The organism is Cupriavidus phytohabitans, assembly GCF_017815025.1.
GTDB lineage: Bacteria > Pseudomonadota > Gammaproteobacteria > Burkholderiales > Burkholderiaceae > Cupriavidus.
Genome location: NZ_JAGIQB010000008.1, coordinates 1 through 57353, shown reverse-complemented (window position 1 = coordinate 57353; position 57353 = coordinate 1). Strand labels below are relative to the sequence as shown.

The window sequence follows — 57353 nt, the reverse complement described above, 5'->3', positions numbered from 1 at the left end:
TGCTGCTGGGCGAGGTCCATGACAATGCCGCCGGACAGCAGCAGCGGCTGGCTGCGCTGACGCGCGCGCTCGAGCGGGGCTGGCGTCCGGCCATTGCCATGGAGCAGTTCGACCGCGAACGGCAGTCCGATATCGACCGCGCCCGCCGCGAGCGGCCCGGGGATGCCGACTACCTGATCGCGCAGGCCGGCGGCCGCGCCTGGCAGTGGCCCCTTTACCGGCCGGTGGTGGCGCTGGCGCTGCAGTACGACCTGCCTCTGGTCGCGGCCAACCTGTCGCGCGCGGATGCGGGCAAGATCGTTCGCGGCGGCCTGGACGGGCTGTTTTCTGCGGACGAGCGGCAGACCCTCGGCCTGACCGGAGCGCTGCCTCCTGACATGGTGGCGGCGCAGACCGCAGTGCTCGATCGCGGCCACTGCGGCAATTTCCCCAAGGCGATGCTGCCCGGCATGCTGGCGGCACAGGCCGCGCGCGACGCGGTGATGGCGCAGGCGTTGCGGCCTTACGCGCAGCGTGGGGCGGTGCTGATTGCCGGCAACGGGCACGTGCGGCGCGATGTGGGTGTGCCGCGCTGGCTTTCCGGCGAGGCAGGGAAGGTCGTCAGCGTGGGCTATGTGGAGAGCGCGGCGGCGCACGGCGAGTTCGACATGGCGGTGGTGGTGCCGGCGGTGGCGCGCAAGGATCCTTGCCTGGAGGCGAAGCCGGCGGGGTGAGCGCTATCTGGCTATTGCAGGGCCGGCGCCACCACGAAGTCCCGCCCGCCCACACGCCAATCCCAAACCATCCACGTAAACCCCAACCCCTTCCCTCCGCTTTTGACAGCCTTTTGACAGTTTCCCCCGCCTAGAATCCGCCCCATGACTGCTAACCCAGTCTGATTCACCAAAAATCCAAGAACAGTCCCGGCCACGCCCCGCCGCGCCGGACAGGAGACAACCCCGGCAGCGCCACGCGCGCCGCCGCCAGGCCGTGTCCCCCGTCCCCGGCAATGCAGAGGCTGCCGGAACCCCCGGGTCGGATCGCGGTTGCCAGTAACTGGCAAGCGATCACCGGTACTACTACCAAGGAGACCGCTATGCGCCGTTCGATTTCCCGCTTCGCCCATGCCGCGCTGGCATCGGCCGCCGTTGCCGCCACCGTCGTTGCCGCGCCCGCCTACGCGCTGGACAGCGTCAAGGTCATGATCGGCGCCAACCCCGGCGGCGGCTATGACCAGACCGGCCGCTCGCTGGGCGCCGCGATGATTGCCGCGGGCCAGGCCAAGACCGCTTCGTACGACAACAAGGGCGGCGCCGGCGGCACCATCGCGCTGACGCAGTTCGTCAACACCGACAAGGGCAATCCCAACGCGCTGATGGTGGTGGGCGCCGTGATGGTCGGCGCGATCGAGACCAACAAGCCGCCGGTCACGCTGAAGAACGCCACGCCGATCGCGCGCCTGTTCGCCGACACCATGGTCATCACCGTGCCGGCCAGCTCGCCGATCAAGTCGATCAAGGACCTGACCACGCAGCTCAAGGCCAACCCGGGCAGCGTCAGCTGGGGCGGCGGCTCCAAGGGTTCGATCGACCATATCCTGGCCGGCCTGGTCGCCAAGGAAAGCGGCGTCGATCCCAAGAAGATCAACTACGTGCCGTTCCAGGGCGGCGGCGAAGCCTCGGCCTCGATCATGGGCGGCCACGTGACGGTCGGTATTGCCGGCGTGTCGGAGTTCCTGCCCTTCATCAAGAGCGGCAAGATGCGCGCGCTGGCGGTGACCTCCAAGGACCGTACCGCCGATATCCCGACGCTGAAGGAGCAAGGCGTCAACGTCGAGATCTACAACTGGCGCGGCGTGTATGGCGCGCCCGGCACCACGCCCGAGCAGCGCAAGGCCATGATCGACGCAGTGGTCAAGGCCACCGAGAGCAAGGCCTGGAAGGACACGCTGCAGAAGAACGACTGGACGCCGTTCCTGCTGACCGGCGATGAATTCGGCAAGTTCGTCGACAGCGAATCCACCCGCCTGGGCGGCACGCTGCGCGAGCTGGGCGTCGCCAAGTAAAGCCCGCTGCCGCGCCAACCCGGCGCGGCCCCTGAACCACCCCGCTTTACCGCATCAAACCGCTTTACCTGTCGTGCCTGCCAACACCGCCGGCTGATCCCGGCGGCAGGAAAACGGCAAGGGGCCCGGTGTCCACCTGCGATACCGAAGACAACAACCATATGTCGCCGGGCCTCATTGCCGCGCGGGCCGCAAGGTCAGCTAAGCCAGCGTCGCGGACGCCAGCCCCCTTTGCTGGCGACAAAGGCCAAGGAGTCTCCATGAAACCCTCGCACGTTGCCATCGGCGTTGCCGTCCTGGCGCTTTCGCTGTTCTTCTTTCTCGGCCTGGCCGGCATCACCGGCGAGGAAGGCTATGCCGGCCTGTCGCCGCGCTTCGTGCCCACCCTGGTGGCCGTCGGGCTGGCCGTGTGCGGCGCGCTGCTGACGTGGCAGGGCGTGCGCGGCGGCTTCCGCAACATGCCGGAGGAAGATGCCGAGCTGCCCAGCGCACCGCACAACTTCGGCGGCTTCCTGTGGGTGGCCGCCGGCCTGGTGCTGAACATGGCGCTGATCGGCACGCTCGGCTTCGTGTTTTCTTCCACGCTGCTGATGGTGTGCGTGGCGCGCGGCTACGGCAGCCGCCGCATCGTGCGCGACCTGATCGTGGGCCTGTGCATCACGGTGCCGATGTGGGCGCTGTTTGAATTCTTGCTCGGCATCAACCTGCCGCTGCTCCCCATCGCCGGCTTCTGAGCCCGCCCGTCCAGCAAGGAGTCTTCGAATGGAAACCCTGAACATGCTGATGCACGGCTTTGCCGTCGCGATCACGCCGATCAACCTGATGTGGGCGCTGGTAGGGTGCTTCCTCGGCACCGCCATCGGCGTGCTGCCGGGCATCGGCCCCGCGCTGACGGTGGCCATGCTGCTGCCGCTGACCGCCAAGGTCGAACCCACCGCCGCGCTGATCATGTTCGCCGGCATCTACTACGGCGCGATGTACGGCGGCTCGACCACGTCGATCCTGATGAACACGCCGGGCGAGTCTTCCACCATGGTCACGGCCATGGAAGGCAACCTGATGGCAAAAAGCGGCCGCGCCGGCCCGGCGCTGGCGACCGCGGCAATCGGCTCGTTCGTGGCCGGCACCATCGCTACGGTGATGCTGTCGCTGTTCGCGCCAGTGGCGGCCGACGTGGCGCTGCAGTTCGGTCCCGGCGAGTACTTCATGATCATGCTGCTGGCCTTCACCACGGTCTCCGCGGTGCTGGGATCGTCGTTGCTGCGCGGCATGACGGCGCTGTTCCTGGGCCTGGGCATCGGCCTGATCGGCATGGATTCGCTGTCGGGCCAGACGCGCTACTCGATGAACGTGCAGGAGCTGTATGACGGCATCGACATCGTGGTGGTGGCCGTTGGCCTCTTCGCCGTGGGCGAAGCGCTGTTCAATGCATTCTTCCCGCAGCCGGACGGCACCTTCAACAAGCTCAGCTCGGTCCACATGAACAAGTCGGACTGGAAGCGTTCGCTGCCGGCGTGGATCCGCGGCACGTTCATCGGCTTCCCGTTCGGCCTGATTCCCGCGGGCGGCGCAGAGATCCCGACCTTCCTGTCGTACGCGACCGAGAAGAAGCTGTCGGACCACAAGGAAGAATTCGGCAAGGTCGGCGCGATCGAAGGCGTGGCCGGCCCGGAAGCGGCCAACAACTCGGCGGTGACCGCGACGCTGGCCCCGCTGCTGACGCTGGGCATCCCCACCTCGAACACCACCGCGATCCTGCTGGCCGCGTTCCAGAACTACAACCTGCAACCGGGCCCGATGCTGTTCCAGACCTCGGGCGACCTGGTGTGGGGCCTGCTGGCGTCGCTGTATATCGGCAACGTGATGCTGCTGGTGCTGAACCTGCCGGCGATCGGCCTGTGGGTGCGCATGCTGCGCGTGCCCACGCCGCTGCTGTATGGCGGCATCCTGATCTTCGCCGGCCTGGGCGCGTACGGCATCCGCCAGTCGTGGTTCGACCTGCTGCTGCTGTTCGTGGTCGGCCTGCTCGGCATGGTGATGCGCCGCTTCGACTTCCCGACCGCGCCGGTGATCGTCGGCATGATCCTGGGGCCGATGGCCGAGAAGCAGCTGCGCAATGCGCTGTCGATCGGTCAGGGCGACTGGAGCCTGTTCATCAAGCAGCCGATCTCGGCCACCATCCTGGCGATGACCGTGGCGGTGGTGGTGATCCCGCGCCTGTTGCGCTGGCACGCGGCGCGCGGCTCGGCGCACGCGCAGGCTGACAACGCGGCGTGATACACGTTAGCATGCGGTAGTCTCTCCGGGGCCCGGCGCCATGGCGTGCGGGCCCTTTGCATTTCCATCCCCTTAAAACAACCAACAACAAGCGCCGGTGCCCCCCGCGCCAGGCCGCTGTCCGATGCGTCTTGCCGCCAACCGCTGGCTGTCCGCGGTGCCCACGCTGGCACTCGGGCTGGCCGCCGCCCTGCTCTGCACCGTCCTGCATACCCCGCTGCCGTGGATGATCGGCCCGCTGCTGGCCGTCGCCTCGGCGCGCATGTGGGGCGCCGACCTGCGCGCGCCGTCGCAGGCGCGCAATGCCGGGCAGTGGGTGATCGGCGCATCGCTCGGGCTGTATTTCACGCCGGACGTGGTGGCGCGGCTGGTGGAGTTCCTGCCGTACATCGTCGCCGGCTCGCTGTTCGCGCTGGCGATGGGCGCGGGCGGCGCGCTGATGCTGCGCGGGACCACGGGCGTCGCGTTCAAGACCGCCTATTTTTCCACCGCCATCGGCGGCGCTTCCGAGATGGCCAACCTCGCCGAGCGCAATGGCGCGCGCATCGACCAGGTTGCGGCGGCGCATTCGCTGCGGGTGCTGATGGTGGTGGTGACGGTGCCGGCGATCTTCCAGTACGGCGGCATCCATGGGCTCGACACGTATATCCCCGGCCCGCGCGTGGTCAGCGCGGCGGGCCTGCTGGCGCTGGTGGCGATCACGCTAAGCGTGGCGCTGCTGGTCAGGCGCCTGAACATGCCCAATCCGTTCGTGATCGGCACGCTGCTGGCGGCCGCCGTGCTGACGGCATCGGGCATCGAGCTGTCGGCGATCCCGACCTGGATGAGCCGCGCCGGCCAGCTGCTGATCGGCGTGTCGCTGGGCGTGCGCTTCTCGCGCGAGTTCCTGCACACCGCGCCGCGCTTCCTGTCGGGCGTGGCCCTGTACACCGTGCTGGCGCTGGTGGTGTCGGCGCTGTTCGGCTGGGCGCTGGCGGCGTTGTCAGGCGCGCACCCGGCCACCATGATCCTGGCCACCACGCCCGGCGGCATTGCCGAGATGTGCATCACCGCCAAGGTGCTGGAGCTGGGCGTGCCGCTGGTGACGGCCTTCCATGTGATCCGGATGGCCTTCGTGGTGCTTGCCACCGGCCCCCTGTATCATTGCCTGAAGCATCGCGTCGCGCCGGGGGAGACAGCGTAGCGGTCCGCCACGGGCCGGCCACGGGCGCGGCCATGGAACATGGATACAAGAACGAGGACCGCCATGTCTGAAGCCTCACCGCAACTTGCGCTTGCCGACATCGACGCCACGCTGGAGCGCGTGCTGGCGCCGTGGGTGCGCCAGCTGGGCCTGCGTGCCGAAGCCGTCGATGCAAACGGCGTAACGCTGCGCCTGCCTTTCAACGAATCATTTCGCCACGCGGGTGGCGTGGTCTGCGGGCAGGTGCTGATGTCGGCGGCCGACACCGCCATGATCGTCGCCGTCGCAAGTGCGCTCGGCGGCTTCCGCCCGATGACCACGGTCTCGCTCACCACCAACTTCATGCGTCCCGTGATCGACGGCGACGTGCTGGTGCGCGCCAACGTGCTGCGCCTGGGCAAGACCGTGGTGTTCGGCGAGATCGAGCTGACCGGTACCGACGGCAAGCTGGCGGTGCAGGCCACCACCACCTACGCGCTGCTCTGATGTTGGCCAGCGCCGGCGCCAATCCCGCCAGTCCCTTCGACCAGGTCGTCTTTGCCGGCGGCGGCAACCGCTGCTGGTGGCAGGCGGGCTGGTGGGACACGGTCGCGCCCGAACTGCAGCTGCGGCCGCGCGTGATCGCGGCCATTTCCGCCGGCGCGGCCACCGCATGCATGGTCTATGCGCACGACTCGCACCAGACCATGGACTACTACCGCGAGGTGCTGTCCCGCAACCGCCGCAATGCCTACTGGGGCAACCTGCTGCGCAACGAGCGCGTGTTCCCCCACTACGGCATCTACCGCACCGCCCTGCTGACGATCTTTGCCGACGGCCGCCTGGCGCACCTGCAGCAGGCGCCCGAGATCCGCATCGGCGTGGCGCATATCCCGCGCTGGAGCGGCCCGCGCCTGGCGGTGGCCGCGGGACTGCTGGCCTACAACATCGACAAGCATGTGCTCAAGACGCTGCACCCGCGGCTGGGGCGCAAGCTGGGCTTCCGGCCCGAGTTCGTGCGCGCGCAGGACTGCGCCTCGCCAGAGCAGCTGGCCGACCTGCTGCTGCAGTCCGCGTCGACACCGCCGTTCACGCCGGTGCTGCGCCGCGACGGCCGGCCGGTGCTCGACGGCGGCCTTGTGGATAACGTCCCGGTCGATGCGCTCGACACCGCGCCGGGCAATGTGCTGGTGCTGGTCACGCGGCTCTATCCGCGCCCGCGCCGCTTTGTGCAGGAACACGTGTTCGAGCAAGGCGGCCAGCGCCGCCTGTACCTGCAGCCCTCGGAGCGCGTGCCGATCTCGAGCTGGGACTACACCCGGCCCGATGCCATGACGCACGCCTACGAACTCGGCCGCCGCGACGGGGAAACCTTCCTGCGCGAGTGGCCGTCGATCCTGAATACCGAACTGCGGCCGGCCGCCTAGCTTCGTGTTGTGGCACCGGCCCGATCGATTGTCGATGCGGCCCGCGGGCCGCGACAGGAGGCATGGATGACCGAGCGCAAGACAACCCCCACCGCAACGCTGGGGACCAACGAACCGCGGCGTGCCCGCCAGGTCAGCGCGGCGCCGCCCGTGGAGCGCGTCCCGCGCGCCCGCGGCCAGGGCGCAGGCAAGCGCCGCAACGGCAAGGCGCGCGAAGCCGACCTGGTCGTGATCGGCGGCGGCTCCGGCGGCGTGGCGTGCGCGCGGCGCGCGGCGGCGCACGGCGCCCGCGTGATCCTGGTCGAGCGCGATGCCATTGGCGGCACCTGCGTCAACCGCGGCTGCGTACCCAAGAAGATGCTGTCGTATGGCGCCTCGTGGGCGGCGATTCTTTCCGGCTGCCTGTCGCACACCGGCGGGCATGAGGACTGGCGCGACGCGATCGTGCGCGTCAACGCCGAGGTGGCGCGGCTGAACGCCGGCTACACCCAGCGCTTGCATGAATCCGGCGTGGAGATCCTGCGTGGCGACGCGCGCGTCACCGCGCCCGATGAAGTCCGCGTCGGCGACGAAACCATCCACGCGCGCCGCATCCTGATCGCCACCGGCGCGCGCCCGCGCACGCTGGATGTGCCCGGCGGCGAGCTGGCGGCCAGCTCCGACGATGTCTTTACCTGGCAGACCGTGCCCGCCTCGGTCGCGGTGATCGGCGGCGGCTATATCGGCGTGGAGCAGGCATCGATCCTGTCGCGCTATGGCGTCAAGGTCGACCTGATCGTCGCCGGCGACCGCCTGCTGCGGCATTTCGACCATGAGATCGGCGCGGCGCTGGCCGAGGCGCTGACGGCGCGCGGCGTACGCCTGCATTTGAATGCCGAAGTCCACCTGCTCAGCCAGGCCAATGGCGCGGTGGAAGTCTGCTACCGCGCCACCGACCGCCCCGGCCAGACCGAGGCCGTGCGCGCGCAGGCCGCGCTGGCGGCGATCGGGCGCATTTCCAATGTGCAGGGGCTGGGGCTGGAAGAACTCGGCGTGGCGTTTGGCGACAAGGGCGGCATCCATGTCGACAGGCAGTACCGCAGCAGCGTGCGCAAGATCTATGCGATCGGCGATGCCACCGACGGCTTGCACCTGACGCCGGTGGCGACCGCGCAGGGCCGCTGGCTCGCGGACCGCCTGTATGGCCGGCGCGGCGAGCGTGCCGACTTCGATTTCGTGCCCACCGCGGTGTTCAGCGAACCGGCCATCGGCGCGGTCGGCATGACCGAGGCGCAGGCGATTGCCGATGCCGGCAAGCCCGAGCGCATCCGCACCGTGGTCAAGCGCTTTGTCTCGCTGGAGAACCGCTTCGGCGGCACGGCGTACCAGAGCGTGTTCAAGCTGGTGCTGAACGCGCGCAGCGGGCGCGTGCTGGGTGTGCACCTGATGGACAACGCCGCGCCGGAGATCGTGCAGGCGCTGGCGGTGGCGCTGCGCCTGGGCGTGCGCGAGTCGCATCTGCAGACCACGGTACAGCTGCATCCGACGGTGGCGGAGGAGCTGTTCAGTTAGCGGATTGCCGCCGGTTTGCTCCCCTCTCCCGCTTGCGGGAGAGGGAGGCCACAGCCGGTCGCGATGCGTTCCTGGCTGAATTATTCGCCGACAGGCAGCTTCAGCACCGCCCGCACGCCGGTGCCCTGCAGCCCTTCGCCCAGCTCCACCGTGCCGCCGAAGCGCGCCGCCATCTCGCGCGAGATGGCCAGCCCTAGCCCCGAGCCGGGCTCGGCATTGCCCACGCGGCGATAGAAGCGCGCAAAGACCTTGTCGCGCTCTTCGGCCGGGATGCCCGGCCCGTCGTCTTCCACGATCAGGCAGGCCGTTTCGTCATCGCGGCTTGCGGACAAGGTGATCCGGCTGCCGCGCGGCGAGTACTGGATCGCGTTGTGCACGAGGTTGGCCAGCGCCTCGCGCAGCAGCGCGGGATCGGCGCGCACCGGCAGCTTCAGCCCCGGCACCGGCTCCCAGCCGAAGTCCTGCTGCTTGCCGCGCGCCAGTGGCAGGTAGTCGAGCGCCACCTGCTCGGCCACGGCGACGGCGTCGATGATGTCGATGGCGTCGCTGGCCTCGCCCGGTTGTGCGTTCTCGCCATGGTGCTGGCGTACCCGCGCCAGCGCCAGCAGCTGGTTGGTCAGGCGCGCGGCCTGCTCCAGCTGCGTGACGATGCCGCCCACGGCCTCGCCCGCGGCGCGGCGCGCGGCTTCCGGATCGGGATCGCGCAGCTGGCGCTGGGCGTATTCGGCCTGCGTCTTCAGGATGGCCAGCGGCGTGCGCAGCTGGTGCGCGGCATCGGCGATGAATTGGGCCTGCGACTGCGCCATCGCCGCCGAGCGCGACACGTGCAGGTTGACCGCGTCGACCAGCGGCCGCACCTCGGACGGCACGCGCTCGAAGGCCAGCGGCGCGAGATCATCGGGCGAGCGCGCCTCGACGTCGTCGCGCACGCGCTTGAGCGGGCGCAGCACGTAAGTGACTCCGCCCACCAGGATCGCCGCGCTCAGCAGGATCAGCAGCAGGTCGCGCGCCAGCGCGCTGCGCCATACCGTGGCGATCAGCGCGCTGCGCGGCTCGGCGGTCTCGGCGACCTGGATGATCACCCGCATGCGCGCATCGGGCCGGTACACGGGGCGCGCCATGACGCCGATGCGCACCGCCTCGCCCAGGTACTCGGTATCGTAGAAACGCGGCGTGTTATTGACGAGGTTGCCGGCGGGCAGCGGCAGGTCGTCATAGCCGGTAATGGTTTCCACCTTGCCGGCGCGTTCCAGCGACACGCGGTAGTACACATGGGTCTGCGCGGCGCTCTCGAACATTTCCATGGCGGCGTCGGGCAGCGTGAGCTGGATGCTCTCGCCGGCCATGCCGATGGCGTTGTCGATGGTGCGGATCGAGCCGTACAGCGAGCGGTCGTAGGCCCGGTTGGCGGCGTCTCGCAGCGTGCCGTAGGTGAGCCAGGTGTCGATCGCCATCATCGCCGCCAGCGCCGGCACCAGCAGCAACAGCAGCTGGCGGCGCAGGCTGCCGCGCCGCCACAGCAGCACGGGATGGCGTGGCCCAAGGCCCATGGTCGCCGCCTTCCAGCGCATGTCAGCGCCCGGCCTCGGGCTCCAGCAGGTAGCCGAAGCCGCGCAGCGTGACGATGGTGACACCGTGCCCGGCCAGCTTCTTGCGCAGCCGGTAGACCAGCACTTCGATCGCATCCGGGGAGACATCGGCGTCGAGCGAGAACACCTTGTCGAGCAGCTGCGCCTTGGTCAGCGGCTGGCCGCTGCGCGCCAGCAGCGCGCCCAGCAGCGTCGATTCGCGCGGCGTCAGCGCCAGCGGCTGGCCATCGAGCGTAAAGCTGCGGGTCTCGCCGTCGAACACCAGCGTGCCGCACTGCAGGCGCGGGTGCGCGCGGCCGCGGCTGCGCCGGATCAGCGCCAGCAGGCGCGCTTCCAGCTCGGCGATGGCAAAGGGCTTGGCCAAATAGTCGTCGGCGCCGAGGTTGAGGCCGCGCACGCGTTCGTCCAGCGTGTCCTGCGCGGTCAGGATCAGCACCGGGGTGCGGTCGTCGCGCCCGCGCATCGATTTGAGCACCGCCAGCCCGTCCTTGCCGGGCAGGCGCAGGTCGAGCACCACCGCGTCGTATTCCTCGGCCTGCAGCCGTGTCTCGGCCTGCAGGCCGTCGGCGACGTGCTCGATCACGAAACCGCCCTGCTCCAGCGCGCGGGCGACCCAGCGTGCCAGTTCGACTTCATCCTCCACCAGCAGGATGCGCATGCCGGTTTTCCTCCTCTGCCGGTTCATTGTGGTGCGGCCGGGGCGTCATCGCCACGATCCGTGGGCGCCTATAATAACCCCGCCGTTCCGACATGCCGTCGTTCCCGCCCACGTGCCCTTTGGGTATGCGCGGGAATGACGGCACGGTATCCCCGTCGTCCGACCTGCCTTACACGCCTCCCTGTGCTGCTCTTGCCGCTGCCGCCCGCCGTCGAGTCTTCCCGTGCCGAAGTTGCCCCCGCATCGCCGCAGCGCCGCCGGCTGGTCGGCGCCTCGCTGCTGGCCGGGACTTCGCTGTCGTTGCCGCTGCGGGCCCAGTCCATGCTGCCGGCGCCGCCGCCCGGCTACCCCTCCGGGTATGACGCCACCATCGCCCGCGCGCTGCGCGAAGGCGAGGTGGTGGTCTACGCCTCGACCGACCTGGAAGTGGCGCAGCCGCTGATCACGGCGTTCGAGGCGCGCTATCCCGGCATCCGGGTGCGCTACGAGGACCTGAACACCGTCGACCTGAACCGGCGCTTCCTGGCGGAGACCGCCGCGCTCGGCGGCGGCCGCCCGGCGCCGGGCGCGCGCTATGCCGACGTGCTGTGGAGCACCGCCATGGACCTGCAGATCAAGCTGGTCAACGACGGCAACGCCCAGCGCTACGCCTCGCCCGAGCGCGCCGGCCTGCCCGGCTGGGCGGTGTGGCGCGATGAGGCCTGGGGCACCACCTTCGAGCCCGCGGTGATTGTCTACAACCGCCACCACTTCGCCGGCATGCGCGCGCCGCGCAGCCGCACCGGGCTGGCGCGGCTGCTGCAGGAGAACGCGCCGCGCTGGCGCGGCAAGGTGGTGACGTATGACGTGGAGCGCTCCGGCGTGGGCTACCTGCTGGCGCAACAGGACGCGCGCATGGGCAGCGAGTTCTGGTACCTGGCGCAGGCGCTGGGGCGCGCCGGGGTGCAGTTGTCGTCGTCGACCGCCGAGATGGTCGAGCGCATCGCCAGCGGCGAGCTGGTAATGGGGTACAACCTGCTGGGTTCCTATGCGCTGTCGCTGATGGAGCGCGGCGCGGCGATCGACGTGATCGCGCCGCGCGACTACACGCTGGTGATGTCGCGGGTGGCCTTTATCGCGCGGCGGGCGCCGCGGCCCAATGCCGCGCGGTTGTGGCTGGATTTCCTGCTGTCGCGCGAGGGGCAGGCGCTGCTGGCCAAGTCGACCACGCAGCTCTATACCGTCCGCACCGATACCGACAGCGTGCATACCGCCGCGGCGCTTTCGGAGCGCCTGGGCTACGCGCTCAAGCCGATCAGCGTGGGACCGGGCCTGCTGGCCGCGCAGGACACCCTGCGCAAGCGCGCCTTCCTGGCGCGCTGGCACGAAGCGGTACGCGGCTAGCCCGGCCGCGCATCGGGGAGATCAGGGCACCAGGTCGCTGGTGTCCAGGCCCTCGGCCTTCATGCAGGCCTGCTCGCACAGCGTCGACAGTTCGTCGTCGAGCTGCGCCATCGGGCGCGGCACGTAGCCGAGCCGCAGCGCGGGAGACAATTTCAGGGTGTCGATGAAGGCGTCCGCCATGCGCTCGGCATTGGCGTCGAGGTCGAAGTCCTCGGGCGAGAACAGCCAGTGCGCCAGCACGCCGCCGATGCAGGCGTGGAAGGCGTTGACGGCGAGATCCAGGTCCAGGTCGTCAGGCAGCTGGCCGCGCTCGCGCGCCAGGCGCAGGTGCTCGCGGATCTTGACCAGGCCTTCCTTGTGCGACTGGCGCTGGCGCTCGAAGATGGCGCCGTTGTCCTGCACCATCTCGCACTTGTGGAAGATGATCTCGAAGACGCGGCGCAGGCGCGGGTTCACCACGGTCTGTCGCATGACGTAGGCGCAGATGTCGCGCACGCCGCCAAGCGGGTCTTCCTGGCGCGCGATCCGTTCCGGATCGCACAGCGCTTCCACCGGCAGATGCACGCGGTCGCACATGGCGGCGAACACATCGCTCTTGTTCTTGAAGTGCCAGTAGATCGCGCCGCGGGTGACCCCCGCCGCCTGGGCGATGTCGGCCAGCGATGGCCGCGCCACGCCGCGGGCGTGGAACACGGTTTCCGCCGCGTCGAGAATCCGGTGGCGCGTTTCTAGCGCCTCTTCCTTGGTGCGTCTGACCATTTTTGTCTCATATGCCGGCGGCGCATGGCCACGGTGGCCACGGTCCGGCGTGTTGAATCTCCCCCGGTGCAGCGCAAGGTGCGCGGCGGGTCGTTGTCGTCACATGGCGATGTTGTCGCAAGCCCTGGGTCCGACAGGACGGCGCGCATCCTAACCCGAGTCGGCGGTTTGCGCCGGAGATCCGGATCAGGTTTGCCGGCTTTTCGATGGGATCCGATGGTTCTCACCAGATCCGCCCGACGCGATGTGCGTCCGAAAGCCCCTGCTGATGAATCGACTTAACATACATGCTTGAATGTATATATAATACGCGCTCGCCCGGCTTTCGGCCAGCCGCCCCTTGTGACATAGCCAGCACCTTGGGCGACTCCTTGCGCAGGCCAGCCGGCAACAATCCAGTCGTCATATAAAAGCCACCGTTCGTCGCATTCGTCACCGCGTCGACGTGAGTTGTGGCTAGCATCACGCTTTTATCCGCAGCAAATATTGCGGCGGGCTGCGTCGTTTCTGCTTTCCTGGGATGGCAGGTCGGGGCGATGCGGCAGATCTCAAATTGCCATCATGGGGTTATCGATGAGGAAGTCCCAACGTATCAGTTGCGTTGCCACCTTTGCAGCCGCTGCGCTGTCGGCGCTGGCGCTCACTGCCTGCGGCGACAAGAAGGCCGAGGGCGGCGCCCCGCCGCCGCCGGAAGTCGGCGTGGTCACCGTGACGCCGTCGCCGGTCGCCGTCGTCAATGAACTGCCGGGCCGCCTGGAAGGCGTGCGCACGGCCGAAGTGCGCGCCCGCGTCGAAGGCATCGTGCTGTCGCGCAACTACACCGAGGGCGGCGAAGTGAAGGCCGGCCAGGTGATGTTCCGCATCGACCCGGCGCCCTACCAGGCCGAGCTGTCGTCGGCCCAGGCCGCGCTGCAGCGCGCCGAGGCCAACGCCGTGTCGGCGCGCCTGAAGTCCGAGCGCTACAAGCCGCTGGTGGCCGTCAACGCGGTCAGCAAGCAGGAATACGACGACGCCGTGGCCGCCGCCGGCCAGGCCAATGCCGACGTGGCATCGGCCAAGGCCGCCGTGCGCACCGCCCAGATCAACCTGGGCTATACCACTGTGACCGCGCCGATCAGCGGCCGCGCCGGCCGCGCGCTGGTGACCGAGGGCGCGCTGGTGGGCAAGGGCGAGGCGACCAAGCTGGCGCTGGTGGAGCAGATCGACCCGATGTGGGTCACCTTCACCCAGCCGGCTTCGGAAGTCACGCGCCTGCGCCGCGCCATCGAGTCGGGCGCCGTCAAGGGCGTCAACGGCGGCGCCAACGTGCACCTGTACGTGGAAGACGGCCGCGAGTACGAGCACACCGGCAAGCTGCTGTTCTCGGACATGACGGTCGACCCGACCACCGGCGCGATCACGCTGCGTGCGCAGTTCCCCAACCCGAAGCGCGAGCTGCTGTCGGGCACCTTCGTGCGCGTGAAGATCGAGCAGGGCGTGGATGAGAATGCGCTGACCGTGCCGCAGCGGGCGCTGATCCGCGGCGCGCAGGGCGCCACCGTGCTGGTGGTGGGCAACGACGGCAAGGTCGCATCGGTGCAAGTCAAGGCACCGCAGGCCGTCGGCGACCGCTGGATCGTGACCGAAGGCCTGAAGGGCGGCGAAAAGGTGATCGTCGAGGGCCTGCAGAAGGTCAAGGTCGGCGCGCCGGCCAGGCCGGTGCCGTTCGTGCAGGCGGATGCCTCGGCACCGGCCGCCACGCCGGCTTCGGCCTCCGCTGCCCCCGCCTCGGCCCCCAAGGCCGAGGCCAGGCAGGAAGTGAAGGCCGAGGGCAAGCAGGGCTGAACACCGCCGCGCCGCGGCAGCTGAAGCCAGCCGCCGCGGCACACAAGGCTAGACAAAGAGGGAGCCAGTCTTATGGCCAAGTTTTTTATCGACCGGCCGGTGTTCGCGTGGGTGCTCGCGCTGATCATCGTGCTGGGCGGGATATTGTCGATCATGCAGTTGCCGATCGCGCAATACCCGAACATCGCCCCGCCTACGATCTCGGTCACCGCCACCTATCCGGGTGCGTCGGCCAAGACGCTGGAGGATTCCGTCACTTCGGTGATCGAGCAGGAGCTTAACGGCGCCCCCAACCTGCTCTACTACAACTCGACCAGCGAATCGACCGGCCTGGCGACGATCACCATCGCGTTCGCGCCGGGTTCCAACGTCGACCTGAACTCGGTCGAAGTGCAGAACCGCCTCAAGCGCGTGGAAGCGCGCCTGCCGGCGGAGGTGCGCCAGCAGGGCGTGCGCGTGGACAAGGCCGGGAACAACTACATGATGTTCCTGACCGTGTCGTCCAAGTCCGGCACGGCCAGCGCGATCCAGCTCGGCAACTATGTGTCGGCGCAGGTGATCGACTCGATCCGCCGCGTGCCAGGCGTGGGCCAGGCCGACCTGTTCGGCACCGAGTACGCCATGCGCATCTGGCTGGACCCGTCCAAGCTGACCGGCTACAACCTGACGCCGCTGGACGTGACCGCCGCGGTGAGCGAGCAGAACGTGCAGGTCGCCGTGGGCGAACTGGGCGGCACGCCCTCGCCCAAGGGCACCGAGCTGAACGCCACTGTCACCACCGAAAGCCGGCTGTCCACGCCTGAGCAGTTCGGCAACATCCTGCTGCGCACCAACCCCGACGGTTCGTCGGTGCGCATCAAGGACGTCGGCCGCGTGGAGCTGGGCGGCGCCGACTACTCGACGCTGGCCCGCACCAACGGCAAGCCGTCGGCGGCCATTGCCATCAAGCTGGCCCCGACCGGCAACGCGCTGGCCACGGCCACCGCGGTGCGCGCCAAGATGGAAGAGCTGTCGAAGACCTTCCCGGCGGACTACCAGTACACGGTGCCATACGACACCTCGGCCTTCGTCAAGATCTCGATCGAGGAAGTGATCAAGACGCTGCTGGAAGCCGTGGTGCTGGTGTTCCTGGTGATGTACCTGTTCCTGCAGAACTTCCGCGCCACCATCATCCCGACGCTGGTGGTGCCGATCGCGCTGCTGGGCACGTTCGGCGCGCTGCTGGCGTTCGGCTTCTCCATCAACGTGCTGACCATGTTCGGCATGGTGCTGGCGATCGGTATCCTGGTGGACGATGCCATCGTGGTGGTCGAAAACGTCGAACGGATCATGAGCGAGGAAGGACTCTCGCCACGTGAAGCGACACGCAAGGCCATGGGCCAGATCACCGGCGCCATCATCGGCATCACGCTGGTGCTGACCGCGGTGTTCATCCCGATGGCGTTCTTCTCGGGCTCGGTGGGCAACATCTACCGCCAGTTCTCGCTGTCGCTGATTGCCTCGATGGCATTCTCGGCACTGCTGGCGCTGACGCTGACCCCGGCACTGTGCGCGACGCTGCTCAAGCCGGTGGAAGCTGGCCATCACCATGAGAAGAAGGGCTTCTTCGGCTGGTTCAACCGCACCTTCGCCACGGCCTCGACCGGCTACCAGGGCGTGGTCGCGCGCATCCTCAAGCGCACCGGCCGCTACCTGATCATCTACGCGCTGATCATCGCGGGCGTGGTGGTGCTGTTCAAGCGCCTGCCGTCGTCGTTCCTGCCCGATGAAGACCAGGGCTACATGATCACGGTGGTGCAGCTGCCCAACGGCGCCACGCAGGACCGTACCATCGGCGTGCTCAAGCAGATCGAGGACTACTACCTGCAGAAGGAAAGCAAGGTGGTGGACCAGATGATCACGGTGGCGGGCTTCTCCTTCTTCGGCCGCGGCCAGAACGGCGGTATCGCGTTCGTGCGCCTGAAGGACTGGAAGGAGCGCACCGGTGCGGACGAGACCGCGCAGGCGCTGGTGGGCCGTGCCTTCGGCGCGCTCTCGTTCATCAAGGACGCGATCATCTTCCCGCTCAATCCGCCGGCGATCGCCGAGCTGGGCAACTCCTCGGGCTTCGACTTCCGCCTGCAGGACCGCACCGGCCAGGGCCACGCCAAGCTGATGGAAGCGCGCAACATGATGCTCGGCATGGCCGCGCAGAACCCGGTGCTGATGGGCGTGCGCCCCGAAGGCCAGGAAGACGCGCCGCAGCTGCAGATCGACATCGACCGCGAGAAGGCGCGCGCGCTGGGCGTGTCGGTGGCCGAGATCAACTCGACGCTGTCGATCGCGTTCGGCTCCAGCTACGTCAACGACTTCATCTATGAAGGCCGGGTGCGCAAGGTGATCGTGCAGGCCGAAGGCGCCGACCGCCGGCTGCCGGACGACCTGACCAAGCTGCGCGTGAAGAACAGCAACGGCGACATGGTCGCGTTCGCCGCATTCGCCACTTCGAAGTGGATCATGGGCTCGCCGCGCCTGGAGCGCTACAACGGCATGCCGGCGGTGAAGATCGCGGGCCAGGCCGCGCCGGGACGCAGTACCGGCGAAGCCATGCGCGCGATGGAAGAGAACTTCGCCAAGCTGCCGCCGGGCTTCGGCTTCGAGTGGTCGGGCCAGTCGTATGAAGAGCGCCTGGCCGGCTCGCAGGAACCGATCCTGTACACGCTGTCGCTGATCATCGTGTTCCTGTGCCTGGCCGCGCTGTATGAAAGCTGGTCGATCCCGTTCTCGGTGCTGCTGGTGGTGCCGCTGGGCGTGCTCGGCGCGCTGCTGGGCGTGACGCTGCGCGGCATGCCTAACGATGTGTACTTCAAGGTGGGCCTGATCGCCACGATTGGCCTGTCGGCGAAGAACGCCATCCTGATCGTGGAATTCGCCAAGGACCTGCAGGCGCAAGGCAAGGGCCTGATCGAATCCACGCTGGAAGCGGTGCATCTGCGCTTCCGCCCGATCCTGATGACGTCGATGGCGTTCATCCTGGGCGTGCTGCCGCTGGCGATCGCCACCGGCGCGGGCTCGGGCAGCCAGCGCGCGATCGGTACCGGCGTGATGGGCGGGATGATCACGGCCACGGTGCTGGCGATCTTCCTGGTGCCGGTCTTCTTCGTCGTGGTGCGCAAGCGCTTCAAGGGCAGCGAGCGCCAGCGCATGCTGGACAAGAAGTGGCATGACCCGCAAGAGGAAATCTGACATGACCAAGACCCTGACCACACTGCTGCTGGTGGCCGGCGTTCTGAGCGGCTGCACCCTGGCGCCCAAGTATGAGCGCCCCGCCCCGCCGGTGGCCGGCAGCTTCCCGGTGGCACCGGAGGGCTACGCCACCGCCGAGGTGAAGAGCGGCGAGACCCGCCGCGCGACCGACATCGGCTGGCGCGAGTTCTTCCGCGACCCGCGCCTGCAGGCGCTGATCGCCACCTCGCTGGACAACAACCGCGACCTGCGCCAGGCCGCGCTGCGCATCGAGGAAGCGCGCGCTACCTACCAGGTGCAGCGCGCCGACCTGCTGCCCACGATCAATGTGGAAGGCGGCTACACCCGCGCCCGCACCACGCCGGCCGAGGCGGCCACCGTACTGGGCCAGCCGGGGGTGACCGAGGTCTACCGCGTCGGCCTGGGCATCTCGTCGTACGAGCTCGATTTCTTCGGGCGCGTGCGCAGCCTGTCCAACGCCGCGCTGGCGCAGTACTTCTCCACGGAAGAAGCGCACCGCTCGGCGTATATCTCGCTGGTGTCGGAAGTCGCCAAGGCCTACCTGGCCGAGCGCTCCTTTGCCGAGCAGTACGAGCTGGCGCGCAACACGCTGCAGGCGCGTGAAAGCACCTACGGGCTGGCCAAGAAGCGCTTCGAAGCCGGCGCCACCTCGGCGCTGGACCTGCGTGACAACGAGTCGCTGGTGGCGCAGGCACGCGTCTCCGCGGCGCAGCTGGCACGCCAGCGCGCGCAGGCGCAGAACGCGCTCGAAGTGCTGGTGGGCAAGCCCATCGGCACCATCGAGAACCTGCCCGAGCCGATGCGGCTGTCGGACGAGCGCATCATCAGCGATATCCCGGCGGGCCTGCCGTCGGAGCTGCTGGAGCAGCGTCCCGATATCCGCCAGGCCAAGCAGCAGCTGCTGTCGGCCAACGCCAATATCGGCGCGGCGCGCGCGGCGTTCTTCCCGCGCATCTCGCTGACCACCAGCGTGGGCACCATCAGCCCGACCTTCTCGGGACTGTTCGATGCCGGCACGCGCGCCTGGTCGTTCGCGCCGCAGCTGACGCTGCCGATCTTCGACTATGGCCGCAACATGTCGAACCTGGACCTGGCCAACGTGCGCAAGAACATCCAGATCGCCAACTACGAGAAGACCATCCAGACGGCCTTCGCGGAAGTGGCGGATGCGCTGGTGGCACGCGGCACGCTGGAAGACCAGGTCACCGGCCAGGAACAGGTGCGCGACGCCGAAGCCGCTCGCTACGAGCTGTCGCGCCTGCGCTTCCGCAGCGGCGTGGCCAGCTACCTGGACGAACTCGATGCGCAGCGCCAGCTGTTCACCGCGGAGCAGGCGCTGATCCAGGCGCGGCAGCTGCGGCTGAACAACGCGATCGATCTGTATCGCGCGCTGGGCGGCGGGTTGAAGGAGGACAGCGCGGTGGCGCAGCAGGCGGCGCCGGCGGGGCAGCAACCGGTGGCGCAGTAACGCAATATCGTTTGCCGAGGGGGTACTCCCCTCTCCCGCAAGCGGGAGAGGGAGCAAACAGTCGGCGGTTCAAGCGAAGAAACCAGTGGCGGGTGTCACTGGTTTTTTTTCGCCCGCATCGCAGCCGTGCCGGTTCGTCATGCCGTGAGATGCCGGGCCAGCGTCTCCGCATTCTGTGCCGTCAGCGCGAACACCGACAACTGCGGATTGGCCCCCACGCTGGTCGGAAAGACCGAGCCGTCAAACACCGACAGGTTCTCCAGCTGGTGGTGGCGCCCATGGCTGTCGACTACGCCGCGGCGGGGATCGTCGCTCATGCCGCAGCCGCCCATCAGGTGCACGGTGAACAGCGCCGTGCGGAACGGCTTGAGCGGCAGCTTGGCAATCGCGTCGCGCGCTTCGGGCCAGCTGCGGTAGTCGGTGGCGTCCAGGTGGGCCGGCCGCACCTTGACCGCGCCCGCGGCGAACTGCGCCTGCGCCATGCTCAGCCATGCGCGGCGCACGCCGTCCCAGGCGTAGTCGTTCATCTCGTAGTCGAGCAGCGGGCTGCCGTCGGCGGCCAGCCGCACGCGCCCGCCCTCGCTCTGCGGCACGAAGCCGTCGCGCAGCAGCGCCAGCATGGCGCTGGTGTTGGGCAGCTGCGCGATATCGCGCCGCAGCGCGTCGCCCATGCCGTTGAGCACGCCGGCGCTGATGCCGGGGAACAATGGCGGCACCTCCAGCTTGTAGCCCATCGGGCCGGTGGCGCCGTCCACCCACTGGAAGTGGTCGGAGGCCACCGATTGTGGCGCGCCATAATAAGGATCAATGCGCTCAGGCATAACAGCGATGCTGATATTCACCGGATGGATAAATGTGCGCATGCCGAGCCGCCCGTGCGGATCCGGCACGCGCGAGCGCAGCAGCAGCCCCGGCGTGTTGATGGCGCCGCCGGCGACGACCACGTGCCGCGCGCGCACGGTCACGCCCACGCCTGTGGGCGTGCGGCCATCGGCACCGAGCGCTGCGCCGATGACCGATTGCACGCGCTGCCCGTCATGTTCGAGCGTGCGCACCCGCACCCGGTGCACCAGCGTCGCGCCGGCCGCCAGCGCCGCCGGGATGGTCGATACCAGCATCGACTGCTTGGCATTGACCGGGCAGCCGAAGCCGCAATAGCCGGCGTTCCAGCAGCCCTTTACGTTGCGCGGGATGACGTGCCACTCCCAGCCCAGTTTTTCGCAGCCGCGGCGCAGCACGTCGTTGTTGGGATTGGGCGCCATGGTCCAGGGTGCGATGCCCAGGCGCGCTTCCACCTGCGCGAACCACGGCGCCATGTCGGCCTCGCCATGGCCGCTGACGGCGTGGTGCCTGGCCCAGTGCGCCAGCGTCTGCGGTGGCGTGCGGAAGCTGGATGACCAGTTCACCGTGGTGCTGCCGCCGACGGCACGGCCCTGCAGGATGGCGATGGCGCCGTCGGCGGTGGTGCGCGCCGCCGCCTCCTGGTACAGCTCGCGGTAGGCGCGGTTCTCGTCCATGTCGCGGAAGCTGTCGGAGGTGCGCAGAGCGCCCTCTTCCAGCAGCACCACGCGCAGCCCGGCGCGGCTCAGTGTTTCGGCGCTGATGCCGCCGCCCGCGCCGCTGCCGACGATGACAACGTCGGCATCTAGCGTGCGGGAGGCGGTGATGGTGGCGGCATCCAGCACTTTCCAGCCGGCGGCGATGCCGGCGTCGTAGAGATTGTCGATGGCCATGTCGGGTTTCAGGCGTGCAGCGCCCTGTAGACGGGCGCATTGGGGCCGGGATAGCCGCTGCCCGCCCAAGCGGCAGGCAGCACGTAGTAGCTCACGCTGGCGAGTTTGACCAGCACCACGGCGCCGGCATTGAGCGTGGCCAGCCGGCTGGCGCGCCAGCGCTCCAGGAAGGCCTGTACCTGCGCCGGCGTGGTGGCGTCCCAGGGCTGGCCGATGCCGGCCAGCGCCCAGCGCAGCGGCGTGCTGGCGAGCAGGCCGAACAGCTTGCGCAGCTCGGCCCGCGCGCCCGCGTTCATCGCCGCGCAGGTGGTGTCGATATTGCGCAGCGTTTCCTGCACCAGGGCCTCGCGCCGCGGCGGCGGCGCCTCGGCGAGTTCGGTGACGACGGCCGGCAGCAGCGCGCGGAACATGGCCACGTCGTCGGGCCGCAGCCAGGCCATGCCGGCCTGCGGCGCGGCATCGGCCACGCCGCAGCCAGACAGCGACGGCACCAGCGCGGTACACGCCAGCATGGCCGAGAACCCGAGTCCAACTTTGAGGAAGCCGCGGCGCGACAGCGCGTGCAGCGCCCCGGCGTCGGCATCCGCGCGCCGGCGCGGCGCCCCTTGGGAATGCGTGGACATGTGGCCTCCTGCGCGTCGGTGTTCTGGTCCGGGCGGGGCGAGTCCGCCTTGACGCTGCCTTTAGTATGGTCGGCAAACATTCCAGCCGACGCAGCCGGGCATGCAAGATGGCGGCTGGTTTTGCCGATAATGTGGGCAGACCAACGCTACTCGTCCCCCCTCCATGCATATCCGCTGGCTCGAAGACTTCGTCTGCCTGGCGCAGGCCGGCAGCCTGGCGCGCGCCGCCGAGCTGCGCAACGTGACCCCGCCCGCATTCGGCCGGCGCATGCAGGCCGTGGAAGTGTGGGCCGGCGCCCCGCTGATCGACCGCAGCGCGTTCCCGGTGCGCCTTACCGCCGAGGGCCGCCAGTTCCTGGAGGCCGCGCAGAGCGCGCTGCGCACGCTGGATGAAACGCGGCTGGCACTGCGCGCCGCGCATCGGGCCGACGCCAGCACCGTGACCATCGCCACCGGCAAGACGCTGGCGCGCTCGATGGTGCCGGCGTGGCTGTCCGGCCTGCGCGAAGCGCTGCGCGGCGACCCCGCCGCGGCAGGCTTCCGCACGCGGCTGTCGACCTTTCCCATGCACGACGCGCTGGCGATGTTCGGCGAGGGCGATGCCGATTTCCTGCTGTGCTACAGCCCGCCCGACCTGCCGGTGATGCTGGACGACGCGCGCTACCAGTTCCACCTGGCCGGCGTGGAGCGGCTGGTCTGCGTCAGCGCCGCCGACGCGCATGGCGCGCCGCTGCACCGGTTGCGCACCGGCAAGGCGGCGAAGGAAAAGCCGGTGCCGATGATCGCCTATGCCGAAACCCTGACGCTGGGGCGCATGGTCAACCAGGAGATCGCGCGCCGCAAGCTGGCGCCGCGGCTGGACGTGATCGCGGTCAGCGATTTTGCCGAGTCGGTGCACGAAATGGTGCGCCAGCGCATGGGCCTGGCGTGGCTGCCCGCGCGGCTCATTGCCGACGACCTGCACGCAGGCCGGCTGGTGCGTGCGATCGGCGCCACTGCGGCGGGAGCCGACGATGGCGGCGATCTCGCCCTCGATATCCGCCTGTACCGCCCGCGCGCGCCGATGCGGCCGCTGGCCGAGGCGTTCTGGCGCGCGGCGGTGACGGCGCCGCGCTAGTTGCGGCCCTTGCGCCACCATTGCCGAATCGGCAAGCCCCCTTGCCAAAGCCGCATGCCGGCCGGACCCGCGCTCACTAACATCGGGTCACAACATCGATTCCGGGACCCCCAGAGCCAAGACCATGAAGACCATCCTGCGCGCGGCCGCTGCCGTACTCTGCCTTGCCACCGCCACCGGCGGCGCCTTTGCCGGCACCTGGCCCGCCAAGCCGATCACGCTGGTGGTGGGCTATACCGCCGGCGGCAGCGTCGACCTCGTCGCCCGCACCATCGCGCCGGAGCTGGGCAAGCGCCTGGGCCAGAGCGTGGTCATCGAGAACCTGGGCGGCGCCGGCGGCACCATCGGCGCGTCCAAGGTGGTCAAGGCCGAGGCCGACGGCTACACGCTGCTGATGGGCTCGGGCAGCGAGGTGTCGATCGCGCGCCTGACCAATCCCGCAGTGCGCTACGACGGCGAGAAGGACCTGGCGCCGGTGACCTTCGTCGGCACCCAGCCGATGGTGCTGGTCGGCAAGCCCGGGCTGCCGGCGAAGAACGCCGCCGAGCTGATCGCGCTGGCCAAGGCCCAGCCGGGCAAGCTGTCGTATGCGTCGTCGGGCGTGGGCACGCCGCTGAACCTGGCCGGCGAGCTGATCAAGCAGCAGGGCAACGTCAATATCACGCACGTGCCGTACAAGGGCGCATCGGCCATGGCCACCGACCTGCTCGGCGGCCAGATCGACCTGGCGGTGATGGTGCTGTCGTCGGCGCTGCCGCATATCCAGGCGGGCCGCGTGCAGGCCTACGGCGTGACCGGCGCCAGGCGCGCCGCGGTGGCGCCGAACGTGCCGGCGCTGGCCGAGACGCCGGCGCTCAAGGGCGTGGACATGGGCGTGTGGTTCGGCCTGATGGGCCCGGCCAACCTGCCCAAGCCGGTGGTCGAGCGGCTCAACACCGAGATGCAGGCCGTGCTGGCGATGCCGGACGTGAAGAAAAAGCTGGCCGAGGCGGGTGTGGAAGTGACGCCGGGCAATCCTTCCCGGTTCGGCAGCTTCATCAAGCGCGAGACCGGGCGTTACCGGACGATCGTGCAGGCGGCCGGGATTCGTGAGTGAGGGGTAGCGCGGGCGTGGTCGCTTCTGCCAGCGCCGGCCCTCACCCCCGCCCCTCTCCCGCAGGCGGGAGAGGGGAGACCACAGCCAGCATGAAAAGGCCTGTAGGCGTCGCCCCTCGCCGCCGGTTTGCTCCCCTCTCCTGCGCGCGCGCGAGGCGCCGGGGGTGAGGGCCGGCGCCTGCCAGTACCACTACCCCCCTCAAAATAAATCGCGACCCGCCAGCCACCGAGCTACCGGGCACCCCTGAGAGCACCGATTCCCATGACCCACCCCACCCACCTCGACGCCTACCCCGTCGACGTCGCCTTCCCCGACATCCGCCCCTACGCCACCGGCAACACCGGCATCCCCTACCTGTACACGTTCGACAGCGGCCAGCCCGGCCCGCACGTGATGGTCAACGCCCTCACGCACGGCAACGAAGTCTGCGGCGCCATCGCCGTCAAGGCGCTGCTCGACCACAACCTGCGCCCGCGCCGCGGCCGCCTGACGCTGGCCTTCGCCAACGTCGACGCCTACCACAGCTTCGACCCGGCCAGGCCCGACGCCTCGCGCTTCGTCGACCAGGACTTCAACCGCGTATGGACATACGCCACGCTGGACGACACCAGCCGCGATTCCTCCGAGCTGCGCCGCGCGCGCGCCATGCGCCCGGTGATCGACACCGTCGACCTGCTGCTCGACCTGCATTCGATGCATGAGAAAAGCCGCCCGCTGATCGTCTCGGGCCCGCTCGACAAAGGCATCGCCCTGTCGCGCGCGCTGGGCGCGCCGGCCGACGTGATCGTCGACGAAGGCCATCCGGAGGGCCGCCGCATGCGCGACTACGACGGCTTCGGCGATCCCGCCAGCCCGCGCAATGCGCTGCTGATCGAATGCGGCCAGCACTGGGAGCCCGCCGCCGTGACGGTAGCGCAGGACAGCACCGCGCGCTTCCTGCTGCACGCCGGCGTGGTCGACGCCGCCGACCTCCCCGCCGGCTGGCTGCAGCCGCTGCCCGCCACGCAGCGGGTGGTACGCGTGACCGAGCCGGTGGTCGCCGCCAGCATGGATTTCCGCTTCGCCGGTCCCTATACGGGCCTGGAGACCTTTGCCGATGCCGGCACGGTCATCGGCTGGCGTGACGGCGAGCCGGTGGTGACGCCCTACCCCGACTGCGTGCTGGTAATGCCTTCGCTGCGCCAGCTGCGACCCGGCGTGACCGTGGTGCGGCTGGGCCGGCTGGAGCGCTGAGCCGGGTTTGCCGAGGGCGTGGCAAGGTCAGGTCTTGCCTGATCAGGCCCCCACCGTCGATGCCTGCGACGTGCCGGCCGACGGCGCCGGCGACGGCAGCATGCCGGGGAACAGCTGTTCAACCAGCTCGTCCAGCTTGGACGCGGGCTGCACCAGGTTGCTGAGGTTGAGTCCGCCCGCACTGCGGTTGGCGCTGTAGATCGCCTTGCCGACGCGGTCGCCCTGGCGGAAGACGGTAATGTCCACGCTGTCCAGGTATGACGTCCAGAACCAGGCGCTGCGCGCGGTGTAATACGCCACCATCGGGCAAGCCAGCACCGACGCCGCCTCGGCCTGCAGCATCTTCACCTCGAAATTGCGCAGCTCCAGCGAGGCGCGGAAGGCGTCGACATAGTTGTTGCCGCTGACCGGGTTCACCACCACGCACAGCAGCATGCCGTTGGCGCCATAGGTGCCGCGCGGGCCGCCGCCGGCGGGCACCTGGAACGCGGTATTGGGATCGGAGCGGTCGAGCGGGTCGACCGGGGTCACGGCCTGATAGGTCGAGCAGCCGCACAGCAGCAGGCCGACGCTGGCGGCCAGCAGGGCTTTGTTCATGGAAATCCTGGATGGGCTTGAGGCACCGCCGCGGGCGCGCAATGCGGGCAGCGTGCCTTCACACTGTAGGCGCTGCCGGCGCCCGCCAATTCCCGGAACAGACACGCAAATTGCGCGCTGCTGTGGCGGCGTGGCGCGTCAGCCGCCCGCCCCGCCTTGCGCCAGCCGGCCCACCAGGATCAGGCAGAACGCCGCCAGGCACAGGCCTACCACGGCGACCTGCAGCCGCGTCACAGGCCTGCCGCCGAGCAGGGTCTCGCTGAGCCAGCGCGGCGAAGCCAGGCCCGCGGCGGTTGCCGCCAGGATGATGAGCGCAAGCACGGACAGCACGGATTGCATCGCAGGTTCTCCGGTTCAGGCTCGCGCTCAGTTGGCGCCGCCGCGCAGCAGGCAGTCGCGCAGCAGCGGCACGCCATCGGCCACGCCCGCGCCGTTGCATTCCACCGCCACCTTCTGGCCGCGCCGCACCATGGTCGCGCGGGCCTCTACTTCGCAGACCCGGCCCGCCGGGCCGCAGATCTGCCGCTGCAGCAGCAAGGCACGCACATTGGCGGCCGGATCGTTGGTGCGGATATCGACAAACACTTGCTCGCCCTCGCGGCGCACGCCGCTGGCGACGCCTTCGACGATCACATAGTGGTCGAGGTAGCGCGCATCCGCGGCCCTGGAATCGTTGCGGTAGTCGTCCAGGATGGCGCTGGCCTGGTATTGCGGCAGGCGGTCGGCGGGCCGCTGCGGGTCGATGCTGACCGGGTCGAGCGTGCCGTCGCGCGGCACGCCGCGCACGTCGCTGGCCGGCACCGCGCTGGCGGCGGCCTGCTCGCCCGAACCGGCGGGCGCGATAGCGGCATCGTCATGCCGGTCATTGCCGGCAAGCCACAACATGCCAAGGACGGCCACGGCGACGATGGCAATGAGGATCTGCTGGGTACGGTTCAACATCGAAGGGTCCTGCCTGGGGGCATGCGAAAGACGAAAGCGCGATTATGCGCCACGCCGGGCGCAGAAGCGTTCGATCGCCACCACCGCGTGATCCACGCCGCGCTCGGCGGCCATGGCGCGGGCCAGCGTGGCGGCTTGCTCGCGTGTCTCGGCACGCTCGGCAAAGGCGATCATCGACGCCAGCCGCGCCGCGTCGATCTTGTGCCCGGCGACATGCGGCGGCGCCACGCCCAGCGCGGCCAGCCGGCCCGCCCAGAAGAACTGGTCGCCCGCGAACGGCAGCACGATCGACGGCACCCCCGCCGCGGCCACCGCATGCGTGGTACCCGCACCGCCGTGGTGGATGGCCGCCGCCACGCGCGGCAGCAGCCAGTCATGCGGCGTGGCGCCGATGACGTGGAAATTTGGCGGCAGCGCGGACACATCGATGCCGGACCAGCCCGGATAGAACAGCGCACGGCGGCCGTCCACGGCCTGCAACATGGCATCGGCCACCTTCCGCCGGTCAAAGCCCGCCATGCTGCCGAAGCCGATATACAGCGGCGGCTCGCCGGCCTCCAGGAATTCTCGCAGCGGTGCGTCGGGCTGCCAGTCCGGCTGTGGCGGCATGGTCCACGCGCCGGTCACCAGCCAGTCGGCATGCCAGTCGCGCGGACGCGGCACCAGGTGCGGCGAGATCGCGTAGAGCGACGGGAACTCGGGCCACATCGCCCTGCGCGGCGGCACGCCGAACAGCTTCGCGCGCGCCGCGTTGGTGGCGTTGCGGAACATGCGCCACAACACGAAGTTGATCACCCCATGGCTGGCACGGTTGGCCCACCCGGGCAGGCGCAACGGCGGCAGCAAGGCGGACGGGAATTCGCGCGTCGGCGAGATCGGGAACATGCCCGCGCCCACCACCGGCTTGCCCAACTGCTCGCCCACCGACAACGCCACGTACGCCGTCAGCCCCGAGAACACGATCCCGTCCGCATCGCGTGCAGCATCGGCCAGCTGCGCCATCCAGGCCTCGGTTTTGTCCTCGGCAATCTTGCCGAACGCGCGCGTGGCCTCGGCCACGTTGCCGCCCTCGGTCATCAGCTTGTGCAAGGCACCGCCGGGCTGCAAGGTTTGCTGGATATCGCCGGCCATCGGCGCGAACGGCAGGCCATGCCCGGCGGCCAGCGGTGCCGCGGAGCGTTCGCCGAGCATCAGCACGTCATGCCCGGCCTCGCGCAGGCCCAGGCCGAGGGCTACGATGGGGCGGCAGTCGCCCTGGGTGCCGAAGGTGATGAGGATGAGGCGCATGGGAGAAGAAGGCGGGCGCGTTCCGGTTGCGACCGCCTCACTTCCCGATACAGAACCGCGTAAAGATCGTCCCCAGCAGATCGTCACTGGTGAACTCGCCGGTAATGCTGTTCAGGTGCTCCTGCGCCAGCCGCAGCTCTTCCGCAAACAGGTCAAGCGCCTGCGCCTGGCGCTCGCTCTGCTCGGCGGCCACATCCAAATGCGACTGCGCCTGCCGCAGCGCCGTCAGGTGCCGCTCACGCGCGAGGAAGGTGCCTTCATTGCCGGATTGCCAGCCCACCAGCCGCAACAATTCCCGCCGCAGCAATTCGATGCCGGCGCCGGTGCGCGCCGAGATCCAGATCTCGGTCGGGTTGGGCCCGTTCGCGGCGACCACGTGCGGACGGTTGCCGCCGAACATCGTGTCGCCCACCGCCGGCGCCTTGTCGATCTTGTTGACCACGCGCACGATCGGCGAGCCCGGTGGCAGATGGCCGCTGAGCTGGTCGTCGATGGCGTCGTCGATCTCGGACAGGCCGTGGCGCAGGTAGTCGGTGGCGTCGACCAGGTGCAGCACGACGTCGGCGCGGCGGATCGCCTCCCAGGTGCGCTCGATGCCGATGCGCTCGACTTCGTCGGTGGCGTTCTCGCGCAGGCCGGCGGTGTCGATGATATGCAGCGGGATGCCGTCGATCTGGATGGTCTCGCGCACGCGGTCGCGCGTGGTGCCGGCGATCGGCGTGACGATGGCGAGTTCGGCGCCGGCCAGGGCGTTGAGCAGCGAAGACTTGCCCACGTTGGGCTGGCCCGCCAGCACCACCGACAGGCCTTCGCGCAGCAGCGCGCCCTGCCGCGCCTGCGCCAGCACGCCGCCCAGTTCATTGCGGATCGCCGCAAGCTGGCCGCGCGCGTCGGACTGCTCCAGGAAATCGATCTCTTCCTCGGGGAAATCCAGCGTGGCCTCGACCAGCATGCGCAGGTGGATGACCTTGTCCACAAGCTTGCGGATCGCATTGGAAAACTCGCCTTCCATCGAGCGCGCCGCCGAGCGCGCCGCGGCTTCGGTGCTGGCTTCGATCAGGTCGGCCACCGCCTCGGCCTGCGCCAGGTCGAGCTTGTCGTTGAGGAAGGCGCGGCGCGTGAACTCGCCCGGCTCGGCCAGGCGCAGGCCGATGCCGTCGCCGGACTGCAGGCAGCGCGCCAGCAGCATCTGCATCACCACCGGGCCGCCGTGGCCCTGCAGTTCCAGAACCTCTTCGCCGGTGTACGAATTGGGCGCGGGAAAGTACAGCGCGAGGCCGTGGTCGATGACCTTGCCCTGGCCGTCAAGGAACGGCAGGTACGTGGCATGGCGCGGCTTCAGTGCCTGGCCGCAGACGGCGCGCATGACGGGGCCGACATCGGGGCCCGACACGCGCACCACGCCGATGCCGCCGCGTCCGGGCGCGGTGGCGATGGCGGCAATGGGAACCTGGGGAGCAGTCATGGCCATATTGTCGCAGATCGATTGCAGTTGGCGTGGCGCGGCTTGCACTCGCGGGGCGCCACAGGCGCGGCAAGTCGGCCGCCATCTCCGGCGGGGCGTCAGCTCGCGCCGGGCGGTGGCGGTGGCACGTCGTCGGGCAGCTCCGGCACGTCCAGGCATTCGCGCATCAGCCGGCGCGCGACCATGGCATCGACAAAGTCTCCCAGCCGCGTCTGCTGCCTGACCAGCTTGCGTTGCAGCCGCTTGGTATAGCGCGACGGCAACACCGGTGCCAGCGCCTCGATCGTATAGCGCAGCCGCTTGCCCTCGATGCGCTGGTCATGCACCGCGCCCGGGTCGCCGCCCCGGGCGGCCCGCTTCGTCGCGCGCAGCCGCTTGCGGCCGCGGCGCACGCGCCGCCGCGCGAACGGGCCGAGGCGGTCGCGCCGCCCGGTTTTGCCTTGGGCGGCGACCTTTTCCGCAAGGTGGCCCAGGTGGGCGAGATCGCGTTGCACGACAGGCAACTGTCCGTCGCGATAGCTGACCAGTGCCGCCAGCATGGCCGCGCGAGCCGTGTTGCGCCGCTTGGCCGCCGTGTCGGCCACGGCGGCCAGCACCGGATCTTCGGGGGCTTTCTTGCGTGCGGGGGCGACGGTCTCGGCCAGGAAGACGTCCCAGTCGCGCACCTCGCTGGTCGCTCGCGCCAGCGTGCGCAGCTCGCGCTTCCAGCGCTCGCGTTCCAGCCGGGGCAGCGCAGGCCCGAGCGCCCACAGCACCGCGCGCGCATGGCGCACCGCCACGCGCAGCTGGTGCAGGTCTTCCGTTTCGTCGCGGTGCAACAAATCCTGCAGAGACGTGTCGATCCGCGCCAGACTTGCCTGTGTCAGCGCGGCAAAAGCAACGACCGAGTGCGTCTTGCGGCGCAGCACGGGCGGCTGGGCGTCGGTCATGGCAGTCTTTATGCGGGGCAGGCGCGCAGGCGGGACGCAGATGCCACCAGTGTAGGCGACGGCACGCGCGAATGCTTCCGCGCGACGCATCAGGCGCCGCCACGGTTGACAGGGATCCGCCGTCGCGCTGGAATGCGCACACCGCCTGGTGATGCAGTGACCTGACCGAGGACCCGCCATGACCACTGAACAGGAGCGTCTCCTGCTGCGCGACACCATCGAGGCCGGCTTCCGCCAGGCCGCGTTCGTCAATGACGTCGGCATTTCACTGGCGGACTGTGGGCCAGGCTGGTGCGAATCGACGCTGGCCATCACGCCGCGTCACCTGCAGCACGGCAGCATCGTCCATGCCGGCGTGCAGGCCACCATGGCCGACCACACCGCGGGCGCGGCGGCCAGCACCATCCTCGAAGCGGGCCAGCACGTGGTCACCGCGGAATTCAAGATCAACCTGCTCAGGGCCGTGCGCAGCGAACGGCTGCGCTGCCGTGCCGACGTGCTCAAGTCCGGCCGCTCGATCATCGTGGTCGAGGCGGATGTGTTTGCGGACGTGCACGGCGAATCGGTGCTGGTGAGCCGCTACAACGCCACCATGAGCGTGCTGGACCTGGCCTGAGCCAACCCACTGCAAGGAACCAAGCATGATCGACCATACCGGCGCCAGCGTCAGCGACTACGCCAAAAGCCGCGCGTTCTACCTGGCCGCGCTCGGCGCCATCGGCTACGGCCTCGTCAAGGAATTTCCGGCTAGCGTCACCGGCAGCACCGACGTGGCAGGCTTCGGGCCACCGGGCAAGCCGGATTTCTGGATCCACCGCGGCGAGCCCAACCGGCCGCCGGTCCACGTGGCCTTCCGCGTGGACAGCCGCGAGCTTGTGGACAACTTCTACCGCGCCGCGATCGAGGCGGGCGGCCGGGACAATGGCGCGCCGGGTGTCCGGGCGCATTACCACCCTGATTACTACGGCGCCTTCGTGCTGGACCCGGACGGGCACAACATCGAAGCGGTGTGCCACAAGCCGGCCTGATCCGGCAGATCCGGAAGGCGGCGCTTCAGCGCGTCGCCACGATAAACAGCCGCGGGAACGGCAGCAGCACCGACTTGTCGGGCAGCGCGGGATACGCCTTCGCGATCTCGCTTTCGTAGCGCGCCAGGTACGCCACGCGCCCGGCCTCGTCCAGCGGCTGCAGGAAAGGCCGCAGTCCGCTGCCCTTGAACCACTCCACCACCGCCGCCGCGCCGCCGGCCAGCGGATGGTGGTAGGTGGTCAGCCACACATCCACGCGCCGGCACAGCGGGCGCAGCAGTTGGTAGTACCACTGCGCCGGTGAACGCTCGGCGCGCGCCTTGCTGGCGCTGGCCAGCTGCTCCGCCCACGGGCTTTCCGCCGCCACCTGCCGCATCAGCCGGTGCGCGGGCTCTTCCAGGTTGTCAGGCATCTGCACGGCCAGCGTGCCGCCTTCCGAAAGCTTGGAAACGAGTTTGGGAAACAGGCTGGCATGGTCCGGCAGCCATTGCAGCACGGCGTTGGCCAGGATCACGTCGTACGGGCCGGGATCATCCCAGGCGCCGATGTCGGCCACGCGGAACTGCACATCAGGCAGGCGCTTGCGCGCGGCATCGACCATGTCGTCGGAGCTGTCCAGGCCGGTGATCGATGCGCCCGCGTACCGCGCCAGCAATACCTCAGTGGAGTTGCCCGGGCCGCAGCCGATATCCACCGCATTGCGCACGATCTCGTTGGGAATGGCGGCGACGAGGTCGCGGACGGGACGGGTGCGTTCGTCTTCGAAGGCAACGTATTGGCGGGCGGACCAGCTCATGGTGGGTCTCCAGGCATTGAGGCGCAGGCCAGTAGCATACGCCTGCCGCAGCCAGCAGAGGCCAGCCGCAGCCGTCACCGCGGGAACAAGGCTCCCCTCTCCCACTTCATGGGAGAGGGGAGCAAACCGCGCGACAGTCCAGCTCCATCAGCGATCGACCAAACAAAAAGCCCGGCATCACTGCCGGGCTTCGTGGTAACTGCATCGAATTGTTGCGATCGGGCAATCAGCTCTTGGCCACAACCGCCGTCTTGCCCTTGCCAAGCATCCGGTTGATCTGCCACTGCTGCGCGATCGACAGGATGTTGTTCACCACCCAGTACAGCACCAGGCCGGCCGGGAAGAAGAAGAACATCACCGAGAACACCAGCGGCATGATCGTCATGACCTTGGCCTGCACCGGATCCGGCGGCGTCGGGTTCAGCTTGGTCTGCAGGAACATCGACACGGCCATCACGATCGGCAGGATGTAGAACGGATCCGGCACCGACAGGTCCTTGATCCAGCCCAGCCACGGCGCGCCGCGCATTTCCACCGACGACAGCAGCACCCAGTACAGCGCGATGAACACCGGGATCTGGATCACGATCGGCAGGCAGCCGCCGAGCGGGTTGACCTTCTCGGTCTTGTACAGCCCCATCATCTCCTGGTTCATCTTCTGCGGGTCGTTCTTGTAACGCTCGCGGATCGCGGTCATGCGCGGCTGCAGGTCCTTCATCTTGCCCATGGACTTGTAGCTCGCCGCCGACAACGGGAAGAACACCAGCTTGATCAGCACCGTCAGCGCGATGATCGACCAGCCCCAGTTGCCCAGGAAGCCGTGCAGCTTCTCCAGCAGCCAGAACAGCGGCTTGGCCAGGATGGTCAGCCAGCCGTAGTCCTTCACCAGCTCCAGGCCCGGGGCGACCTTCTCGAGCATGTGCTCTTCCTGCGGACCGGCGAACAGGCGTGCATCGGTGCTCACCGTGGCGCCCGGGGCCACTTCGCCCAGCGGCTGCTGGATGCCCACGCGGTACAGGTTCGGATCGATCTGCTGGACGTAGAAGCTATGCTCCTTGCCGGTCTGCGGGATCCAGGCCGAGGCAAAGTAGTGCTGCACCATCGCCACCCAGCCGTTGTTGGCGGCGGCCGGCACGGTGGCCTTGCCCTTGGCGATGTCTTCGAAGTCGATCTTGTGGTACTTGTCGGCGTCGGTGTAGACCGCCGGGCCGGTGAAGGTGCTGTAGAACTGCGACTGCTCCACCTTGGTGCCGTCACGCGCCAGCTCCAGGTACAGCGTCGGCGACACCGGCGCGGTACCCGCGTTGGTCACATCGAACTTGGTGTCGACCACATAGCTGCCCTTGCGGAAGATGTAAGTCTTCACCAGCTTTACGCCGTTCTTCTCGCCGGTCAGCACCACTTCCAGTTGCTCGGCGCCATCCAGGTTGCGCGGGCCCGGCGCTGCGGTGAACACCGTGGTGTGGTTGGGCAGGTCGCCGCCGATCAGGCCCGAGCGCGCCATGTAGGTGCGCACGTTGTCACGCTCGAACAGCACCACCGGCTTGCCGTCCTTCTCGTGCTCCTTGAGCAGTTCCAGGCGCGACACGATGCCACCGGCGGTGTCGATCTCGGCGCGCACCGTGTCGGTGGTCACCACGATCTTCTCGCCGGCGGGCTGGGCGGCGGCCTGCGGCGCAGCGCCGGCGGCCGGAGCCGCTGCGCCCGGCTGGACGTTGGCCTTGGGCACGTCGCCCTGCGCGGCCGCGCCGCTGGCGGCCGGCGCCGAAGCGGCCTGCTGCTGCGTCGCGCTCGGGAAGAACATCGACGCGTGGCCTTGGGAGCGTTGCCAGTTGTCGTAGAGCAGCACGAGGGACATCGAGAAGATGACCCAGAGGATGGTGCGTTTGATATCCATGTCTGGCTGTGGTCGGAGAAATCAGGGTCTGGGCAGACGGATTGCGGCAGGCGCATGGCCCGCCGCGGCATGGACGGAACGGCCCGAGGCGGAGTCCGCCCTGGCTGTGTCGGTTTCCGTGCCCGGCACGGGATCATACCCGCCTTGTGCGAAAGGATGGCAACGGCACAGCCGGCAGGCCGCCATCCAGCTGCCGCGCGCGGCGCCGTGATGGACGATCGCGTCGCGGGCGTAGTCGGAACAGGTCGGCAGGAAGCGGCACTGCGAGCCCAGGTAAGGACTCAGGGCGATCTTGTAGATACGCAGCAGGGCTAGCAGGATTCGCTTCATGGTGAGACCGTCAGGCCGGAAGGCCCGGTGGCTGGCTCTGCGGGGCAGAAGCCGGCGGTGGGGCGGGCGGTGCAGGGTTGGCAGCGGGCGGCGGCAGCGGCCTGGCCGCCACCTCCAGCAGGCTGGCGATTTCCGCCGCGCACGCCTGTCGGACCGCCGTGCGCGTGGCAAATTCCGCCCGCGGGAATTTTGCCTGCAGGCGCAACAGCACATCCCGCCCCGACAACTGCTCGCGGCGCTGGCGGAACAGCTCGCGCGCCATCCGCTTCACCAGGTTGCGCTCGGCGGCGCGCGGCGCGAACTTCTTGCCCACGACCACGCCCAGCCGGGCTTCGGCCTGGCCGTTGGCACGCACGTACAGCACGAAATGCGTGCTGCGACGCCGGGGCCGCAAAGCAAAAACGGATGAAAACTCATCCGTCTTTGTTAGCCTCGCGGCTTTGGGGAAGGCATGGGCTGACACGCTGGGCAAGGCTGGCGAGAGATACTGCTGACTGACTAGCTGGACCCGGCGGCAACCCGGTGCAAACTGCGCGGCGCAAACTGCGCAGGCCGCCCTGGGCCCGAGGCAAGAGGCATCGACGGCGCCGGTTGCCCGGGCCTCAGATGGCCAGGCGCTTGCGGCCCTTGGCGCGGCGAGCGTTGATGACGGCACGGCCGCCACGGGTCTTCATGCGCACGCGGAAACCGTGGGTACGCTTGCGGCGGGTAACGGAAGGTTGGTAGGTACGTTTCATGTTGCACTCTCTGGTTGATCTGGGCGTGCCCGGCTTCGGCCGGTGCCGGGGTGCCGTGGCCGCCGCGTATGGTTCGCATGGGGCTGCCGCTGGCAAGGAACTGCCGCGGTGTTGCCGACGATTCTGGTTCTGTCTTGCTGCCGGCCGGCGGCGCGGTGCAGGCGTGGGCCTGTGGGCGCGGACGGCACGAACAGGCCAGACCCGGCGATGCGCATACGTGATCCCCTGCCGCATCGCAGAACCCGGCATTTAATCCAGTTTTAGCGAAGGTGTCAAGGTAAACGATGTTGTGCGCCGGCACATATGCCACATACCGAAGAACTTGTCAGTGCGTCATTGTCCACAGTGGACGGTGCACAAATTTATGTGCATGCAGCGCCGCCAACATATAAGACAACTCAGGCCGAAGTCTATGTTTTCCCTGAATTTTCGCGGGTTTCCACAGCCCGCTACCCCGCACTGCACCACGGGTTGTGCACAACAATCCACTGAATTTGCACAAGTTGTCCACAGACTTATCCTTTGTGGATAACTCCGGGCCGGGGGTACAATCCCGGTCCAAACACATCACGGGCTGCGTGGCGCAGGCGCAACCCGGGTCCCCCTCCGCGAAAAACGCATGAGTTAACGCGCGCACAGTGCGGCGAGTCGGTCGCTCGTTGGCTGGCGCTGGCATGTCGCGGGGGTACGCCAACTGGTAGTGATTACCAGTTCGGCAAGTAAGGCCCGGTCGACGCAACGTAAACGCCGCTTTTGATGTGCCCGGGCCGCGATCCCCGGGTGCCACTACTAAACAACAAACAATGCAAGATTTCTGGCAGGCGGCAGCCGCGCAACTCGAGCGCGAGCTGACGCCGCAACAGTTCAAAACGTGGATCAAGCCGCTGGCGCCCGTTGCGTTCGATGAAGAAACGCACGCGCTGCGGATTGCTGCGCCCAACCGTTTCAAGCTCGACTGGGTCAAGAGCCAGTTTTCGGGGCGCATCACCGCATTGGCCTGCGAGTACTGGGAAGCGCAGGTCAGCGTCCAGTTCGTGCTCGATCCCGCGGCCTCCGGCCGTGCCGCTGCCTATATGCAGGCGCCGCAACCGGCCATCGGGCCGGGCGCGCACGCGCAGCAGGGCGGCGCCATGGGCATGCCGGGCATGGATGGCCACGCAGCCCCGGGTACGGGGATGGGCGGCTACCCGGGCGGCCAGCAGATGGGCGCGCAGGCGCCCTACCCCATGGCCGGCCAATCCGGCCATGCCGGCCAGCCGGGCTATGGCGACTATCCCGCCGCCGCTTCCTACGGCATGGGCCAGCCGCCATATGGCAATCCGGGAAATCCGTCCGCCGCTTCGGTCCCGGGCGGCGCGCGTGCGCCGATGCCCGGCATGGGCCAGCAGCACCATGGCCAGATGGGCCAGATGGGCGCCCATGGCAGCCAGCACGCCAACGACATGGGCGATATCGACGTGGTCCACATGGACCCCGCCGAAGCCAGCGCGCGCTCCTACCGCGTGCAGCCGCAGCAGGCGCACCAGCCGCACCCGTCGCAGCAAGCGATGGGCGGCGCCAGCGGCATGCCCGGCCACCAGCCCAGCGACACGGTCCACGAGCGCTCGCGCCTGAACCCGATCCTGACGTTCGACAACTTCGTCACCGGTAAAGCCAACCAGCTGGCGCGCGCCGCCGCCATCCAGGTCGCCAACAACCCGGGCAAGTCGTACAACCCGCTGTATCTTTATGGCGGCGTCGGCCTGGGCAAGACCCACCTGATCCACTCCATCGGCAACCACATGCTGATGGAAAACCCGCGCGCGCGCATCCGCTACATCCACGCCGAGCAGTACGTGTCCGACGTGGTGAAGGCCTACCAGCGCAAGGCGTTCGACGAGTTCAAGCGCTACTACCACTCGCTCGACCTGCTGCTGATCGACGATATCCAGTTCTTCTCCGGCAAGAACCGCACGCAGGAAGAGTTCTTCTATGCCTTCGAGGCCCTGATCGCCAACCGGGCGCAGGTGATCATCACCAGCGATACCTACCCCAAGGAAATCACCGGCATCGACGACCGCCTGATCTCGCGCTTCGACTCCGGCCTGACCGTGGCGATCGAGCCGCCCGAGCTGGAAATGCGCGTGGCGATCCTGATGAAGAAGGCCGCCGCCGAGAACGTGAACGTTCCGGAAGAAGTCGCCTTCTTCGTCGCCAAGCACCTGCGCTCCAACGTGCGCGAGCTGGAAGGCGCGCTGCGCAAGATCCTGGCGTTCAGCAATTTCCACGGCAAGGACATCACCATCGAGGTGACGCGCGAAGCGCTGAAGGACCTGCTGACGGTGCAGAACCGCCAGATCTCGGTGGAGAACATCCAGAAGACCTGCGCGGATTTCTACAACATCAAGGTCGCTGACATGTACTCGAAAAAGCGGCCTGCCAATATTGCCCGTCCGCGCCAGATCGCGATGTACCTGGCCAAGGAGCTGACGCAGAAGAGCCTGCCTGAGATCGGCGAGCTGTTCGGCGGCCGCGACCACACCACCGTGCTGCACGCCGTGCGCAAGATCGCCGACGAACGCAGCAAGGATGCGCAGCTCAACCACGAGCTGCACGTGCTGGAGCAGACGCTCAAGGGTTGATGTATGGCCTTCCCGGCCGTAGACCGGGAAAGGCGCATTTTGAAGGGCCGGCCCCCGAGGCTGGCATACTGTAGGGTGCGCGCCACGGACAACCCGTGGCGCCTGGGGAATTAACGTCAGCATCGCCGGAGCAAAAGTCCGGAAAGTGGCCACCGATAAGGCTTTGCGGTGAGTCGGGCCGGGATGGCAGGCGCATTCAGTGCCAGCGTGGCTTTTTGTGCACAGCTGGCCCGCCCGCCGGTCCCGCCCCGCTTCACCGCAGCGGCTTATCCTTGGTACAATGGCATATTAACTCCTTGATTCCTAAGTGAATTTGGAGTTGTTTGCGTTCTGCGGTCGCCGACTACAAACGACGAAGGATAAATTCAATGCAATTGGTCAAAACCTCGCGAGACAACCTGCTGCGTCCGCTGCAAATCGTGAGCGGCATCGTGGAGCGCCGCCACACCCTCCCGATCCTGGCCAACCTGCTGATTCGCAAGTCCGGGTCGAACGTGTCCTTCCTGTCGACCGACATCGAAATCCAGATCACCACGCATGCGGAATGCGGCGTCGGCAACGACAGCGTCGCCACCACCGTGGCCGCGCGCAAGCTGCTCGACATCCTGCGCGCCATGCCTGACGGCGACGTGGCCCTGTCGCTCAACGACAAGCGCATGACCGTGCAATCCGGCAAGAGCCGCTTCGCACTGCAGACGCTGGCCGCCGAAGAATTCCCGACCGTTGCCGAAGCCAGCGAATTCAACGCCAGCGTCAGCCTGCCGCAGAAGACCTTCAAGCACCTGCTGGCGATGGTCCACTTCGCCATGGCGCAGCAGGACATCCGCTACTACCTGAACGGCATGCTGCTGGTGGTGGAAGGCAAGAAGGTCATGGCAGTCGCCACCGACGGCCACCGCCTGGCCTACTGCGGCGTGGAGCTGGAGAACGAAGCGGCTGGCGTCGGCTCGCGCCAGGAAGTCATCATCCCGCGCAAGACCATCCTGGAACTGCAGCGCCTGCTGGAAGACAACGACGATCCGGTGACGGTGCAGCTGGCCGCGAACCAGGTCAAGTTCACGTTCGCCAATATCGAACTGATCTCCAAGCTGGTGGAAGGCAAGTTCCCCGACTTCCAGCGCGTGATCCCCAAGGGCTACAAGAACGCCTTCGCGATCGACCGCGTGCGGCTGCAGCAGGCGCTGCAACGCACCGCGATCCTGACCACCGACAAATTCAAGGGCGTGCGCTGCATCCTCGACACGCACATGCTCAAGATCAGCTCCACCAACGCCGACCAGGAAGAGGCGCAGGAAGAGCTGGAACTCGATTACTCGGGCGACGCGCTCGATATCGGCTTCAACGTGACCTACCTGCTCGACGTCCTTGCCAACCTCAAGACCGAGCAAGTGCAGGTCAGCCTCGGCGACTCGAATTCGAGTGCGCTGATTACCGTGCCGGAAGACGACAACTTCAAGTACGTCGTCATGCCGATGCGCATCTGATGATCCGGTAAGGACACGCAGAGAACGACATACCGGAGCAGCAAACGGCACGCTACGACACCCGCCAACAATCGGGCAGTCCTTTTGCAGCGGGGGCAGGATCGCAAGCGATCCGCCCCTTTTGCCGTTTTTAGTAACCGCCTTGCGGAAGCCCCTGGCCTGGCAAATTTGCCGATATGGCCGGTTTCCGCATTTGCCGTGAGTAGGAAAACATGACCCAACCGCAAGCAGCACAACAGGAAAACACCTACGGAGCCTCCTCGATCCAGATCCTGGAAGGCCTGGAGGCGGTACGCAAGCGCCCGGGCATGTATATCGGCGACACGTCGGACGGCACCGGCCTGCACCACCTCGTGTTCGAGGTGCTGGACAACTCCATCGACGAAGCGTTGGCCGGCTACTGCACCGAGATCCAGGTCACCATCCACAGCGACAACTCGATCTCCATCGTCGACAACGGCCGCGGCATCCCGCCCCTGGTCAAGTTCGACGACAAGCACGAACCCAAGCGCAGCGCGGCAGAAATCGCCATGACCGAGCTGCACGCCGGCGGCAAGTTCAACCAGAACAGCTACAAGGTATCGGGCGGCCTGCACGGCGTGGGCGTGTCCTGCGTGAACGCGCTCTCCAAGTGGCTGCGCCTGACCGTGCGCCGCGACGGCCAGGTCCACCTGATCGAGTTCGCCAAGGGCGATGTGCAGAACCGCATCATCGAGACCGTGCCCGGCCCCGACGGCCAGCCCGTTGAAGTCTCCCCGATGAAGGTCATCGGCGCCACCGACAAGCGCGGCACCGAAGTCCACTTCCTGGCCGACGAAGAAATCTTCACCAACGTCGAGTTCCACTACGAGATCCTCTCCAAGCGCATTCGCGAGCTCTCGTTCCTGAACAACGGCGTCCATATCAAGCTGGTCGACCAGCGCACCGGCAAGGAAGAAGACTTTGCCTTCTCCGGCGGTGTGAAGGGCTTTGTTGAATACATCAACCGCTCCAAGAGCGTGCTGCACCCCACCATCTTCTACGCCAATACCGAAAAAGACGGTATCGCCGTGGAAGTGGCCATGCAGTGGAACGACGGCTACAACGAGCAGGTGCTCTGCTTCACCAACAACATCCCGCAGCGGGATGGCGGCACCCACCTGACCGGCCTGCGCGCCGCGATGACCCGGGTCATCAACAAGTACATCGAAGAAAACGAAGTCGCCAAGAAAGCCAAGGTGGAAACCACCGGCGACGACATGCGCGAAGGCCTGTCGTGCGTGCTCTCCGTCAAGGTGCCCGAGCCCAAGTTCAGCTCGCAGACCAAAGACAAGCTGGTCTCGTCCGAAGTGCGCCTGCCGGTGGAAGAACTCGTCGGCAAGGCCCTGAACGACTTCCTGCTGGAAACCCCGGGCGACGCCAAGATCATCTGCGGCAAGATCGTAGACGCCGCCCGCGCCCGCGAAGCCGCCCGCAAGGCCCGCGAAATGACCCGCCGCAAGGGCTTGATGGACGGCATGGGCCTGCCCGGCAAACTGGCCGACTGCCAGGAAAAAGACCCCGCCCTGTCAGAACTCTTCCTGGTCGAGGGTGACTCCGCAGGCGGCTCCGCCAAGCAGGGCCGCGACCGTAAGTTCCAGGCCATCCTGCCGCTCAAGGGCAAGATCCTGAACGTAGAGCGCGCCCGCTTCGACAAGATGCTCTCCAGCCAGGAAGTGCTGACGCTGATCACCGCGCTGGGCACCGGCATCGGCAAGGACGACTACAACCTGGAAAAGCTGCGCTACCACCGCATCATCATCATGACCGACGCGGACGTGGACGGCTCGCACATCCGTACGCTGCTGCTGACGTTCTTCTACCGGCAGATGCCTGACATCATCGAGCGCGGCTATGTGTATATCGCGCAGCCGCCGCTGTACAAGATCAAGCATGGCAAGGAAGAGCGGTATATCAAGGATGATGTCGAGCTCAATGCTTATCTGTTGAAGCTGGCGATGGAGAAGGCGTCGCTGGTGCGGCCGGATGGGTCGGAGATCAGCGGGGATGCGCTGACCGAGCTGGCGCGTCAGTATCAGCTGACTGAGGGCGTGATTGGCCGCTTGTCGCGCATTGTGGATACCGACGCTCTGCGTGCCATCGCGGACGGCGTGACGCTGGATCTGGATAGTGCTGCGGCGGCGGAAGCGTCAGCGGTGGCACTGAAGGCTAAGTTGGCGGAGATGCATGCCAAGACGTTGATTGGCGCTGCCGTCAACGACGATGGCACGGCTGATGTGTATGCGCAGTTTGATGAGAAGACTGACAAGCATCGGCTGATGATTGCGCGTCGTCATCATGGCAACGTGCGGCTGTCGCATCTGGATGCGGATTTTGTCCACGGTGCGGATTATGCGGCGCTGTCCAATGCGGCCAAGACGTTCCAAGGGCTGACGCCTGAGGGGACCAAGGTGCAGCGCGGGGAAGGTGACAAGCTGAGGGATCAGACTGTCAATGACTTCCATGGGGCGATGCAGTGGTTGCTTTCGGAGGCGGAGCGTGGGGTTTCTCGTCAGCGGTATAAGGGTCTTGGTGAGATGAACCCGGAGCAGCTGTTTGAGACGACGCTCGACGTTACCCAACGGCGACTGCTGAAGGTGCAGATTGAGGATGCTATTGCGGCGGATCAGATCTTTACGACGCTGATGGGGGATGAGGTGGAGCCGCGAAGGAACTTCATCGAGTCCAATGCGCTAGTTGCTAGAAATATTGACGTTTAATGCTGTCTGTATAGGAACGCATAACCTGAGAATCCGGACCCATAAGTTGAGAAATTTATGGGTCTTTCTCATTAATAGTTCTAGCTCGGGCAATTCGTCGACGCGCGCTGATGCCTCCCAAAAATGCCTAAGAAAATATGACCAAGCAAACAGCCCTGAAGCCCTGCTAGACGAGCGAGGCTACTTCTGCAGCGGTACCGGCATGAAAATAGAAGTCAAACTCGGCACCCCCAGGGAGGAATTTCTGGGGAAGAAGCTCAACGAACGAATCTCCTGGTATAGGCTGCGCGGCAGCTCACGCTCCGGGGCAGCTGTCTCGTCGTGATAACGGCGCACTTAGGCTTCGTCACGACAGTCGTTAGTAGCGTCGTGTTTGGCCTGCTTCAAGTCTCAGTTATTGCTAAGATACAGTCCTGACAGGCAATGTTTTGCCGCTGGCGCGAGAGTCGCTGCCCTTCCACGTCCCGCCAACAACAAAGCCGTGATGCACTCGATCTTCGCTTAACTCGAGGCGTCGCCGCGAAAAACGCGTATCCATACGCCCTGATGCCGATACAACTGGCTTTTCAAAACGAAAAGCTTCGCCAGATATGCGAAAGCTCCGTGTCCGCAAAACGACGTCTGGGGGAAGAGGCGGCACGTTCGCTGCGCACACGACTCGCAGACCTTCGCGCGAGCGCCTCACCAGTCGATATGGTGGATTTGGGCTTCGCTGTTTTTGATGCGGGCTCGGATATCCAAATATTTGTCTATATTGATGGAGGTTATGCTGTTACAGCAACCGTGAACAATCGTCCAGAGCCCCGATTGGAGGACGGGCAGCTTGATTGGAAGCGAGTCACTCGCTTGAAAATTCTGTCCATAGAGGGCGCTAATGAGAACTGAAGCCGATTTTTCCCCCACGTGGGCAGTTCCGCCTGGCCGGACGATATCTGACCTGTTGGTATCCAAAAGAATGCCGGCTGAGCGGATGGCGCAGTCGATGGACCTGTCGGTCGATGAGTTCGCCGACCTGCTGACAGGCAAATTTGCGTTGACCGCTTCTGTCGCAACTCGGCTGGAGGCGGTACTTGGTGCATCGGCCGCCTTCTGGCTTCGCCGCGAAGAGCAGTACCGCGAACAACTGGCAGAGTTGGCTGAGGGCGTCGACCCAGAAAGTGCCGATTACAAGGCCTGGTTGAAATGCCTTCCCATTAAGCAAATGGTCGAGTTCGGCTGGATAGACGGAGCCGTGGACAAGAGGACCAATTTGCGTAAGTGTCTAGAGTTCTTTGGCGTGCCGAATCTGGATGCCTGGAACCGTACTTACGGGGAGACCAGAGATGCAGCTGCATTCCGGACCACGGATGCACACGTCGAAAGTGTGCCAGCGACTGCTGCGTGGTTGAGACGAGGCGAGGTCCTGGCTGACCGGATTGACTGCAGCGAATGGAACCCCGCTCTTTTCGGAAATCAGCTGTCGAAGGTCCGGGAACTCACGTTACTTCCGAACCCTGTCGACTTTCTTCCCCGACTTCAGCATCTTTGCGCTGAAGCCGGCGTGGCGGTCGTTATTGTAAAAGCCCCGCCGGGATGCCGAGCTAGCGGGGCAACGTTCTTTTCGACGCCGACCAAAGCGGTGTTGCTGTTGTCTTTCCGTTACCTGAGCGATGACCAGTTCTGGTTCTCGTTTTTTCACGAGGCGGGCCACCTCGTATTGCACTATGACACGGAGTCGTTGATTCTGGAGACGACTACGGACGGACCCAAATCGCCAATGGAGGAAGAGGCGAACCAGTTCGCGGCTGAGCACCTAATACCGCAGGTATTCCAGCAGCGTATGCCTGAGGCAGCGAAGAGCAAGTTCGGCATTGCGCGACTGGCCCGCGACGCTGGCGTGTCCATGGGGATCGTCGTGGGACAAATGCAACATCGCGGCTTGTTGAAGCGCGAGCACTTCAACAAGCTGAAGACCCGTTATACGTGGGGCTGAGAATCAGCCCCGAAAAGCGACGAACTTTTCGGGGCTCTTCTGCCAGTTGCAGAGCGAATCCTCGATAACCTGCATTCCGACCTTCAATACGCCATCTAGGTCGATTGCGAGTTCGTCGAGCTTTTTGCGGGCATCTCTCCCATGTCCCGGTACCCCAAACAGTAGCTGCGCTCCCGTCGCTGGCCCAGTTGCCTCTGTCATGTATGCCGACGGAGGTTCAATATTGACGAGGCCCACTTTGCCGACCATCGTCAGATAGTCGAATTTTCCCAGGCGCCCAAACCGACGAACGGCGCTCATGGACTTGTAGAGGTAAGCGAAAAGCTCCTTAGGGTCATCGCCAGCTTCCGCCTTCGCCGACTCAATCAGGGCGACATGGGAGTGTTCTGGGCCAACCCAATCAGCATAGCTTTTCAGGACGATGTCGAGATTCCTGATACTTTCGTATTGGCGGTGGTTCCCAAAACGGAAACCGGACTTCACCTTCTCGATTTCCGACAAGCGGTCGTGCAGCCAGAGAGTAAAGGCGTTTTCTTCGCTGTTGTATTGTTCCCACGTCCAGACGAACTGGTCCTTGAACGCCCCATACACCATTCGCAGTAGACCGTACCCCGTGTTCAGGTTGCGGCCGCAGACGACGAATAGGAAGACTATCCAGAATGCTTCATCAAAATTCCCCCTATCCATGTGCCATACGGTTGCCCGGATAGGGTCGAACATATCGTCCTTCGGGTCGGTTCTGCGCTCGGATATTTTGTCTTTATTGTCGCGAATCCGTTTCACGAACTGTACCCGATGGACGCTCTCTAGCATCTGTTCAACCAGCGTGGCTAACGCTGCTGGATTCGCAATCCCTGGTAGTGGCTGCCCGTTCACCCGATAGTTACGTAGCTGTTCTTCAAGGCGCGTTGCAAGTTCGCGGTCGTATTTGGCCATTGTATTTTGACTGATGCTGGAGATGTTCGGCGTATCTGGCAAACTCAGTTTGCTTCTTCCTGGCTGGCACTGGGCGGCGGCGGCATATCGAGTTCGCCGGGCGCGAATAGTGGTTGCTCCACGGGGATAACCGGGAAGGGCTGGCGACGCTCCCGTTTCTCGATATAGATTTCGTACGCGTCGGAGTGCATCTGTTTCTTGATGCGTCTGATTTGCTCCCGATGGGCCTTGGTAGGAGCCACCGAATAGCTATAGACCTGAAGCAGTCTGGCAAGGTCGGCCCAATAAGGATGCATTCGCGCGACACTTGTTCGCTTGCCCTGTCTGATACTGTTTTCGGCTTGAAGCAACATCTCGATGGACTCGTGCGGGTCACCGAGCGGCATCGCAGGCATCGGAACACGCGCCTGAACGCCCTCCTCCAGGTACTCGGCAGCTTTCTTGGCATCGCCCGCGTAGAGATGAAAGCTCCCGACCGTATGTCTGTACGTTCCGACCTCTACACCGAGCTTCCGTGCCATGATTTCTTGCAGCATGGTGAAAGCGAAGACGTCGTGCGGAAGGCCCTTGTACGCGTCGTTTGACCGCATCATAGCCAACATTTGCAACTGCCCTCTGCGCACGGTGAATTGCAGCGTACAGGTGCACGGCATGTCCTTGAGTGTCGACTCCAGGTCCGCTGCAAGGTCCTCGGCCTGGAAGAGCTGGATGACTGCGCGCCTTGAATCCGGCCACCGTTTAAGCGTCTGCACGACGTTGTCGAGCTGGTTAATACCATTTAGGCTCAGCAGACGAGGACCGTATGCTCCATAGATAGTTTTCTTATCATCCGAATATTTTCCATACCCAGGGATGTAATACTCAATGAAATCGAGATTGTTGGTGCCGGATAGATACCACAAGAATTCACCAATGCAACTAAAGAACGTACTTTTTAGTTCGGTTCTACTTAATCTGGCTCGAGGATTGGTTATTTGAAGTAGTCCGCCGAATATTTCTGTCGCTGGACCTTTTCGTGGATGTATTTCATATGCGCCTCTGCGACTAAGTAGGCGTTTGTAGACCTTGATTAGCAGGTCGTCTAAAGTTTCGGCGCTCAGATACATGGTTAGATTCTTATAGATCTGTGGCCAGTAATAACGTCACGTCCGTTTGTGCCTGATGCGATGTCAGTCAAACAACCTGAGTTGACTATTTTGACGTGCTGTTTGCGCCCGAAGCTCAAGTTTCAATTGGCGGCCGCGCATGACCAAAGTCCGCCTGTCTGCAGCCAGGGCGCCGCGACTCAGCGCTACGTCTCGAACCTCAACAGTGACATCGTAGTGGGGCAACGACGCCTGAGCCTGAAACCAACCGCGTCTCAGCCCGAGCGATATCGCAAACCTGTGAAGTTCATCTAGCGAATCAGCAACAAGATGGCACCACTGGCGACCTCGCCATGCAATGCGAGCGTTGTCTACGTAGACTGCCAATTTCGTCCCTCAGAGAATTTATACTTTTGTTCAGGCACAACGATGATACTTCAGAAGCTTCGGTAACGTGATTCACACTTCGGGCTCCTTGGCAGCGATAGCCGAAATCAGCTGAAGGTTCTTCTCATCCCCCCCAACGCCGTGATGAATGTGACGATGACAGGCAGGACACAAGGCAGCAACATATCGCGGATGATCAAGTCCACCATCTGATACGCGTGTGGTGTGATGGGGTTCAAGGTAGGCTGAACCGTCTTTTCGCTTGAACGGTGCCGGTTGCTGACATGATTCACAAATGCCTTCAGCCCGCAGTAGCACGTAGTCCTTTACTCGCTTGCTTCGTCGATAGAGATTCCGTAGTACCGACTTGCCGATTTCGTTGCCGGAATCGTGAATGGCCTCGATTGCGCGCTTTCGAGCCTCTTCCAAGCTGGTGGGCGTAGGATCATCCATCTCCTCTTCTTCGAGCAGTGTGCTGCTCTCCTCGTCGAGTAGCGCAACAGGGACAAGTTGGAAGACGATAATGTTTCGCTGCGTTCCCTCCCTGTCGGGGCCCCTACGGATCGTATGATCGGCGTATGCATGTTCGCCCAAGTATTCCTGTCCCTTCCCCTTCCCTAGCGACTTGAAAAGGTGCAGAGCGTGTCCATTGGCAGCATGCTTTCTGATGGCAAGGTTGCCGCGCTTGAATTCCATATCGCCGACTTGCCCTTCCCCTGTGTAAGAGAACACGCCGAGCTCGTCGCGGCCGTCGAAGTAGCCGTATTGCTCACCGCTTTCTCCGGTGAAGATGAAAATGGCAGGTACCTTGCTGGACGGCGCTATGCCGCTTTGGCGGCTGCCCCCAAATCGATCATGAATTTCTGTTTGTCGATGATAGACGTGTCCTAGTACGAACTTTGGAGGTTCAAGCCCCTCGATGGACATGTTTTCGTTAGGAAGCCGAACGATGCTGAACCCAAGGTCTATTAGGTGAGCGTTCGTTTGATCTCCGCCGCTAAAGCGTGAAACTGGAATGCCTGTCGCCATCGATAGGATTTGCTTAGGCGGATACAGCATCCCGCGATCGGAGATCGCATAAAGCTGCGACTTCTTGGCTTCCCAATCTCCCCACTTCTTAGTGCCGCGCAGTTCGCGATCGAACTTATCTAATGCTGACCTGATGGTCGCCTGAGTGACATGTGGAATGCGCAAGTTGCCCCCTGCGACTGCAGTGTCTACTCAGACACGCAATCGGAAAATTCTGATATTTTTGTCATTATGTAACGGGCAACGCAAGCAAGCAATCACTCGAAAGGGGGCTTCCTGAGCGTCGGCACATAGGCATCGCTAGCCGGTGCCAGGCCAATTCCGGAGGCCATGCGTGTCGATCCTGAATCGCGATTCGGGCGGGTGTGTCAAAACTAGTCGCGGATTGGCCTTCGTTAGTGACCGCTTCCGACCCGAGCACGGCCGCTTGCGTCACCTACCAAAGGAAGCCGGCAGTTGGAACGCGGTCCTGGTAAGCATTTGAAGCCCGTACTCGGGCTTTTCTGATGACAGACGGAAGCTCGTTTTGAGAGTTCGCTGCATTGTCCCTTGCGGACTGCCGTTCGAAACTGGCGGTGTCACCACACCAATGGTCGACCAGGTTTGACAGCCTGAATCCATGCAAGCCGGACGAGCCACGAGGCGGTATCCTCTCGTCTTTCGCCTATGCACGCCCTTACGGGCGGGCCGTGGCGGGGGAGCCCTCGGGCTCGCCGGCCCTTGCATCCGGTCTGTCAACCCTGCCTCGTGCTCGCCCACCCGATTGACAGCGGACGGCGGGCCTCTATCACCGATGCAAGGAGGTTCGCAATGCAACCCACCATCCCCTCTCCCCAAGAGGCCACCCTCGCCCAAAAACAAGCCCAACTAGCCGAAAACCTGGCCAAAGCCGACCGCGCCCAGTTCCGCCGCCGCGCAAAATCCACCCCGCCCCCACCCAGCAAAGCCGTCACCCTCGAGGACCACATCCTCGAAACCAGCGACGACCTCCTGCGCGTTAGCGCCGGTCTCCAGTCGGTCCTAACCTTGCTGGACCTGCAGGCCGGCGATATCCCCGATAGCATCGGCCTCCACGCCCTGCTTTCGCCGCTCAAGCGGCAGATCGACCAGAGCGCCGACCGCCTGCAGACGCTCGTCTGACGAGGGACAGGCCCGCGCAGTACCGGGCCTGAAAGCGAAACGGCGCGAGCCACCTGGCCTCGCGCCGTTCTGGTTCTGGCACTGTGAAGTGCCGCAAGCTGAAGCCTCAATACGCCCTCAAGATCCAGTCGCTGATCGCTGCAAGGGACTCACGCAACCGCATGCCCGCGCTTTGCTCCGCCCCTTATGGGCGGCTATTAGCAACTATCGACAGCCAGCATGCCGCGTGAACCCAACCTGCCCCGGCTTCCGGTTCGCCGCGAACCCATTCTCCGCCAGCGTTTCATCCGCACTGTCATAGAACGTGCCGATCTTGTAGATCTCGCGCGCTTCCTCCCCGTTGGCCACGTCGCGGCCGAACTCGCGCGACATGCGCACGAGCTGCTCGATCTGCTCCACGGTGCCCATCTTGCGGTCGCGGCGCTGGGTCCAGATGTTGTCCTCGATGCCGCAACGCACATGCAGGCCCATGGCGATGGCCATCATGTTCAGCGGCAGCACGTTGAGCATGGAGGTTTCCAGCGTCAGCACCGAGCCGTTGGGGCAGGCACGCACGAAGTTCGCCAGGTTGTAGAGGTTGGGCGCTTCAAAGCCGCCGCCAATGGCCACCCAGGTCAGGATCAGCGGCACATTGCAGGTGCCCTTGCGCATCATGCGCTCCACCGTTTCCATCTGGGCGATGGTGGCAAGCTGGAAGTGGGTCTGGATGCCATTGCTGCTGAGGCGGCGGATGTGTTCTTCCACCCATTCCGGCCCGGCGGGAATGGTCATTTCGCGATAGGCGCGGTAGTTCGCCGGCTCGGCCAGCGAGGTGCCGGCCACGTCGGCCGCGCACATCTGCTCGACCACGTTCATCTGGTTGGTGTTGATAGCGATCGTCACCTGGTCCGGCGTCGGCTTCAGTTCCGCCAGCATGTGGCGGGTATCGTCCGACAGCCACCTGGCGACGTCGCCTTCATTCTCGGGCGCAAACGAGATCGAGCCGCCCACCTGCAGGATCATGTCGGGCACGCGGGCGCGGATGCCGGCCAGCAGTTCATTGAACTTGGACAAGCGCTTGGAGCCCTTGCCATCGGCTTCACGCACATGCACGTGCAGCACGGTGGCGCCGGCGTTGTAGCAGTCCACGGCCTTCTGGATCTGTGCCTCCATCGTTACCGGAATGTCTTCCGGGAAGTCGGCTGGCATCCATTCCGGACCGAAAGGCGCGGCGGTAATGACCAGCTTCTGCTGGTTCTCGGGGAACAGCGAACCGTCGATGAAATCCATCTTTGTCTCCTGCGGATAAGTGGTTCAGGCCAGTGCGGTTTCGGGGGTGCGCGCGTTGAGGTCGCGCTCGCCGATGCCAAAGGGCTTGTCGCCGATGATGCCGGCGCGCTCCATCTTGCGATGGCAGGGCGCGTAGTCCATCACCGCGTAGTGCTGGGTGCTGCGGTTGTCCCAGATGGCCATGCTGTTGGGCTTCCAGCGCCAGCGAACCTGGTACTCGGGAATGAACGCCTGCGACACCAGGTAACGCAGCAGGTCAGCGCCGCCCGGGTTGTAGTCCTGGCCGTAACGCACGTGTGCCGCGGTGTGGAAGTTGGTGAAGTGCGTGGTGAAGGCGTTGACGAACAGGACCTTTTCACCGGTCTCGGGGTGGATGCGCACCACCGGGTGTTCCGGGTCCGGGTACTGCTCCTTCAGCGCCAGGCGCCGTTCGATCGGCATGGCGGCGCCAAAGCTTGCCTCGATGCTGTGGCGGGCACGCAGGCCGGCGATCTCCATCTTTACATGCGCGGGCAGGTTCTCGTAGGCGAGCACCATGTTCGCCCACATGGTGTCGGCCCCGACTGCCGGGCCTTCCAGGCAGCGCAGCACGCAACCCATGGGCGGCGCTTCACGCCACGTCGCATCGGTATGCCAGGCGTTCTCGTAGCGATCCATCGGCTGGTCCGGGCGCTTGTAGATCTGCACCAGGCCAGGGTATTGCGGATGGCTGCCGGCAACCGGGTGATCTTCCAGCTGGCCGAAGCGCTCGGCAAAGGCGACGTGCCCGGCGCGGGAAATGTCCTGGTCACGCAGGAACAGCACCTTGTGCTGCAGCAGCGCGGCGCGGATCTCGGCGAACAGGCCGTCGTCGTGGATGGCATCGTTCAGGTCCACGTCGACCAGTTCAGCGCCAATGCTGGCGGTCAGTTGTTCTACGCGCATTGTCAGGCCTCCGTGCGGGAAATGACGGAAGCCGGGCATGCCGCGCTTGTCGGATGCGTCGAGCATGTCGAACACGCGATGCCGTGCCCTGGCGGGCGATGGGAAATGCTGGTTTTGTTCACGCTTTGTCTCCTGCCTTATCAGTGGGGTAAATCAACGCGTCTGGCGTCGGATGAAAATTACTGTTCGCGGGCAGGGTGGGACTTTGCTTTACGTGCCAAACGGCTTGCGTTTGGTGCCAGGCCCGGAGTCAGGGCTGGTGCGATTTGATCGCCGTCAAATTTTTGGTGCGAGCAGCAGGCCCGCGCAACGCGGGCGTGAAAGCAAAACGGCGCTAGCCAATTGGTCTCGCGCCGTTCTGCTTTTGGCACGGAGAAGTGCCACAAGCTGATGCCTCAGTACTCCCTCAGGACCCAGCTACTGATCGCCGCGAAGTACTCACGCAGCCACGCATTGAAGCGAAGGTACAAAGGCGTCGCGGCTCCAACGCCAAAGGCCTCGCTGAACCCTGCCCTACGCGCAATTCCCATCGCCCGCCGCACGTGGAAATCGCTGGTCACCACCACAATCGCCTTCCCGGCATCGACGCCCTGTCCCTCCAGCAACCGCCGGCTGAACAACAGGTTCTCCTCGGTACTTGTACTTCGCCCCTCGCGAATCACCCTGTCCGACGCCACCCCACGCGATACGAGGTAGTCCGCCATGATGTCCGCCTCGACACACCGCAGCCCGAAGTCCTGTCCGCCACTCACAACCAACTTGGCCTCCGGCCATCGCTGCGCCTGCATCAACCCTTGATCCAGCCGCGCAATCAACGTCGGCGACGCCTCGCAGTTAGGCGTGCCTGATCCAAGGATGACGATCGCCTTCACCGAAGTCCCTGCCGGCACGGGGACGCCCATGCCGCTGCGGATGTCATAAAAGAACACCCCGACAGTCACCAGCCACGCAGCAAACGCCACCCAACCCGCACGCCACAGCAACTGTCGCCGTCGATCAGTCTTGCGCCACCGTGTCACGCCATCCCAGCACAACGCGAGCAACAGGAAGGCGATGCCAATACACCCCGGCAACGTGATGCCAAGGCTGAACAATCCCATTCCCATCAGCGCGACAGCATCGCCAAGCAGCACGGCTCCGGCCAGTGCCAGGCCGAGGCGTATCCAGCGCGTTCGGCGTTTCACCGCGGGGTTCTCCAGATAGTTGACTCCGATATTTTCCAACCGCATATGTCACCAGATAGCGCGACGGATCATTACACCGAGCCACTTCTTCATGAGCATGGCTAGCGCTGAACACCAGGCGGACACGACAACTTCAGGGCAATGTGGCGAGCAGCTTGATGAAATTGCGCTTCGCGCGATAGGTGGCACGGATCTCCTCCAGTTCTCTGGTGAACTCTGCGTGCTCGCCCAGCCTTGACCGCAGGCTTCCGATGGCGCGCACGATTTCAAATGCCTCGTCATAGCGCGCACTGCCCGAGCCGTTCCCGACGGCGACCGGCAGCAGCCGGTGATAGAGGGCAATCGCATCATGAGGATGCGTTCTGCCTCGGGCAACTGCCATCTGGGGCCACAGTTGCGTCGCCACCGGGCCACCGACAAAGGTGTCCCAGGCCACATCGTCCTTCTCTTCGGAAAGGAAAAGCTTGACCAGTTCGGTGCGCGTTGGCGTCTGCCAGGCATAGCGTTTGGATTTCTTGCTCGACTCCTCTTCCTTGACAAGCGCCCAAAGGAGCTTGATTGCACGCTCCCGGGTCTCATCATGCCGACCGATGGCCGTAGCGACCTTCATCAAGGCGGGAAACGTGCCGGCCGTCGGATGCATCTCGAAGCGGCGCCATGCGATCGTAGCGGCCTGGTCGAACTCGCCGCGACGCAGATACGCGTCGATGCAAAAGTCGAGCAGGCGCGCGTCGACATTCCCTTCCGATTCACGAAGGGCTCGCTCGGCCCACGCGAGACCCTCGTCCGGACGGCCATGATTCACGCAAAGTTCTGCAATCTGAAGAAAGCGATACGGACTCGACAGGTCCTTGGAGAGAATTCGGATAAGTGCATCGGTGTCGCCGTCAAGCTCCGCCAGGGTTCGCATTGTGCGCTCAAGATACAGTCGGCGCGACTCGAATGATTGGAGAGATTCATTGCCCGGAGCAAGCGGGGCGAGGGCTTCCCAGGCCTCGCTTACCAGTCCACGGTAGCGGCTTAACCCGCTCGTGCCCAGAGGCTCGGCGTAAGCGGGTAGGACATCGCTGAAAGTATCCCATTTGCCTTCCACCTGCAGGCGGAAGAGCCGCTCCGCAAGTTTCACAGGGTCGGGGCGGGTTTGCTGGCATGCGTCGAGGTGGACAGACGCCAGCTCCAGGATGCCGGGCATCACGCCTCCGCCGGAATCGTCAATCTGCTCAAGGCTCATTTCCGCGCCGGCAATTGCCAGCTCGGTGAGTTCGACCACTTGCGCAGCGTGCGGCCCAGTGAGCCTCTGGCGTAACGTCTCGGCCAGCGACATCAGGCTGTCGCCGTATTCGCCAGCCTCCGTCCAGTCCAGCGGCCGGGAGATGCGCGTGACCTGCCGCACGGCAGTTCTCATGCTCGGCAGATCGGACGCCTGCGCCGAGCGGGCGGCGAATAGCAACTTGTCGCGTAACGTCCGGTCAAGCTCGACGGCTTCCAGCAGCAGTTCCTGAAGCGCGCCTTTGTCCAGCGTCGCCACGTATTCGCGAATCACTTCCTCGTAGGTCTTTCGCTTCTTGCGCGGTTTCTCCCGGGTGGTCTCTTCGGCATGGAATACCTCTTCGCCAGTGTTTTCGAGCCAGGCGAGTGCAACGGCCACCGCGTGCTTGCAGAAAATACCTTGATCGCCTACCGGGCAGTCGCATGCATAGGCGAGTTCGCCATCGCCAGCGACGGCCAGCTCGACGCGGTAACGGTGCGTTCCGCGTACGCTGGCGCGAATGGCGCCTTCGTGTTCCTCAAGGCGAGACACGGCACCGTCATGGAAATAGGCCATGCCGCGCGCGAACGTCCCGGTGTCGGTCTGGGCCTGAACTGTCGGCGAGTGTAAGGATTTCAGAGAGCTTTGCAGGTGCGGACATGGAAGGTGGCGTCCCATTGAAGACATGCCGCGAACGGACGGCGGACCGTTACGATGATACCTGTCAGAACGCGCGGGCATGCCACAGCTCATGCCGAGGGTGGGCCAATAAGGGCTGTGGCAGGGATGCTCCCATTGAGAGATTCTCGGTGCTCCGTCGCTTAGCCCGGGATCGCGACCACGGCAGCCATACGGGTGGCGGCTAACCCGCGACGTCAGACGTCAATACCTGCACGCAATAACTGACCGGCCGGTACAGGCCGCGCGAGAAGGAAACCCTGCCCACGATCGCACCCAATTTCACGCAGGAAGCACAACTGGTCGGCGTTCTCGACACCTTCCGCCACCACCGTCAACCCAAGCGACCGCGCCATGGCAACAATCGCCCGCAGGATCGCGCTGTCACGCCGACGGCCGTCGATACCAGCAAGGAACGACCGGTCCACCTTCAGCGTATCAACCGGCAGCGCCTGCAAATAGGTAAACGACGAGTACCCCGTCCCAAAGTCATCAATAGCAAGACTCACCCCACGCCGCGCAAGCTCCGCCAGCAGCGCTTCCGTCATCCCATTGCCGGTCATGGCCATGCTCTCGACCAGTTCCAGCTGCAGCCTGCCCGGCGGCAAGCCGGTATCGCTCAGGATCGTGGTGAGGTCATGCAGGAACTGCTCGTGGCGGCATTGCCGCGCGGAGAGGTTGACGGCAATCCGGCCGAACGCGAAACCCTCTTCGATCCAGAGGCGCGCCTGCCTGCAGGCTTCGCGCAGTACCCACGCGCCGATCGGCATGATCAATGCCGAATCCTCGGCGGTGGTGATGAACTCGCCGGGTGACAGCAAGCCCCGCGTCGGATGCTGCCAGCGCAGCAGCGCTTCCAGGCTGACGACGGCCCCGCTGCGCAGGTCGAAGACCGGTTGATAGTGCAGGCGGAATTCGTTGGCCGCCAGGGCGTTGCGCAACTCGCTTTCAAGCGTGATCCGCTCCATCGAGGATGAGGTCATCTGCGTGGAGAAGAAGCGGAAACTGTTCTTGCCCTCCTCCTTGGCCGCGTACATGGCGCGATCGGCCTGCATCAGCAACTGTTTCTGGTCGGTGCCGTCGTCGGGGTAGATGCTGATGCCGATGCTCGGTGTCACGAACACGGCTTGGCCGTGGGTGTCGATCGGGTGCCCGACCGATTTCAGCAATGCCTGCGCAATCTGCGCGACGTGGCGGATGTCTTCGATGTCTTCGATGATGACGGTGAATTCGTCCCCGGCCAGGCGCGCCACCGTGTCGCTTTCGCGAACGGCTTCCTTGAGCCGCCGGGCGATGACCTTGAGGGCCTGGTCGCCCACGCCGTGCCCCATGGTGTCGTTGATCAGCTTGAAGCGGTCGAGGTCGATGAACATCACGGCCACCCGCCTGCAGGCACGCTCGGCGCGGGCAATGGCCTGCTTCAGGCGCTCGCTGAACAGGGTACGGTTCGGCAGGGCCGTGAGGGCATCGTGCATCGCCAGGTGGTTCAGGCGCTCTTCGTCCATCCGGCGCTTGGTGATGTCCGAAAAGATGGCGGCGTAATGCGTGCAGGTGCCATCGGGGCTGTAGATGCCTGAGATCGACAGGTACTCCAGGTAGAGTTCACCGTTCTTGCGGCGATTCCAGATCTCGCCCTGCCAGCTGCCCTGCTCGCGCAGCTGGCGCCACAGCGACTGATAGAACTCGGCGCCCTGTTTTCCTGAGTTCAGCATGCGCGGGGTCTTGCCGATAGCTTCGGCCTGGGAATAGCCGGTCAGTTGCGTAAAGGCCGGGTTCACCCGCTCGATGACGCCGTTCGGGTCTGTCACCATGACGCCGTCGAGCGTGGCCTCGAACACGCGGTCCGCCAGCTTCAGGTGGTAGGCGGATTGCAGCAGGGCTTCATCGCGCTCGCGCAGCGCCAGTTGAAGCTCATGCACATACTCGTATTCGATATGGCTCAGGATGTCGGCCAGGCTCAGCACACCCACCAGTTCGCCGTGGCCGTCGCGCTGGCCGTCAAATATGCCCACATGGCGGATGCGATTCTCGATCAGGGTCTGGCGCGCCGCGTAGAGGCTCTGCGATCGCCGCAGCGCGCGCAGGGGGCGCGTCGCATGTTCGGCCACCGTGCCGACAAGCGCATTGGCGGCCGCCAGCCGGACAATATCGCGTTCGGTCAGGATGCCGTACTCGTCTGCGGAGTAGCGAACGACGATGGCGCTCAGCCCGCCGGTGCGCATGGCGTGCATCGCGTCGGGCAGGCTGGTGTCGGACGCCACCACGACAGGCCGGGACAACTTGACGGAATCGATCGGCTTGGTGCGCAGGAAGAATTCGGCGCCGTGGCCCATGACGAGATCGGTCTGCGAGAGCATGCCGAGCGGGCGCCCGGCGTCGTCGACCACCAGGCAATGGCGGATGCCCTTGTTCTTGAAGTGGACGACGGCGTCGCCGAGGCGCGTGTGGCCGGACAAGGAATCCACAGGGTGGCTCATCAGCGCGCCGATCGGCCCGGACAGCGCCTCGGCCGCGTTGCCGAGCGCCAGCGCATCGCGTTCGGTCCAGATGCCGACTGCCTGGCCGTGATCCATCACGACAATGGAACGTGTGCCAAGAACGCAAGCATCAGCCAATCGATGTTCGCGATGCTTTACTGAAGATGAGGGCCGGCCCCTCGAAGTCGGCTTGCAGGAGCAGGCTTCAAACCGCCACAAGCTGCGTGGGTAAAGAGCCCTCGTGGTGAGCGTTGTTGGAAAAGTCGGGGGGAAACCCCGGCAGGTGAGAGTCAAAGAGACGAACGTGAGTGAACCGCTGATGACGTGTCGTAATCGTGATAATCGATGTCAAAACCGGAGGGGTTTCATGCTCCGGGACGAGTTTGGGCGATGCCTGCTGACGGCCCATTCGGCATCCGGCATAAAGGCGGCGTGACTTTGACTCAGGCTCTGTATCGGATCTGGAATCGGATGTCCTCCGGCAGCTACATGCCGCCGCCGGTGCTGCGGGTTGACATACCCAAAGCGGGAGGTGCGGGAACGAGGCCGTTGGGAATACCCACGATCTCCGATCGCATCGCTCAGACGGTGGTCAAGCGATATCTGGAGCCGCTCGTGGAACCGGTGTTTCACGGTGACTCATACGGGTATCGTCCCGGACGATCGGCGCATCAGGCGCTCAACGTCACCCGGCAGCGATGCTGGGAGTACGAATGGGTGCTTGACCTCGACATCAAGAATTTCTTCGGTAGTATCGATTGGGAACTCATGATGCGCGCGGTGCGCTGTCACACGGACTGCGCGTGGGTGCTGCTGTATATCGAGCGCTGGCTCAAGGCACCCGTGCAAATGCCTGACGGGGCCGTGGAGTATCCGGACAAGGGCACGCCGCAAGGCGGTGTCAGAGCTCCGGCAACAACATAGCAAACTCGCGGGTAAGATGTGGCCTTCGCATATCAAGGGAGTGCCTGGCGCCATGGTC

General features: G+C 65.7%; 49 protein-coding genes (1 of these 49 running past the window's edge). 24 read left to right on the top strand and 25 right to left on the bottom strand.

Translation table 11 applies throughout. The annotated features are described in order from the left end of the window. From J8I34_RS07530 to J8I34_RS07495, 8 genes are all read left to right on the top strand, one after another. Positions 1–713: the 3' portion of a ChaN family lipoprotein gene (locus J8I34_RS07530; protein ID WP_209805743.1), read on the top strand. 124 nt of this gene lie to the left of the window's left edge; only the last 713 of its 837 coding nucleotides appear in the window; the start codon falls outside the window, past its left edge; it ends in the stop codon at positions 711–713. A 362-nt stretch (positions 714–1075) separates the two neighbouring features. Next, positions 1076–2044 (top strand): Bug family tripartite tricarboxylate transporter substrate binding protein, encoded by a 969-nt coding sequence (locus J8I34_RS07525; RefSeq protein ID WP_029046453.1) that lies wholly within the window; start codon positions 1076–1078, stop codon positions 2042–2044. Between the two features lie 260 nt (positions 2045–2304). Beyond that, positions 2305–2778, top strand: a complete 474-nt coding sequence (locus J8I34_RS07520; RefSeq protein ID WP_029046452.1) for a tripartite tricarboxylate transporter TctB family protein — start codon at positions 2305–2307, stop codon at positions 2776–2778. A gap of 28 nt (positions 2779–2806) precedes the next feature. After that, positions 2807–4321, top strand: a complete 1515-nt coding sequence (locus J8I34_RS07515; protein WP_029046451.1) for a tripartite tricarboxylate transporter permease — start codon at positions 2807–2809, stop codon at positions 4319–4321. Between the two features lie 124 nt (positions 4322–4445). Further along, on the top strand, positions 4446–5504 hold the full coding sequence (locus J8I34_RS07510; protein WP_029046450.1) for an AbrB family transcriptional regulator: 1059 nt from the start codon (positions 4446–4448) through the stop codon (positions 5502–5504). A 63-nt stretch (positions 5505–5567) separates the two neighbouring features. Next, positions 5568–5990: a PaaI family thioesterase gene (locus J8I34_RS07505; RefSeq protein WP_051320415.1), complete on the top strand. Its 423-nt coding sequence runs from the start codon at positions 5568–5570 to the stop codon at positions 5988–5990. Beyond that, complete coding sequence (locus J8I34_RS07500; protein ID WP_035877223.1) at positions 5990–6910, top strand: patatin-like phospholipase family protein; 921 nt, start codon at positions 5990–5992, stop codon at positions 6908–6910. Before J8I34_RS07505 ends, J8I34_RS07500 begins: the two co-directional genes overlap by 1 nt. Positions 6911–6976: 66 nt before the next feature. Next, entirely contained in the window at positions 6977–8461 is a 1485-nt protein-coding gene (locus tag J8I34_RS07495; protein WP_209773853.1) for a dihydrolipoyl dehydrogenase family protein, read from the top strand. Between the two features lie 80 nt (positions 8462–8541). Here the strand turns inward: J8I34_RS07495 and J8I34_RS07490 are convergent, their stop codons facing one another. Together J8I34_RS07490 and J8I34_RS07485 are read right to left on the bottom strand one after the other, a co-directional pair. Further along, positions 8542–10032 (bottom strand): sensor histidine kinase, encoded by a 1491-nt coding sequence (locus J8I34_RS07490; RefSeq protein ID WP_245175828.1) that lies wholly within the window; start codon positions 10030–10032, stop codon positions 8542–8544. Between the two features lies 1 nt (position 10033). Further along, positions 10034–10708 carry a response regulator gene (locus tag J8I34_RS07485; protein WP_209773857.1) on the bottom strand — a complete coding sequence of 225 codons (675 nt, stop codon included), beginning with the start codon at positions 10706–10708 and terminating at the stop codon, positions 10034–10036. A 321-nt stretch (positions 10709–11029) separates the two neighbouring features. Here J8I34_RS07485 and J8I34_RS07480 point away from each other — a divergent pair, with 321 nt between their 5' ends. Then, positions 11030–12091: an ABC transporter substrate-binding protein gene (locus J8I34_RS07480; RefSeq protein WP_209773955.1), complete on the top strand. Its 1062-nt coding sequence runs from the start codon at positions 11030–11032 to the stop codon at positions 12089–12091. A 21-nt stretch (positions 12092–12112) separates the two neighbouring features. Here J8I34_RS07480 and J8I34_RS07475 read toward each other — a convergent pair whose 3' ends face one another. Further along, entirely contained in the window at positions 12113–12850 is a 738-nt protein-coding gene (locus J8I34_RS07475) for a TetR family transcriptional regulator (RefSeq protein WP_029046443.1), read from the bottom strand. A gap of 573 nt (positions 12851–13423) precedes the next feature. Here J8I34_RS07475 and J8I34_RS07470 point away from each other — a divergent pair. From J8I34_RS07470 to J8I34_RS07460, 3 genes are all read left to right on the top strand, one after another. Then, positions 13424–14674, top strand: a complete 1251-nt coding sequence (locus J8I34_RS07470) for an efflux RND transporter periplasmic adaptor subunit (protein WP_209773859.1) — start codon at positions 13424–13426, stop codon at positions 14672–14674. Positions 14675–14746: 72 nt separating this feature from the next. Further along, a complete protein-coding gene (locus J8I34_RS07465; protein WP_029046440.1) occupies positions 14747–17899 on the top strand; it encodes an efflux RND transporter permease subunit in 3153 nt (1050 codons plus the stop codon). Between the two features lies 1 nt (position 17900). Then, entirely contained in the window at positions 17901–19388 is a 1488-nt protein-coding gene (locus tag J8I34_RS07460) for an efflux transporter outer membrane subunit (protein WP_209805742.1), read from the top strand. A 137-nt stretch (positions 19389–19525) separates the two neighbouring features. Here the strand turns inward: J8I34_RS07460 and J8I34_RS07455 are convergent, their stop codons facing one another. Continuing rightward, positions 19526–21121 (bottom strand): GMC family oxidoreductase, encoded by a 1596-nt coding sequence (locus tag J8I34_RS07455; RefSeq protein ID WP_209805741.1) that lies wholly within the window; start codon positions 21119–21121, stop codon positions 19526–19528. 8 nt (positions 21122–21129) lie between these two features. Continuing rightward, a complete protein-coding gene (locus J8I34_RS07450) occupies positions 21130–21744 on the bottom strand; it encodes a hypothetical protein (protein WP_209805740.1) in 615 nt (204 codons plus the stop codon). A 163-nt stretch (positions 21745–21907) separates the two neighbouring features. Between J8I34_RS07450 and J8I34_RS07445 the strand changes: the two genes are divergently transcribed. From J8I34_RS07445 to J8I34_RS07435, 3 genes are all read left to right on the top strand, one after another. After that, positions 21908–22861: a LysR family transcriptional regulator gene (locus J8I34_RS07445; protein WP_209805739.1), complete on the top strand. Its 954-nt coding sequence runs from the start codon at positions 21908–21910 to the stop codon at positions 22859–22861. 124 nt (positions 22862–22985) lie between these two features. Further along, positions 22986–23957, top strand: coding sequence for a Bug family tripartite tricarboxylate transporter substrate binding protein (locus tag J8I34_RS07440; RefSeq protein ID WP_209773872.1), 972 nt, complete (start codon positions 22986–22988; stop codon positions 23955–23957). A 261-nt stretch (positions 23958–24218) separates the two neighbouring features. Continuing rightward, positions 24219–25190, top strand: coding sequence for a M14 family metallopeptidase (locus tag J8I34_RS07435; RefSeq protein WP_209773874.1), 972 nt, complete (start codon positions 24219–24221; stop codon positions 25188–25190). A 42-nt stretch (positions 25191–25232) separates the two neighbouring features. Here J8I34_RS07435 and J8I34_RS07430 read toward each other — a convergent pair whose 3' ends face one another. The 6 genes from J8I34_RS07430 to J8I34_RS07405 form a co-directional block, all read right to left on the bottom strand. Continuing rightward, positions 25233–25787: an Sbal_3080 family lipoprotein gene (locus J8I34_RS07430; RefSeq protein WP_209805738.1), complete on the bottom strand. Its 555-nt coding sequence runs from the start codon at positions 25785–25787 to the stop codon at positions 25233–25235. 138 nt (positions 25788–25925) lie between these two features. Beyond that, on the bottom strand, positions 25926–26126 hold the full coding sequence (locus J8I34_RS07425) for a hypothetical protein (RefSeq protein WP_029046432.1): 201 nt from the start codon (positions 26124–26126) through the stop codon (positions 25926–25928). Positions 26127–26153: 27 nt separating this feature from the next. Next, the gene (locus tag J8I34_RS07420) at positions 26154–26729 is read right to left on the bottom strand and encodes an OB-fold putative lipoprotein (RefSeq protein WP_209773879.1); all 576 of its coding nucleotides are present in this window, start codon (positions 26727–26729) and stop codon (positions 26154–26156) included. Positions 26730–26771: 42 nt separating this feature from the next. After that, a complete protein-coding gene (locus J8I34_RS07415) occupies positions 26772–28016 on the bottom strand; it encodes a glycosyltransferase (RefSeq protein ID WP_209805737.1) in 1245 nt (414 codons plus the stop codon). 37 nt (positions 28017–28053) lie between these two features. Then, entirely contained in the window at positions 28054–29481 is a 1428-nt protein-coding gene (mnmE, locus tag J8I34_RS07410) for a tRNA uridine-5-carboxymethylaminomethyl(34) synthesis GTPase MnmE (protein ID WP_209805736.1), read from the bottom strand. A gap of 98 nt (positions 29482–29579) precedes the next feature. Then, the gene (locus J8I34_RS07405; RefSeq protein ID WP_209773882.1) at positions 29580–30410 is read right to left on the bottom strand and encodes a CHAD domain-containing protein; all 831 of its coding nucleotides are present in this window, start codon (positions 30408–30410) and stop codon (positions 29580–29582) included. A 178-nt stretch (positions 30411–30588) separates the two neighbouring features. On the opposite strand from J8I34_RS07405, the gene J8I34_RS07400 reads away from it, so the two are divergent. Further along, entirely contained in the window at positions 30589–31026 is a 438-nt protein-coding gene (locus J8I34_RS07400) for a PaaI family thioesterase (protein ID WP_209805735.1), read from the top strand. 25 nt (positions 31027–31051) lie between these two features. After that, positions 31052–31438 carry a VOC family protein gene (locus tag J8I34_RS07395; protein ID WP_029046426.1) on the top strand — a complete coding sequence of 129 codons (387 nt, stop codon included), beginning with the start codon at positions 31052–31054 and terminating at the stop codon, positions 31436–31438. A 25-nt stretch (positions 31439–31463) separates the two neighbouring features. Here the strand turns inward: J8I34_RS07395 and tam are convergent, their stop codons facing one another. From tam to rpmH, 5 genes are all read right to left on the bottom strand, one after another. Next, entirely contained in the window at positions 31464–32234 is a 771-nt protein-coding gene (gene tam, locus J8I34_RS07390) for a trans-aconitate 2-methyltransferase (protein ID WP_209805734.1), read from the bottom strand. A gap of 226 nt (positions 32235–32460) precedes the next feature. After that, positions 32461–34131, bottom strand: coding sequence for a membrane protein insertase YidC (yidC, locus tag J8I34_RS07385; protein WP_209805733.1), 1671 nt, complete (start codon positions 34129–34131; stop codon positions 32461–32463). A gap of 21 nt (positions 34132–34152) precedes the next feature. Then, positions 34153–34461 (bottom strand): membrane protein insertion efficiency factor YidD, encoded by a 309-nt coding sequence (gene yidD / locus J8I34_RS07380; protein ID WP_029046423.1) that lies wholly within the window; start codon positions 34459–34461, stop codon positions 34153–34155. 10 nt (positions 34462–34471) lie between these two features. Then, the gene (gene rnpA, locus J8I34_RS07375) at positions 34472–34924 is read right to left on the bottom strand and encodes a ribonuclease P protein component (protein ID WP_209805776.1); all 453 of its coding nucleotides are present in this window, start codon (positions 34922–34924) and stop codon (positions 34472–34474) included. Between the two features lie 139 nt (positions 34925–35063). After that, entirely contained in the window at positions 35064–35198 is a 135-nt protein-coding gene (rpmH, locus tag J8I34_RS07370) for a 50S ribosomal protein L34 (RefSeq protein ID WP_008650850.1), read from the bottom strand. A gap of 803 nt (positions 35199–36001) precedes the next feature. Here rpmH and dnaA point away from each other — a divergent pair. The 5 genes from dnaA to J8I34_RS07345 all read left to right on the top strand — a co-directional run bounded on the left by dnaA (position 36002) and on the right by J8I34_RS07345 (position 44013). Next, positions 36002–37819: a chromosomal replication initiator protein DnaA gene (gene dnaA, locus J8I34_RS07365; RefSeq protein WP_209805732.1), complete on the top strand. Its 1818-nt coding sequence runs from the start codon at positions 36002–36004 to the stop codon at positions 37817–37819. Positions 37820–38187: 368 nt separating this feature from the next. Next, entirely contained in the window at positions 38188–39303 is a 1116-nt protein-coding gene (gene dnaN, locus J8I34_RS07360; protein WP_029046420.1) for a DNA polymerase III subunit beta, read from the top strand. Between the two features lie 212 nt (positions 39304–39515). Then, positions 39516–42041, top strand: a complete 2526-nt coding sequence (gene gyrB / locus J8I34_RS07355) for a DNA topoisomerase (ATP-hydrolyzing) subunit B (RefSeq protein ID WP_209805731.1) — start codon at positions 39516–39518, stop codon at positions 42039–42041. A 546-nt stretch (positions 42042–42587) separates the two neighbouring features. Next, complete coding sequence (locus J8I34_RS07350; RefSeq protein WP_209805730.1) at positions 42588–42926, top strand: hypothetical protein; 339 nt, start codon at positions 42588–42590, stop codon at positions 42924–42926. Between the two features lie 97 nt (positions 42927–43023). Continuing rightward, positions 43024–44013 carry an ImmA/IrrE family metallo-endopeptidase gene (locus J8I34_RS07345; RefSeq protein WP_245175826.1) on the top strand — a complete coding sequence of 330 codons (990 nt, stop codon included), beginning with the start codon at positions 43024–43026 and terminating at the stop codon, positions 44011–44013. A 3-nt stretch (positions 44014–44016) separates the two neighbouring features. On the opposite strand, the gene J8I34_RS07340 is transcribed toward J8I34_RS07345, so the two are convergent. The 4 genes from J8I34_RS07340 to J8I34_RS34690 form a co-directional block, all read right to left on the bottom strand. Beyond that, positions 44017–44991 carry an alpha-glutamyl/putrescinyl thymine pyrophosphorylase clade 3 protein gene (locus tag J8I34_RS07340; protein WP_245175825.1) on the bottom strand — a complete coding sequence of 325 codons (975 nt, stop codon included), beginning with the start codon at positions 44989–44991 and terminating at the stop codon, positions 44017–44019. Positions 44992–44993: 2 nt separating this feature from the next. After that, positions 44994–46055 carry a thymidylate synthase gene (locus J8I34_RS07335; protein WP_209805728.1) on the bottom strand — a complete coding sequence of 354 codons (1062 nt, stop codon included), beginning with the start codon at positions 46053–46055 and terminating at the stop codon, positions 44994–44996. Between the two features lie 63 nt (positions 46056–46118). Then, positions 46119–46421, bottom strand: coding sequence for a DUF4031 domain-containing protein (locus tag J8I34_RS07330; protein ID WP_209805727.1), 303 nt, complete (start codon positions 46419–46421; stop codon positions 46119–46121). Positions 46422–46493: 72 nt separating this feature from the next. Next, positions 46494–47615 carry an HNH endonuclease gene (locus J8I34_RS34690; protein WP_245175823.1) on the bottom strand — a complete coding sequence of 374 codons (1122 nt, stop codon included), beginning with the start codon at positions 47613–47615 and terminating at the stop codon, positions 46494–46496. Between the two features lie 645 nt (positions 47616–48260). On the opposite strand from J8I34_RS34690, the gene J8I34_RS07320 reads away from it, so the two are divergent. Continuing rightward, the gene (locus J8I34_RS07320; RefSeq protein WP_209805726.1) at positions 48261–48590 is read left to right on the top strand and encodes a DUF1484 family protein; all 330 of its coding nucleotides are present in this window, start codon (positions 48261–48263) and stop codon (positions 48588–48590) included. A 204-nt stretch (positions 48591–48794) separates the two neighbouring features. Here the strand turns inward: J8I34_RS07320 and J8I34_RS07315 are convergent, their stop codons facing one another. The 5 genes from J8I34_RS07315 to J8I34_RS07295 all read right to left on the bottom strand — a co-directional run bounded on the left by J8I34_RS07315 (position 48795) and on the right by J8I34_RS07295 (position 56467). Further along, positions 48795–49859: a beta-keto acid cleavage family enzyme gene (locus tag J8I34_RS07315; protein ID WP_209805725.1), complete on the bottom strand. Its 1065-nt coding sequence runs from the start codon at positions 49857–49859 to the stop codon at positions 48795–48797. A gap of 24 nt (positions 49860–49883) precedes the next feature. Next, positions 49884–50783 carry a TauD/TfdA dioxygenase family protein gene (locus tag J8I34_RS07310; RefSeq protein ID WP_209805773.1) on the bottom strand — a complete coding sequence of 300 codons (900 nt, stop codon included), beginning with the start codon at positions 50781–50783 and terminating at the stop codon, positions 49884–49886. Between the two features lie 395 nt (positions 50784–51178). Next, a complete protein-coding gene (locus tag J8I34_RS07305) occupies positions 51179–52006 on the bottom strand; it encodes a YdcF family protein (protein WP_371748049.1) in 828 nt (275 codons plus the stop codon). 94 nt (positions 52007–52100) lie between these two features. After that, positions 52101–53792: an SWIM zinc finger family protein gene (locus tag J8I34_RS07300; protein ID WP_209805723.1), complete on the bottom strand. Its 1692-nt coding sequence runs from the start codon at positions 53790–53792 to the stop codon at positions 52101–52103. Between the two features lie 299 nt (positions 53793–54091). After that, the gene (locus J8I34_RS07295; protein WP_209805722.1) at positions 54092–56467 is read right to left on the bottom strand and encodes an EAL domain-containing protein; all 2376 of its coding nucleotides are present in this window, start codon (positions 56465–56467) and stop codon (positions 54092–54094) included. 294 nt (positions 56468–56761) lie between these two features. Here J8I34_RS07295 and J8I34_RS07290 point away from each other — a divergent pair, with 294 nt between their 5' ends. Further along, positions 56762–57295 carry a reverse transcriptase domain-containing protein gene (locus tag J8I34_RS07290; RefSeq protein WP_245175822.1) on the top strand — a complete coding sequence of 178 codons (534 nt, stop codon included), beginning with the start codon at positions 56762–56764 and terminating at the stop codon, positions 57293–57295. Positions 57296–57353: the final 58 nt, after the last annotated feature.

Excerpts from the sequence above, each read along its gene's own strand:
- J8I34_RS07395 (WP_029046426.1), top strand. The coding sequence starts at position 31,052 with ATGATCGACCATACCGGCGCCAGCGTCAGCGACTACGCCAAAAGCCGC.
- J8I34_RS07400 (WP_209805735.1), top strand. The coding sequence starts at position 30,589 with ATGACCACTGAACAGGAGCGTCTCCTGCTGCGCGACACCATCGAGGCC.
- J8I34_RS07505 (WP_051320415.1), top strand. The coding sequence starts at position 5,568 with ATGTCTGAAGCCTCACCGCAACTTGCGCTTGCCGACATCGACGCCACG.
- J8I34_RS07515 (WP_029046451.1), top strand. The coding sequence starts at position 2,807 with ATGGAAACCCTGAACATGCTGATGCACGGCTTTGCCGTCGCGATCACG.
- J8I34_RS07320 (WP_209805726.1), top strand. The coding sequence starts at position 48,261 with ATGCAACCCACCATCCCCTCTCCCCAAGAGGCCACCCTCGCCCAAAAA.
- yidD (WP_029046423.1), bottom strand. The coding sequence starts at position 34,461 with ATGAAGCGAATCCTGCTAGCCCTGCTGCGTATCTACAAGATCGCCCTG.
- dnaA (WP_209805732.1), top strand. The coding sequence starts at position 36,002 with ATGCAAGATTTCTGGCAGGCGGCAGCCGCGCAACTCGAGCGCGAGCTG.
- J8I34_RS07310 (WP_209805773.1), bottom strand. The coding sequence starts at position 50,783 with ATGCGCGTAGAACAACTGACCGCCAGCATTGGCGCTGAACTGGTCGAC.
- J8I34_RS07460 (WP_209805742.1), top strand. The coding sequence starts at position 17,901 with ATGACCAAGACCCTGACCACACTGCTGCTGGTGGCCGGCGTTCTGAGC.
- J8I34_RS07495 (WP_209773853.1), top strand. The coding sequence starts at position 6,977 with ATGACCGAGCGCAAGACAACCCCCACCGCAACGCTGGGGACCAACGAA.
- J8I34_RS07440 (WP_209773872.1), top strand. The coding sequence starts at position 22,986 with ATGAAGACCATCCTGCGCGCGGCCGCTGCCGTACTCTGCCTTGCCACC.
- J8I34_RS07295 (WP_209805722.1), bottom strand. The coding sequence starts at position 56,467 with ATGGATCACGGCCAGGCAGTCGGCATCTGGACCGAACGCGATGCGCTG.
- J8I34_RS07445 (WP_209805739.1), top strand. The coding sequence starts at position 21,908 with ATGCATATCCGCTGGCTCGAAGACTTCGTCTGCCTGGCGCAGGCCGGC.
- J8I34_RS07335 (WP_209805728.1), bottom strand. The coding sequence starts at position 46,055 with ATGTATCTGAGCGCCGAAACTTTAGACGACCTGCTAATCAAGGTCTAC.
- J8I34_RS07485 (WP_209773857.1), bottom strand. The coding sequence starts at position 10,708 with ATGCGCATCCTGCTGGTGGAGGATGAAGTCGAACTGGCACGCTGGGTC.
- yidC (WP_209805733.1), bottom strand. The coding sequence starts at position 34,131 with ATGGATATCAAACGCACCATCCTCTGGGTCATCTTCTCGATGTCCCTC.
- J8I34_RS07405 (WP_209773882.1), bottom strand. The coding sequence starts at position 30,410 with ATGACCGACGCCCAGCCGCCCGTGCTGCGCCGCAAGACGCACTCGGTC.
- J8I34_RS07490 (WP_245175828.1), bottom strand. The coding sequence starts at position 10,032 with ATGCGCTGGAAGGCGGCGACCATGGGCCTTGGGCCACGCCATCCCGTG.
- mnmE (WP_209805736.1), bottom strand. The coding sequence starts at position 29,481 with ATGACTGCTCCCCAGGTTCCCATTGCCGCCATCGCCACCGCGCCCGGA.
- J8I34_RS07315 (WP_209805725.1), bottom strand. The coding sequence starts at position 49,859 with ATGGATTTCATCGACGGTTCGCTGTTCCCCGAGAACCAGCAGAAGCTG.
- J8I34_RS07430 (WP_209805738.1), bottom strand. The coding sequence starts at position 25,787 with ATGAACAAAGCCCTGCTGGCCGCCAGCGTCGGCCTGCTGCTGTGCGGC.
- J8I34_RS07465 (WP_029046440.1), top strand. The coding sequence starts at position 14,747 with ATGGCCAAGTTTTTTATCGACCGGCCGGTGTTCGCGTGGGTGCTCGCG.
- J8I34_RS07520 (WP_029046452.1), top strand. The coding sequence starts at position 2,305 with ATGAAACCCTCGCACGTTGCCATCGGCGTTGCCGTCCTGGCGCTTTCG.
- J8I34_RS07425 (WP_029046432.1), bottom strand. The coding sequence starts at position 26,126 with ATGCAATCCGTGCTGTCCGTGCTTGCGCTCATCATCCTGGCGGCAACC.
- J8I34_RS07420 (WP_209773879.1), bottom strand. The coding sequence starts at position 26,729 with ATGTTGAACCGTACCCAGCAGATCCTCATTGCCATCGTCGCCGTGGCC.
- J8I34_RS07500 (WP_035877223.1), top strand. The coding sequence starts at position 5,990 with ATGTTGGCCAGCGCCGGCGCCAATCCCGCCAGTCCCTTCGACCAGGTC.
- J8I34_RS07415 (WP_209805737.1), bottom strand. The coding sequence starts at position 28,016 with ATGCGCCTCATCCTCATCACCTTCGGCACCCAGGGCGACTGCCGCCCC.
- J8I34_RS07510 (WP_029046450.1), top strand. The coding sequence starts at position 4,446 with ATGCGTCTTGCCGCCAACCGCTGGCTGTCCGCGGTGCCCACGCTGGCA.
- gyrB (WP_209805731.1), top strand. The coding sequence starts at position 39,516 with ATGACCCAACCGCAAGCAGCACAACAGGAAAACACCTACGGAGCCTCC.
- J8I34_RS07345 (WP_245175826.1), top strand. The coding sequence starts at position 43,024 with ATGGACCTGTCGGTCGATGAGTTCGCCGACCTGCTGACAGGCAAATTT.
- tam (WP_209805734.1), bottom strand. The coding sequence starts at position 32,234 with ATGAGCTGGTCCGCCCGCCAATACGTTGCCTTCGAAGACGAACGCACC.
- J8I34_RS07525 (WP_029046453.1), top strand. The coding sequence starts at position 1,076 with ATGCGCCGTTCGATTTCCCGCTTCGCCCATGCCGCGCTGGCATCGGCC.
- J8I34_RS07350 (WP_209805730.1), top strand. The coding sequence starts at position 42,588 with ATGCCGATACAACTGGCTTTTCAAAACGAAAAGCTTCGCCAGATATGC.
- rpmH (WP_008650850.1), bottom strand. The coding sequence starts at position 35,198 with ATGAAACGTACCTACCAACCTTCCGTTACCCGCCGCAAGCGTACCCAC.
- J8I34_RS07455 (WP_209805741.1), bottom strand. The coding sequence starts at position 21,121 with ATGGCCATCGACAATCTCTACGACGCCGGCATCGCCGCCGGCTGGAAA.
- J8I34_RS07475 (WP_029046443.1), bottom strand. The coding sequence starts at position 12,850 with ATGGTCAGACGCACCAAGGAAGAGGCGCTAGAAACGCGCCACCGGATT.
- J8I34_RS07435 (WP_209773874.1), top strand. The coding sequence starts at position 24,219 with ATGACCCACCCCACCCACCTCGACGCCTACCCCGTCGACGTCGCCTTC.
- J8I34_RS07290 (WP_245175822.1), top strand. The coding sequence starts at position 56,762 with ATGCCTGCTGACGGCCCATTCGGCATCCGGCATAAAGGCGGCGTGACT.
- dnaN (WP_029046420.1), top strand. The coding sequence starts at position 38,188 with ATGCAATTGGTCAAAACCTCGCGAGACAACCTGCTGCGTCCGCTGCAA.
- J8I34_RS07450 (WP_209805740.1), bottom strand. The coding sequence starts at position 21,744 with ATGTCCACGCATTCCCAAGGGGCGCCGCGCCGGCGCGCGGATGCCGAC.
- J8I34_RS07470 (WP_209773859.1), top strand. The coding sequence starts at position 13,424 with ATGAGGAAGTCCCAACGTATCAGTTGCGTTGCCACCTTTGCAGCCGCT.
- J8I34_RS07480 (WP_209773955.1), top strand. The coding sequence starts at position 11,030 with ATGCTGCCGGCGCCGCCGCCCGGCTACCCCTCCGGGTATGACGCCACC.
- J8I34_RS07300 (WP_209805723.1), bottom strand. The coding sequence starts at position 53,792 with ATGGCCTATTTCCATGACGGTGCCGTGTCTCGCCTTGAGGAACACGAA.